At 59.4% G+C, this 56,768-nt stretch carries 55 protein-coding genes and 5 tRNA genes (1 of these 60 running past the window's edge); 29 read left to right on the top strand and 31 right to left on the bottom strand.

Annotated elements, in window-relative coordinates; genetic code table 11:
- From CQ019_RS10900 to CQ019_RS10885, 4 genes are all read left to right on the top strand, one after another.
- On the top strand, nt 1-1,054 hold the 3' portion of the coding sequence (locus CQ019_RS10900) for a carbohydrate ABC transporter permease (protein ID WP_105553402.1). The gene continues 107 nt to the left of window position 1, outside the view; the window shows 1,054 of its 1,161 coding nt (coding positions 108-1,161); its start codon lies beyond the left edge, outside the window; the stop codon is at nt 1,052-1,054.
- Complete coding sequence (locus tag CQ019_RS10895) at nt 1,047-1,931, top strand: carbohydrate ABC transporter permease (protein ID WP_105553401.1); 885 nt, start codon at nt 1,047-1,049, stop codon at nt 1,929-1,931. Before CQ019_RS10900 ends, CQ019_RS10895 begins: the two co-directional genes overlap by 8 nt.
- Complete coding sequence (locus CQ019_RS10890) at nt 1,931-3,349, top strand: GH1 family beta-glucosidase (protein WP_105569679.1); 1,419 nt, start codon at nt 1,931-1,933, stop codon at nt 3,347-3,349. The genes CQ019_RS10895 and CQ019_RS10890 overlap by 1 nt, the downstream gene beginning before the upstream one ends.
- An 82-nt stretch (nt 3,350-3,431) precedes the next feature.
- Nucleotides 3,432-4,451, top strand: coding sequence for a LacI family DNA-binding transcriptional regulator (locus tag CQ019_RS10885; protein WP_105553399.1), 1,020 nt, complete (start codon nt 3,432-3,434; stop codon nt 4,449-4,451).
- Nucleotides 4,452-4,521: 70 nt separating this feature from the next.
- Here the strand turns inward: CQ019_RS10885 and CQ019_RS10880 are convergent.
- A tRNA-Arg gene (locus CQ019_RS10880) sits at nt 4,522-4,595 on the bottom strand.
- A gap of 190 nt (nt 4,596-4,785) precedes the next feature.
- On the opposite strand from CQ019_RS10880, the gene CQ019_RS10875 reads away from it, so the two are divergent.
- Together CQ019_RS10875 and CQ019_RS10870 are read left to right on the top strand one after the other, a co-directional pair.
- Entirely contained in the window at nt 4,786-6,021 is a 1,236-nt protein-coding gene (locus CQ019_RS10875) for a sensor histidine kinase (RefSeq protein ID WP_258133560.1), read from the top strand.
- 95 nt (nt 6,022-6,116) lie between these two features.
- Entirely contained in the window at nt 6,117-6,791 is a 675-nt protein-coding gene (locus CQ019_RS10870) for a response regulator transcription factor (protein ID WP_096285386.1), read from the top strand.
- 16 nt (nt 6,792-6,807) lie between these two features.
- On the opposite strand, the gene CQ019_RS10865 is transcribed toward CQ019_RS10870, so the two are convergent.
- The 13 genes from CQ019_RS10865 to CQ019_RS10825 all read right to left on the bottom strand — a co-directional run bounded on the left by CQ019_RS10865 (nt 6,808) and on the right by CQ019_RS10825 (nt 16,345).
- The gene (locus tag CQ019_RS10865) at nt 6,808-7,734 is read right to left on the bottom strand and encodes a hypothetical protein (RefSeq protein WP_146112460.1); all 927 of its coding nucleotides are present in this window, start codon (nt 7,732-7,734) and stop codon (nt 6,808-6,810) included.
- Between the two features lie 11 nt (nt 7,735-7,745).
- Nucleotides 7,746-8,975, bottom strand: coding sequence for a pitrilysin family protein (locus tag CQ019_RS10860; protein ID WP_105553395.1), 1,230 nt, complete (start codon nt 8,973-8,975; stop codon nt 7,746-7,748).
- Between the two features lie 9 nt (nt 8,976-8,984).
- Nucleotides 8,985-9,845, bottom strand: a complete 861-nt coding sequence (locus CQ019_RS18285; RefSeq protein WP_146112459.1) for a hypothetical protein — start codon at nt 9,843-9,845, stop codon at nt 8,985-8,987.
- Nucleotides 9,842-10,480 carry a flavoprotein gene (locus tag CQ019_RS10850; protein WP_096285377.1) on the bottom strand — a complete coding sequence of 213 codons (639 nt, stop codon included), beginning with the start codon at nt 10,478-10,480 and terminating at the stop codon, nt 9,842-9,844. The genes CQ019_RS18285 and CQ019_RS10850 overlap by 4 nt, the downstream gene beginning before the upstream one ends.
- 92 nt (nt 10,481-10,572) lie before the next feature.
- Nucleotides 10,573-10,743 (bottom strand): LxmA leader domain family RiPP, encoded by a 171-nt coding sequence (locus CQ019_RS18530; RefSeq protein ID WP_176484142.1) that lies wholly within the window; start codon nt 10,741-10,743, stop codon nt 10,573-10,575.
- Between the two features lie 44 nt (nt 10,744-10,787).
- Complete coding sequence (locus CQ019_RS18525) at nt 10,788-10,958, bottom strand: LxmA leader domain family RiPP (RefSeq protein WP_181148426.1); 171 nt, start codon at nt 10,956-10,958, stop codon at nt 10,788-10,790.
- A 44-nt stretch (nt 10,959-11,002) separates the two neighbouring features.
- Nucleotides 11,003-11,173: an LxmA leader domain family RiPP gene (locus CQ019_RS18520; RefSeq protein ID WP_181148426.1), complete on the bottom strand. Its 171-nt coding sequence runs from the start codon at nt 11,171-11,173 to the stop codon at nt 11,003-11,005.
- A 172-nt stretch (nt 11,174-11,345) separates the two neighbouring features.
- Nucleotides 11,346-12,293 carry a T3SS effector HopA1 family protein gene (locus CQ019_RS10845; RefSeq protein ID WP_176484141.1) on the bottom strand — a complete coding sequence of 316 codons (948 nt, stop codon included), beginning with the start codon at nt 12,291-12,293 and terminating at the stop codon, nt 11,346-11,348.
- Nucleotides 12,293-13,399, bottom strand: a complete 1,107-nt coding sequence (lxmK, locus tag CQ019_RS10840; RefSeq protein WP_258133984.1) for a class V lanthionine synthetase subunit LxmK — start codon at nt 13,397-13,399, stop codon at nt 12,293-12,295. Before lxmK ends, CQ019_RS10845 begins: the two co-directional genes overlap by 1 nt.
- Before the next feature lie 74 nt (nt 13,400-13,473).
- Nucleotides 13,474-13,602 carry a hypothetical protein gene (locus CQ019_RS18745; RefSeq protein ID WP_258133558.1) on the bottom strand — a complete coding sequence of 43 codons (129 nt, stop codon included), beginning with the start codon at nt 13,600-13,602 and terminating at the stop codon, nt 13,474-13,476.
- A 40-nt stretch (nt 13,603-13,642) separates the two neighbouring features.
- Complete coding sequence (locus CQ019_RS10835; RefSeq protein WP_105569677.1) at nt 13,643-14,548, bottom strand: ABC transporter permease; 906 nt, start codon at nt 14,546-14,548, stop codon at nt 13,643-13,645.
- Nucleotides 14,545-15,519: an ABC transporter ATP-binding protein gene (locus CQ019_RS10830; RefSeq protein WP_105569676.1), complete on the bottom strand. Its 975-nt coding sequence runs from the start codon at nt 15,517-15,519 to the stop codon at nt 14,545-14,547. The genes CQ019_RS10835 and CQ019_RS10830 overlap by 4 nt, the downstream gene beginning before the upstream one ends.
- Before the next feature lie 749 nt (nt 15,520-16,268).
- Nucleotides 16,269-16,345, bottom strand: a tRNA-Arg gene (locus CQ019_RS10825).
- Nucleotides 16,346-16,664: 319 nt separating this feature from the next.
- Here CQ019_RS10825 and CQ019_RS10820 point away from each other — a divergent pair.
- On the top strand, nt 16,665-18,497 hold the full coding sequence (locus tag CQ019_RS10820) for a phosphoenolpyruvate carboxykinase (GTP) (protein ID WP_105553392.1): 1,833 nt from the start codon (nt 16,665-16,667) through the stop codon (nt 18,495-18,497).
- Nucleotides 18,498-18,589: 92 nt separating this feature from the next.
- Here CQ019_RS10820 and CQ019_RS10815 read toward each other — a convergent pair whose 3' ends face one another.
- Nucleotides 18,590-19,798, bottom strand: coding sequence for a multidrug effflux MFS transporter (locus CQ019_RS10815; RefSeq protein WP_105553391.1), 1,209 nt, complete (start codon nt 19,796-19,798; stop codon nt 18,590-18,592).
- 31 nt (nt 19,799-19,829) lie between these two features.
- Nucleotides 19,830-20,750 (bottom strand): DMT family transporter, encoded by a 921-nt coding sequence (locus CQ019_RS10810; protein WP_105553390.1) that lies wholly within the window; start codon nt 20,748-20,750, stop codon nt 19,830-19,832.
- A gap of 158 nt (nt 20,751-20,908) precedes the next feature.
- Between CQ019_RS10810 and CQ019_RS10805 the strand changes: the two genes are divergently transcribed.
- Complete coding sequence (locus CQ019_RS10805) at nt 20,909-21,436, top strand: PadR family transcriptional regulator (protein ID WP_096285361.1); 528 nt, start codon at nt 20,909-20,911, stop codon at nt 21,434-21,436.
- A complete protein-coding gene (locus tag CQ019_RS10800; protein ID WP_096285359.1) occupies nt 21,433-22,431 on the top strand; it encodes an alpha/beta fold hydrolase in 999 nt (332 codons plus the stop codon). The genes CQ019_RS10805 and CQ019_RS10800 overlap by 4 nt, the downstream gene beginning before the upstream one ends.
- Nucleotides 22,432-22,507: 76 nt before the next feature.
- On the opposite strand, the gene CQ019_RS10795 is transcribed toward CQ019_RS10800, so the two are convergent.
- From CQ019_RS10795 to CQ019_RS10780, 4 genes are all read right to left on the bottom strand, one after another.
- Complete coding sequence (locus CQ019_RS10795; protein WP_105553389.1) at nt 22,508-23,683, bottom strand: globin domain-containing protein; 1,176 nt, start codon at nt 23,681-23,683, stop codon at nt 22,508-22,510.
- Between the two features lie 120 nt (nt 23,684-23,803).
- Nucleotides 23,804-24,256 carry an Rrf2 family transcriptional regulator gene (locus tag CQ019_RS10790; protein WP_105553388.1) on the bottom strand — a complete coding sequence of 151 codons (453 nt, stop codon included), beginning with the start codon at nt 24,254-24,256 and terminating at the stop codon, nt 23,804-23,806.
- A 10-nt stretch (nt 24,257-24,266) separates the two neighbouring features.
- Nucleotides 24,267-24,740 (bottom strand): hypothetical protein, encoded by a 474-nt coding sequence (locus CQ019_RS10785; RefSeq protein WP_096285353.1) that lies wholly within the window; start codon nt 24,738-24,740, stop codon nt 24,267-24,269.
- Between the two features lie 13 nt (nt 24,741-24,753).
- Nucleotides 24,754-26,178: a phosphomannomutase/phosphoglucomutase gene (locus tag CQ019_RS10780; protein ID WP_105553387.1), complete on the bottom strand. Its 1,425-nt coding sequence runs from the start codon at nt 26,176-26,178 to the stop codon at nt 24,754-24,756.
- 144 nt (nt 26,179-26,322) lie between these two features.
- Here CQ019_RS10780 and CQ019_RS10775 point away from each other — a divergent pair, with 144 nt between their 5' ends.
- The 3 genes from CQ019_RS10775 (at nt 26,323) to CQ019_RS18515 (ending at nt 29,650) form a co-directional block, all read left to right on the top strand.
- Complete coding sequence (locus CQ019_RS10775; protein ID WP_096285349.1) at nt 26,323-28,443, top strand: ATP-dependent DNA helicase RecQ; 2,121 nt, start codon at nt 26,323-26,325, stop codon at nt 28,441-28,443.
- Nucleotides 28,444-28,473: 30 nt separating this feature from the next.
- Complete coding sequence (locus CQ019_RS10770) at nt 28,474-29,400, top strand: hypothetical protein (RefSeq protein WP_105553386.1); 927 nt, start codon at nt 28,474-28,476, stop codon at nt 29,398-29,400.
- A 91-nt stretch (nt 29,401-29,491) separates the two neighbouring features.
- The gene (locus CQ019_RS18515) at nt 29,492-29,650 is read left to right on the top strand and encodes a hypothetical protein (protein ID WP_181148424.1); all 159 of its coding nucleotides are present in this window, start codon (nt 29,492-29,494) and stop codon (nt 29,648-29,650) included.
- Between the two features lie 145 nt (nt 29,651-29,795).
- On the opposite strand, the gene CQ019_RS10765 is transcribed toward CQ019_RS18515, so the two are convergent.
- Together CQ019_RS10765 and CQ019_RS10760 are read right to left on the bottom strand one after the other, a co-directional pair.
- Nucleotides 29,796-29,887 (bottom strand) — tRNA-Ser (locus CQ019_RS10765).
- A 63-nt stretch (nt 29,888-29,950) separates the two neighbouring features.
- Nucleotides 29,951-32,041, bottom strand: coding sequence for a prolyl oligopeptidase family protein (locus CQ019_RS10760; RefSeq protein WP_105569675.1), 2,091 nt, complete (start codon nt 32,039-32,041; stop codon nt 29,951-29,953).
- Nucleotides 32,042-32,171: 130 nt separating this feature from the next.
- On the opposite strand from CQ019_RS10760, the gene CQ019_RS10755 reads away from it, so the two are divergent.
- A complete protein-coding gene (locus tag CQ019_RS10755) occupies nt 32,172-34,190 on the top strand; it encodes an FAD/NAD(P)-binding domain-containing protein (RefSeq protein WP_105569674.1) in 2,019 nt (672 codons plus the stop codon).
- Nucleotides 34,191-34,238: 48 nt separating this feature from the next.
- On the opposite strand, the gene CQ019_RS10750 is transcribed toward CQ019_RS10755, so the two are convergent.
- Nucleotides 34,239-34,326, bottom strand: a tRNA-Ser gene (locus tag CQ019_RS10750).
- A 62-nt stretch (nt 34,327-34,388) separates the two neighbouring features.
- Between CQ019_RS10750 and CQ019_RS10745 the strand changes: the two genes are divergently transcribed.
- From CQ019_RS10745 to CQ019_RS10725, 5 genes are all read left to right on the top strand, one after another.
- Nucleotides 34,389-35,366: an NAD(P)H-quinone oxidoreductase gene (locus CQ019_RS10745; RefSeq protein WP_105553662.1), complete on the top strand. Its 978-nt coding sequence runs from the start codon at nt 34,389-34,391 to the stop codon at nt 35,364-35,366.
- Between the two features lie 109 nt (nt 35,367-35,475).
- Nucleotides 35,476-37,710, top strand: a complete 2,235-nt coding sequence (locus CQ019_RS10740) for a carbon starvation CstA family protein (protein ID WP_308727248.1) — start codon at nt 35,476-35,478, stop codon at nt 37,708-37,710.
- Entirely contained in the window at nt 37,697-37,903 is a 207-nt protein-coding gene (locus CQ019_RS10735; protein ID WP_308727247.1) for a YbdD/YjiX family protein, read from the top strand. Before CQ019_RS10740 ends, CQ019_RS10735 begins: the two co-directional genes overlap by 14 nt.
- A 151-nt stretch (nt 37,904-38,054) precedes the next feature.
- Nucleotides 38,055-38,504 (top strand): hypothetical protein, encoded by a 450-nt coding sequence (locus CQ019_RS10730; RefSeq protein ID WP_105569672.1) that lies wholly within the window; start codon nt 38,055-38,057, stop codon nt 38,502-38,504.
- A gap of 59 nt (nt 38,505-38,563) precedes the next feature.
- Complete coding sequence (locus tag CQ019_RS10725; protein WP_105553380.1) at nt 38,564-39,406, top strand: aldo/keto reductase; 843 nt, start codon at nt 38,564-38,566, stop codon at nt 39,404-39,406.
- A gap of 491 nt (nt 39,407-39,897) precedes the next feature.
- Here the strand turns inward: CQ019_RS10725 and CQ019_RS10720 are convergent, their stop codons facing one another.
- The gene (locus CQ019_RS10720; RefSeq protein WP_105553379.1) at nt 39,898-40,209 is read right to left on the bottom strand and encodes a hypothetical protein; all 312 of its coding nucleotides are present in this window, start codon (nt 40,207-40,209) and stop codon (nt 39,898-39,900) included.
- Between the two features lie 245 nt (nt 40,210-40,454).
- Here CQ019_RS10720 and CQ019_RS10715 point away from each other — a divergent pair, with 245 nt between their 5' ends.
- On the top strand, nt 40,455-40,730 hold the full coding sequence (locus CQ019_RS10715; RefSeq protein WP_146112458.1) for a hypothetical protein: 276 nt from the start codon (nt 40,455-40,457) through the stop codon (nt 40,728-40,730).
- Nucleotides 40,731-40,812: 82 nt separating this feature from the next.
- Here CQ019_RS10715 and CQ019_RS10710 read toward each other — a convergent pair.
- The 4 genes from CQ019_RS10710 to tmk all read right to left on the bottom strand — a co-directional run bounded on the left by CQ019_RS10710 (nt 40,813) and on the right by tmk (nt 44,360).
- Nucleotides 40,813-40,884, bottom strand: a tRNA-Thr gene (locus CQ019_RS10710).
- Between the two features lie 83 nt (nt 40,885-40,967).
- The gene (locus CQ019_RS10705; protein WP_258133981.1) at nt 40,968-42,506 is read right to left on the bottom strand and encodes an alpha/beta hydrolase; all 1,539 of its coding nucleotides are present in this window, start codon (nt 42,504-42,506) and stop codon (nt 40,968-40,970) included.
- Nucleotides 42,507-42,555: 49 nt separating this feature from the next.
- A complete protein-coding gene (locus tag CQ019_RS10700) occupies nt 42,556-43,710 on the bottom strand; it encodes a DNA polymerase III subunit delta' (RefSeq protein ID WP_105553377.1) in 1,155 nt (384 codons plus the stop codon).
- A complete protein-coding gene (tmk, locus tag CQ019_RS10695; protein ID WP_105569671.1) occupies nt 43,707-44,360 on the bottom strand; it encodes a dTMP kinase in 654 nt (217 codons plus the stop codon). Before tmk ends, CQ019_RS10700 begins: the two co-directional genes overlap by 4 nt.
- 145 nt (nt 44,361-44,505) lie before the next feature.
- Between tmk and CQ019_RS10690 the strand changes: the two genes are divergently transcribed.
- From CQ019_RS10690 to CQ019_RS10675, 4 genes are all read left to right on the top strand, one after another.
- Nucleotides 44,506-45,663 (top strand): PLP-dependent aspartate aminotransferase family protein, encoded by a 1,158-nt coding sequence (locus CQ019_RS10690; RefSeq protein ID WP_105553375.1) that lies wholly within the window; start codon nt 44,506-44,508, stop codon nt 45,661-45,663.
- Between the two features lie 55 nt (nt 45,664-45,718).
- Complete coding sequence (locus CQ019_RS10685; protein WP_096283063.1) at nt 45,719-46,030, top strand: DUF2516 family protein; 312 nt, start codon at nt 45,719-45,721, stop codon at nt 46,028-46,030.
- Between the two features lie 117 nt (nt 46,031-46,147).
- Nucleotides 46,148-46,894 carry a phosphoglyceromutase gene (locus CQ019_RS10680; RefSeq protein ID WP_096283064.1) on the top strand — a complete coding sequence of 249 codons (747 nt, stop codon included), beginning with the start codon at nt 46,148-46,150 and terminating at the stop codon, nt 46,892-46,894.
- A gap of 203 nt (nt 46,895-47,097) precedes the next feature.
- Complete coding sequence (locus CQ019_RS10675; RefSeq protein ID WP_096283070.1) at nt 47,098-47,400, top strand: DUF4193 domain-containing protein; 303 nt, start codon at nt 47,098-47,100, stop codon at nt 47,398-47,400.
- A gap of 109 nt (nt 47,401-47,509) precedes the next feature.
- On the opposite strand, the gene CQ019_RS10670 is transcribed toward CQ019_RS10675, so the two are convergent.
- Entirely contained in the window at nt 47,510-47,713 is a 204-nt protein-coding gene (locus tag CQ019_RS10670; RefSeq protein WP_146112457.1) for a hypothetical protein, read from the bottom strand.
- Between the two features lie 481 nt (nt 47,714-48,194).
- Nucleotides 48,195-48,848, bottom strand: coding sequence for a phosphate signaling complex protein PhoU (phoU, locus tag CQ019_RS10665; RefSeq protein ID WP_105553373.1), 654 nt, complete (start codon nt 48,846-48,848; stop codon nt 48,195-48,197).
- A gap of 191 nt (nt 48,849-49,039) precedes the next feature.
- Here phoU and CQ019_RS10660 point away from each other — a divergent pair, with 191 nt between their 5' ends.
- The gene (locus CQ019_RS10660; protein WP_105553372.1) at nt 49,040-50,254 is read left to right on the top strand and encodes a cell wall metabolism sensor histidine kinase WalK; all 1,215 of its coding nucleotides are present in this window, start codon (nt 49,040-49,042) and stop codon (nt 50,252-50,254) included.
- Nucleotides 50,251-50,931, top strand: coding sequence for a response regulator transcription factor (locus tag CQ019_RS10655; RefSeq protein WP_096283068.1), 681 nt, complete (start codon nt 50,251-50,253; stop codon nt 50,929-50,931). Before CQ019_RS10660 ends, CQ019_RS10655 begins: the two co-directional genes overlap by 4 nt.
- Before the next feature lie 104 nt (nt 50,932-51,035).
- Here CQ019_RS10655 and CQ019_RS10650 read toward each other — a convergent pair whose 3' ends face one another.
- Nucleotides 51,036-51,575 (bottom strand): hypothetical protein, encoded by a 540-nt coding sequence (locus CQ019_RS10650; protein ID WP_105553371.1) that lies wholly within the window; start codon nt 51,573-51,575, stop codon nt 51,036-51,038.
- 351 nt (nt 51,576-51,926) lie between these two features.
- On the opposite strand from CQ019_RS10650, the gene CQ019_RS10645 reads away from it, so the two are divergent.
- From CQ019_RS10645 to rlmB, 4 genes are all read left to right on the top strand, one after another.
- Nucleotides 51,927-52,412 carry a CarD family transcriptional regulator gene (locus tag CQ019_RS10645; protein ID WP_096288501.1) on the top strand — a complete coding sequence of 162 codons (486 nt, stop codon included), beginning with the start codon at nt 51,927-51,929 and terminating at the stop codon, nt 52,410-52,412.
- A gap of 115 nt (nt 52,413-52,527) precedes the next feature.
- Nucleotides 52,528-53,769, top strand: a complete 1,242-nt coding sequence (gene ispD / locus CQ019_RS10640) for a 2-C-methyl-D-erythritol 4-phosphate cytidylyltransferase (RefSeq protein WP_258133556.1) — start codon at nt 52,528-52,530, stop codon at nt 53,767-53,769.
- A 69-nt stretch (nt 53,770-53,838) separates the two neighbouring features.
- Nucleotides 53,839-55,290: a cysteine--tRNA ligase gene (gene cysS / locus CQ019_RS10635; protein WP_105553369.1), complete on the top strand. Its 1,452-nt coding sequence runs from the start codon at nt 53,839-53,841 to the stop codon at nt 55,288-55,290.
- Between the two features lie 46 nt (nt 55,291-55,336).
- On the top strand, nt 55,337-56,320 hold the full coding sequence (gene rlmB / locus CQ019_RS10630) for a 23S rRNA (guanosine(2251)-2'-O)-methyltransferase RlmB (RefSeq protein WP_096288490.1): 984 nt from the start codon (nt 55,337-55,339) through the stop codon (nt 56,318-56,320).
- Nucleotides 56,321-56,768 lie beyond the last annotated feature (448 nt).

Here is a 56,768-nt window from a genome sequence, read left to right as displayed (position 1 = left end):
GAAAACGCGCCGGCGTCAGCGTTGGGGACGGCTGGACTTCAAATACTCCCCGTATCTATACGTTTCACCTTTTTTCATTCTCTTCGCCCTGGTGGGGCTCTTTCCGCTGGTCTACACCTTCGTGGTTTCAATCAATGACTGGGACCTACTCGGGGGAGCCGGTGACTGGGTAGGGCTGGAGAACTACGCCGCAGAACTTAGCTCACCACTGTTCTGGAATTCGCTGTTCAACACGTTCAGCATCTTCCTGCTCTCGGCGATTCCCCAACTGCTCGTGGCCACCTTCATCGCAGCCATGCTGGACCAGAATATTCGTGCCAAGACGTTCTGGCGAATGAGTGTGCTGATTCCCTATGTGGTGACTCCGGTGGCCGTGACGCTGATCTTCTCCTCGGCCTTCGACGAGAAATATGGACTCATCAACAACCTGCTCCAAGTGATCAACATCGATCCGGTGGCGTGGAAGAGCGAGGTACTTCCCTCGCACTTGGCTATTGCCACCATGGTGAACTGGCGCTGGACCGGTTATAACGCGCTGATCCTGCTGGCAGCCATGCAAGCGGTGCCACGCGAACTGCACGAGTCCGCCGCGCTGGACGGAGCGGGGTCGATGCGTCGGTTCTTCTCCATCACGCTGCCGAGCATTCGCCCCACGATGATCTTCGTGATCATCACCGCGACCATCGGTGGCCTGCAGATCTTCACCGAACCGAAACTATTCAACGCCAGCAGCTCGGTGCCCGGCGGTCCCGAGCGCGAATACCAAACCACGGTGCTCTATCTCTGGGATCTGGCGTTCAACCGCGGCGACTTTGGCCGTGCATCTGCGGTCGCCTGGATGCTGTTCTTGATCATTATCGTGATCGGCCTGATCAACTTCGTGCTTTCCGGTTCCATTGCCTCTGCTAGCGAAGGGGGAAGCCGCAAGCGGCGCCGTGCGCAACGGCTGGCGCACCGAAACGCCGTGCGGCAAGCAAAAGCCAAGGTCGCCTCGAAGGGTGAAAGGTTAACAGACGCAGCAGCGAGCCCGAAGGACGGGGATTCCCATGACTAGCACCTCCTTGGACCGAACTGTGGAAGCCGGGAAGCCTGCAGCCAAACGCAAAAACTTCTCCATGGATCGCCGCCCAGGCTTTCTCACTTACGGGTTGCTGATCGCGTTCTTCCTCGGGAGCACCTACCCGCTGTGGTATTCGATGGTGATTGGTTCGAATACCGGGGCGGTATTCGCCTCGACGTACCCACCACTGCTTCCCGGAGGTTCGTTCTGGACGAATGCCGCCGAAGTTTTCCACACCATCGATTTCTGGGGCGCACTGGGAAACAGCATTCTCGTCTCCTCGGTCATCACGATCTCGGTGGTGGCATTCTCGACACTGGCCGGATATGCGTTCGCAAAGTTGCGCTTCCGCGGACGCCAGGGGCTGCTGGTTTTCGTGATTGCCACCCTGGCGGTGCCGACCCAGCTGGGGATCATCCCGTTGTTCATGGTGATGAAGGAATTTGGCTGGACCGGATCGCTCGGTGCGGTCATGGTGCCCACCTTGGTCACCGCGTTCGGAGTGTTTTTCATGCGCCAGTATTTGGTGGATGTCGTGCCAGATGAGTTGATCGAGGCAGCCCGAATCGACGGTGCCAGCATGATCGGTACCTTTTGGCATGTAGGAGTACCCGCGGCCCGTCCGGCGATGGCCATCTTGGCGCTCTTTACCTTCATGACCGCATGGACCGACTATCTGTGGCCAATGCTGGTCGCACCCCAAAACCCCACCTTGCAGGTGGCATTGAGCCAACTGCAATCCGCACGCTATGTGGACTACACGATCGTGATGTCCGGTGCGCTGATGGCAACCATCCCGCTGCTGCTGCTTTTTATAGTGGCGGGTAAACAACTTGTATCCGGAATTATGGCAGGAGCTGTAAAGGGCTAATGACAACCCACTTATCAGAGAATTTCGCTTGGCCCAGAGAATTCCTCTGGGGCTCGGCCACCGCGGCGGCGCAAATCGAAGGCGCCAGCCACGCCTACGGTAAAGAAGACTCCGTCTGGGATGCGTTCGCTCGCAAGCAGGGGGTGATCGCCGGCGGCGACAACCTGGAGACTGCGGTGGACCACTACCACCGGTACCGAGAGGATGTCGGGTTAATGCGTGAGCTCGGTCTGGATTCCTACCGCTTCTCCACCAGCTGGGCGCGGGTGGTTCCCGGCGGGCGTAGCGTCAACCCCGAGGGCCTGGATTTTTATTCGAGGCTAGTCGACGAGCTGTTGGAGCAGGGAATTCTGCCCTGGCTGACGCTGTACCACTGGGATCTGCCGCAGGCCCTCGAAGAGCAGGGCGGCTGGGCCAACCGTGACACGGCCTATAAATTCGCTGAGTATGCCGAGCTGGTTTACGCAAAGCTCGGTGACCGAGTCAAGCACTGGACGACCTTTAACGAACCGTTGTGTTCTTCGCTCATCGGTTACGCAGCCGGGGAACACGCACCGGGACGCCAAGATCCCGCGGCGGCTTTGTCGGCCGTGCACCACCAGCACCTCGGACATGGCCTGGCGGCAAAGCGTTTGCGTGAACTCGGCGCCCAAGAGCTTGGCATCACGCTGAATCTGACCAACGCGGTGCCAAACGATCCAACGGACCCGGTGGATCTGGAAGCGGCCCGTCGTATCGATGCGCTGTGGAACCGGATGTTCTTGGATCCCTTGCTGCGCGGTTCCTATCCCGAAGACCTGCTCGTAGACGTGGATGGCTTGGGGCTGGCCGAGGTCATTATGCCAGGGGACCTCGAGATCATTCATCAGCCCATCGACTTTCTCGGGGTGAACCATTATCACGATGACAACGTGTCGGGGCATCCGCTTGGCGAAGGCGAGCCGGAGGCGGTTGTACCAACTGATGCGCCGACGTCCTCGCCTTTTGTAGGAAGCGAATATGTCAGCTTCCCGAGCCGAGACCTGCCGCGTACTGCGATGGGTTGGGAAGTTAATCCGCAGGGCCTGCGGATACTGCTGAACCGGTTGCAGACCGAATACAAGGATCTTCCGGCCTTGTACATCACCGAGAACGGAGCCTCCTATGCCGACGAACTGTCAGCGGACGGAACCGTGGCCGATGTCGAACGTCGTGAATACGTTTTTAGCCACCTGGATGCTGTTGCCGGTGCCATCCAAGACGGAGTGGACGTGCGGGGCTACTTCCTCTGGTCCTTGCTCGATAATTTCGAATGGGCCTGGGGCTATCAGAAGCGATTCGGCATCATTTACGTCGACTATGAAACCCAGAAACGCATTATTAAGGACAGCGGCAGGGCCTACGCGGGACTAATTGCCGCCAACCGTACAATGGCATAGCACTGGTGCGTGGCGCTTAGCCAAGCGCCACGCACCACACGCTAGTCACAAGGACCCGCCCAGCTACCGCAAAGAAGTAACGATGCCCGAACCACGCAAACAACAGCCGACGCTGGAACAGGTTGCCGAACGTGCAGGAGTCTCCAGAGCCACGGTGTCTCGCGTGGTCAACGGGTCGGACAAGGTCAAGGCCGATGCGGCGCGGGCAGTGGAAAAGGCCATCGCGGAACTGAACTACGTCCCGAATCGGGCGGCCCGTTCCCTCGCACAGGGTCGTACCAATTCCATCGCGTTAGTCATCCCCGAAAGCACCGCGAAGTTCTTCGCAGACCCATACTTCGCTGCGGTGATTCAGGGGGCTGCGATGTACCTGAGCACCACCGAATTCACGCTGTCCCTGTTGATCGCCACCGAGTCTGACCCCGCGAAAACCAGCCGCTACCTACGCGGCGGAAACGTTGATGGGGCGTTGATCCTTTCGCACCACGCGGATGACAGCTCATACAGCGAACTGGCCGGAGCGTTGCCGTTGGTCTTCGGCGGCCGCCCCATGAGCAACGAAGACGGCGACGTGTTCGTCGTTGACGTAGATAACGCGGCCGCGGCACGGGAAGCAACTGAAGCCATGCTCAAAGCGGGTCGCAAATACCCGGCGGCGATCTCGGGACCGCAGAACATGGGTGCGGCCCTCGACCGCCAATTGGGTTTCGAACAGGCGGTGCACGCCGCCGGTCTTGGCGTTGCCGCGGTTGCGGTGGGCGATTTCACCCCGGGCAGCGGAGAAACCGCCATGCGCGATTTGCTGGCCAGCGGCATAAAAATCGACTCGTTGTTTGCCGCCAGCGCGCAAATGGCCTTTGGCGCGATGAAGGTGATCGCTGAGGCGGGGCTTTCCGTGCCGAGAGACATCGCCATCACCACCATCGATGATGATTCATTTGCGCGCAATGCCTCGCCTGCGTTGACTACCGTGGCGCAGAATGCGGAAGAGCAAGGAGCCAAAATGGCGGAGGTTGTGGTGCAGCGCATTAATGGTGAAATGGTGCCCGAACGAATCATCATGCCAACAAAGCTGATTTTGCGCGGGTCCCACGGCGGCTAAATAAGTGCTTGGAGTTAAGCAAACAGTTAACCAAAAAATTCCCACTCCGGAGAGTGGGAATTTCAAATTGTGCGCCCAGAGGGATTCGAACCCCCGGCCTCCTGTTCCGTAGACAGGCGCTCTATCCAGCTGAGCTATGGGCGCATATTTAGTTGTTTTTCGCCTTGACGACTCCAATGACTTTACACCAGATTATCCGAAGGGCAAAAGCCGGAGAGGTCAAAGTGTGGCGTTTCACATCGGCCGTGGTGAATGTCGCCTGGGTCCGTCAAAACTGCCTTGGGTATGCAACCAGTGGAGCGTGCTTGAGTGCTGAAATGACACAATAGCTGGTGTGAATACTTGGACTGCATGGACTGGTGAAATTAAACCGTTACCTGGCGGGCGCCTCGGTCGTTTTGTCCCGCTGGCGCTTGCGCTGTTCATGTACGCGGGTGATGTGTGGCTGGGGACAGCCGGCTACCTCGCAGAACTTGGCGTGTTGTACCTGGCTTTTCCGTACCTGCCCCTGGCGGCTTTGTCGCTTGGGGTCCTGCCAAGCATTGCCGCATGGTTTGTGGGGTTGCTGCTTATCGCGGCGGTCGGTATGCCCGGGGTCTTATTGGCCAGCATGGTTTTTCCCTCGGTATTTGTCATTGTGCTCTCCTGCTATTTGCTGCCGTGGCGGGCGGCACTCGCTTTTCCCTCCGCAGCCATGGGCATGTTGTTCCTGCTGTATCTACTCTTGCCGGAGGTGGAGCTCCTGGCGGTCATGTTGCTGTGCGGTTTCGGCGTCATGTCGGCCGTGGCCGGGTTGAGCCTGAATGTCTATCGCCGGAAGAATGAAACGAGCGCCAAACGAATCAGGGATCTGGAAGTCGAACAGGCGAGAATTCGCTCCGAGGAACGAACGCAGCTCGCTCATGAGCTGCACGACATTGTTGCCCACGATGTCACGATCATGGCTATGCAAGCCCGTCGGGCCGAGTTCGTCAACGACCCGAAGAAGACTGCGGAAATCCTCGCTGGAATTGGCAATGCCGCGCAGCAAACCCTGCAGGATCTTCGCAGCCTTGTCGTCTTGCTGAAAACGGAAGCCAACGAAAATGAATTTCAGAGTCCCTCGGGGCTGGAAGCAGAAGAAGGCCAACAGATCTTGGAGTCCGATGAACTTTCCGGGGAGACCACTACCGCGGTAGGGCTGGTACATGATTTGGACAAGGTCATGCAAGCGCTCAAACGGGCCGGATTCGACGTGGCCTTCGCGCTAGAAGGCGAAGTAGCGCGTATTCCGGCGAGTTTGCGCCAAGCCCTTCGGCGAACCATCCGGGAACTGGGAACCAATATCCTCAAGCACGCGAATCCTGACGGAGCAGTGGAACTCCAGCTCCGTATCCGGCCAGACCGCGTATTGCTCAGCTCGACAAATGATATTGGACAGGGCACTCCCATCATGTCGTCGCAGACAGGTTTGGAAGCGATGCGCGCACGCTGCGAGGTATTTGGCGGCACCGTGGAGACCAGCGATTCCACCGGCCGCTGGTCGATCGGCGTAACTATCCCGCTTGAAAGCTTGCCCGCTACCGGATAACGACGGCAACCATGCAAAAATAGTGACCAGATGCGCTATCACCGTACGCGCATGAGAACCAAGTGCGTGGACTACCGCCAAGCGAGGAGTTATCAGTGACAACAGTGCTGCTTGTGGATGACGAGGCCTTGACCCGGGAAATTTTGCGAGATTATCTCTCCTCAGACCCCACCATTGAAATCGTCGGCGAAGCATCCAATGGGAAATCCGCCGTGGTCCAGGCGGCCTCGTTGCAGCCCGAGGTCATCTTGATGGATATGCAAATGCCGGTCATGGACGGCGTTGCGGCAACAGCCCAGATCCACCAGAGCAACCCTGAGATCGCGATTCTCGGTTTGAGCACTTTCGCCACCGACCGATATGTGGTGGACCTGCTGCGTGCTGGTGCCTCGGGCTACATCGTCAAGGATGCTAAGCCCCAGGAAATCACCGATGCGATTAATAAAGTGGCAGCCGGTGAGTCCATTCTGTCGCCGCAAGTGGCTCGACATGTGGTCAGCGGGCTGGCGAACTCAATCCCAGCCGAAGTCGAAGCCGATGCAGAACTGATCGATGCCCTGACCGACAAGGAACTGGAAGTCATCAAGCTTCTCGGGCGGGGCATGAGCAACAAGGAGATGGCCACGGAACTTTTTGTCACCGAGTCAACTATCAAAGCTCGCTTCGTGAAGGTTATGGAGAAATTTGGTGTGCGGGACCGCGTGCAGATTCTAGTCAAGGCCGTGGAACATGGGCTTCTGGACATGAAGCCGGGGTCACGCGCACGCTAGGCGCAACGCCGGTAGCTTAGGATTTGCCGAGCACCGCACGCGGGGAGCGCAACAAGCCTTCCAACGCCAATTCGAGGTCGGCGTTTGCGACTTCATTCACCTGCGACTCGGGATTCAGAATCAAGTCGCCACCCCAACCCATGACCTCGTACTGGGCCAGCGCCCGAACCAACTCCACTGGTGAGCACCAGGCACGATTCAGATTGGCGATCGCAAACTGCTTGATTAGCAGCTCCTCATCCCGGGTCACCCGCAGGCCAAGATCTGCGACCGCGTCCAGCGTTGATTCCAAGGAGCCCAGCGAGTGGTTCTCCTGAGCAATGACCTGCCACATGATCGCAGGCTGGCGGTCCTTCAGGACGCGCCTTATTTGAATCAATGCAGCGTGCCCGGCCTGTTTCGTGGCCTTGGGCAAAAGCGCGACTGGACCTCCGGACAAGGTGGCAAGGGCCAAAAAAGTGGCCGCCGAACCGAGAGCCGCGGAGGGGTCGGCACCTGTAACCGTGATTTGTTCATAACCTTGGGTAGTCGTTCGCTCCAGGCGGTCCGAAAGCCCCGGGTTGTCTTTGCTTTCGAGGTGCCCGAAAAGTTCTGCACCGGGTGCTGCTAAGTTTTCTAGCTGCGCTTGCGGCCCGACCAGCGCCAGGGCGGGAGCGCCGGCCAAATCCGGGTCGATTTGCTGGGCATGCTCGGCGAAGGTTTGGAGCCACCGCTCCGCACCGCGCAAGGGAAGTGCTGCCGTCACATTGACTGCTCCAGCGCTGACCGCCCAGTCGTGCCAAATTGTTCCGGAATTCGAGGCGCAGACTCTGTCGGCTACCGCGCGCAGGGTTTGCTCCGCTTCGGAGGAACGCCGCTGATCGGTGCGCCAAGCCAAACTGACTAGGGTGAAGTGCGTTCGGTCATCTGGTATGGATCGGACGGGAGGGAATGCGCTGTTCACGGCTGGGACTCCTATGCGGGTTCAAGGGTCAAATGGTGGTGCTGCTGTGCAGCGAGACGTTTAGCCGAGGTTTGGAGCGCAGCGCGCAGGCCGGGCACATCGCCTAAGCCGTCGCGTAGTTTTTGCACTAAACCGGCCGCGAAACCGGGGGCATCTCGCAGCAAGATATCGCGGGCCACGGCGCGGGCGAACCGTTGGTCGTCATGCACAAGTTTTTCGGCGGTAAATAGTGCTCGCTGGCCGGCACGCAGCAATAGGTCATCATCGCAAAACCTCAGGGCAGCGAGGCGTTCGACAGGTTCGATTCCCGAGTTTGTGTCATCAACCAACACAAAGAGATCGTTGTGGACACGGTCGCCTGGGCCAAACATGCCCGCGCTGGCATCCAATCCTGAAGGCAGGGACAGCATTGCTGCGGCCAGCAGGTCTCCCAAAATTTCGGAATGCACTCGTGGTGCCGGCGCACTGCGGGTGGCTACGAGCAGGCGGGGGCGCTGCAGTCCTGGAACGGTTACGGTGCGCCGGCTGGCCGTGCGGAAAATGGACTCCTGCGCGGGCGGCACCGCCGGGGCCTCGGGGGTTTCAGTGGGCAGGGCATCTTGCAGACTCTGCAACATGTCCGCCGGTTCTTTGGGCCCGAAAGCGACCATTACCGCGTTGGAGGTGCGGTAATGGCGTGCGTGCAGCTCGCGCAACCGCCCTCCGGTCGCGCGCCCGAGGAGGTCGGCGTCTCCCGAACCGTCATGGGAATTTGCATGATCTTGCCAGCAGTGCGCCGAAAGATGCGGCCAAGGCAGAACGCCGCCGGGCGCCGAGGCGAGGCGGCTAGCGCGCTCAGTGGCCACGGCAGTGACCTGTGTGGTGATCTGTTCTTCTCTGAGCCTTGGGTAAAAGACCTGGTCCGCGATCCGCCGAGCCATGTCGTCAATCTGGTTTACCGGAGCAGTTTCATAGAATTCGGTGTAGTCCATATGCGTATGACCGCCGAGGACCCCGCCGGCGTGGAGCACCTGCAGTTCACGGTCCGCTCCGGTGATCGTGGAACTGTCCTGATAAATTAGGTGTTCCAGCAGGTGCATCATTCCCTCTTCGCCTTCCCGCTCATGACGCATTCCAGCGGCGACGCCCAGTACTACCGAGGCATTGCGCGTTTGGGGAGCATGAACGGCCGCTATGCGTGCCCCCGATTTCAGCGAGCGGAATTGTATGTGCCGTGTGCTGGCATCGATACGGGTGAGCAAGGCCTTCTCCTAAAGTTTCGCGTACTGGGTAGACAGATGGTTGACGGCCAAGTCCAAGAGCAGTTGGGCTTCGCGCAACGAGGCATGTCCGTAGTGGTGCCAGTCGTAAGCATGCTGGGTCAGCCGGTAGGCGCAGGCCAAACTAAAGCCGGATTCGCCAATGGCCTCGGGATAGGTATCCAGCAGTCCCAAGCGCAGCGGGTCGAGGTTTGTGCGCAATGCGGGGTAGAAGGCATAGAGCTCGGCAATTTCACCAAGAACCCATCCGAAGTCATAGGCGGGAGCCGCAAGTCCAGTGTCCTCTCCGGTCAACAGCGATCCACTACGGCCATTTGCGGTGAGCACCCAATGAGCCATGCCGGGGGAGCCATGCGCCAACGCCGAATCCTGAGTGCCCAGCATTCGCTGCGACCACCGCTTCAGTTGGCCTAGGGCCATGGGGCCCAACGTGTGCAACGCAGGCAACCATTTTCCACTCAGCCAGCCTTCGGCCCGTTGCAACGTGCGCGGTTCGCGAAGCGTTGTTTGACCGGTTATGGGGGTAGCGTGCAGATTATTGAGCGCCTCACCCCACAGCAGACCTATGCGGTGCATGTCCTTGGGGGAGCGTTGCTGGAGTTGTTCAGCAACGGTTGTGCCGGCAGTGGTAGCGTAGCTGCGAAATGTGGCGGTTCCCTCTCCCCACACAATGTGTTGCCGCTGATTCTCCGCAGAAGGGTTTTGCGTCTGGGAGAAATCGAGTGGTGCCTGGGCACCCAATCGTCGAGTCCACACGGCTTTGCCCTGCCCCAAATGCAGCTCCGTGACGAGCAGGCCCGTCGTGAGCCGGCGCCTTGGCGTGCTGCGCGGTTGCACTTCGGTTGTAGTCATTGCCGCTCAACCCCCGTAACAAGATCAACGAGTAAACGACGTTCCGACTCGAGGCGGCGCAATACTGCTGGAAAGGCGGGTGGAACCCAGGCGTCGGAAATAGCGCTGGATTCGCTCGGGCCGGGGACAGGATTGATCACGAGGAAGTTCTTCGGTTTGCGCAACTTCTCCAGAATATCCCTGACCAGTTGGTTTTCCATTGCACGTGGAGGAAGCGACGGCGCTATGCACACCCTTGCATGGGTGCTCAGCGCCGCAAGCAGTGAGGGGGAATCGCTGATGCCGTGGGCAAGCCGCGAAGTGTAGTCCAACGTGGCCGGGTAGATCAGGATCAGATCCGCCCACTCGGCCAAATCGATATGGGCCGCGATAATTTCATCGTCCCAATGGTCGGATTGGATCCGGGCCCGTAGCCGAGTCTCAAGGCTATGACGGGTGATGAAACGGCTGGCAGAATCGCGCATGACGATCCTGAACTGTGTTTCGGGGGCAGCTTCTAGGGCCCATTCAAGCCAAAACGGCATCATTTGAGTGGCAGCGGATCCGGTAAGGACCAGCACGACTTTTCGGTAGCCGAATCCTTCGAGCGTGAGATCCAGCTTGGAGGCGTCGGCCTTACTTTCTGCGGTGGTCATGGTGTTCCTTTTTGAGGGACTTGATGGGTCCGGTTGGGCGACGGCCCGAATAACGGCTCTGGGGCCGTCGCCTGACCGGGGTAGGACGGGGACTAGCAGCCCATCGTGAGCGTTGCGCCAATGAGCACGCCAGCGCAGAACGGGCTGGTGGCGGGTGCTTCGGTGGCGGCGTCGGCGCCGAGTTCACCGGCGGTGGTGAAGGTGTTGTGCGCCTGGGCGAGGTCGGTGAGGTTGGCTTGTGGTGCGAGTGCGTTGTTGTCCATGTCGTGCTCCTTTTTGGGTGTGATGGGTTGGTGGGTGTGGGGGCTTAGCAGCCGGCGCCGAGGGTGGCGCCGATGATGATGCCGACGCAAAGCGGGCTGGTGGCGGGTGCTTCGGTGGCGGCGTCGGCGCCGAGTTCACCGGCGGTGGTGAAGGTGTTGTGCGCCTGGGCGAGGTCGGTGAGGTTGGCTTGTGGTGCGAGTGCGTTGTTGTCCATGTCGTGCTCCTTTTTGGGTGTGATGGGTTGGTGGGTGTGGGGGCTTAGCAGCCGGCGCCGAGGGTGGCGCCGATGATGATGCCGACGCAAAGCGGGCTGGTGGCGGGTGCTTCGGTGGCGGCGTCGGCGCCGAGTTCACCGGCGGTGGTGAAGGTGTTGTGCGCCTGGGCGAGGTCGGTGAGGTTGGCTTGTGGTGCGAGTGCGTTGTTGTCCATGTCGTGCTCCTTGAGATAATTGCCGTTGAAGGCTGATGGTGTTGTTCCTCGGTTGAGGTGTGAACGCGTTTCCAGAGGCTGCGGGGGCGCCTCGACGGTACGCAAATTTTGGGGGGTGCTTCACCGAGGCGCTGAATTCGCTGGCTCGTGAATGCGGAAAGGTAGGAGAAGCTCAGAGATTGGTTGCCGGATTACGAGGATCGATCCTGGCTCTGGTCGCCTCAAATGCCCAGGCATCCTGCAGTCGCATCTCGTTCTTGGCCGCGGTCAGCAGTGCATCGGTGAGTACCCGGGAGCGGTGCTGTCCGAAGCTCAGCCCTCGGTGGGAAGGCCGTGGATCCGCCGATTCTCCCGCTTGCGAGAATCTTGGAGACAGCCGCTGGGTAAAGATCGAGTGCTCCGTGTGCGGGGCTGAGATCCGAGCCGTTGCGGCGGTGAGACGGTCGGCGATCTCCTGCACAGCGGTGTCTGGCACGTAGAGCACCATCGCGTCGCTGCGCGGATAGGCGAGGGAAGAGGAAAGCGCTTTAGCCTGATAGCCGCCGGCTGACTTTGCTAAGACATCTAGGACGATAGGCCAGAGTTCCAAGGCTTGAGCCGCCGAATCGCAGGTGACATAGATTCGTGCAGTGACCTGCTCCGCATCGATTCCGCTTGCTCCGAGCGCCAAGACGTATCCGGGAGTGGTCCGGGTGCGCCAGCTGGGCGTGCGCACGGCCGCTTCGGATGAGGGATCCAACCGAGACACATCGTGGTGTGGGACAAGTACCTTGACGCCGCCGAGGGTGACTACGTGGTGCTTGAGACCTTGGACATCGACCGTTTGCCTTGCGGGCGATCCGGATTGCTGCCAGATGCTTCGGTGGGGGATATCCGCGATTAATTCGTCCGCGAGATCCTGGTACCCGGTCGTTGGCATATTCTCGATGAGCGGATTTCTGATGTGCAGGTGAGTGTAGGTGGCCGCGCTAAGCTGCGATCTGAGCTCACTTCGACTTCCTGCGCTCAATGAGGTGCTCCCGATACGCGCCGTATTCGCCGCCAAGTCCACCCTGACGTGATCGGCCAATCCTTCAAGTATTCGCTCAAAGCTCGCCCAGCGGGTGAGGGTCGGTGGCATCAGTGTTCACTCCTTCCGAATCCAAGGGCTTGGTAATAGCTGCCAGGACTAAGCAACGCCTTTCGTCCGACGCCGGCTGCGGCTCGTTCGATGCCAGGTAGCCGGGAGACCATTGCAGCTCGGGCAATTGAACGATCGATGAGATGCCAACCCAGATGCGCGGTGGCGCGCACGGGGAGCTGCTCGTCATAGCCGGTTGCGATGCGGGTGTAGCTGCGCCAGAGTTCCTGGATCTGCGGGACCACCATGGCCATGCGTTGCGCCATGACCGCTGTGGCCTGCTCTTCGTCGAAATGTTCCGGGGGCGCCCCGGCATTGCCCCGGCTGGTGACCGTGTCGAGAACCGCGCGGTAGATCCATTCTCCGGCCAGCATGCCGAGATCCCGGGCGGGATCTCCTAGTCCGAATTCCTCCCAGTCGAGCAGGAGTAGCTCGTTCTCCTCAAGATGAAACTGGTCGAGCCGCAGGTCCGCGTGGATTGGGCTGGTTTGATGCTGCAGTTCCCAGTCACGCAGTTCAACGGCTGCATTGATGAGTAGATTATCGGACTGCAACTGCGCCCACAGCGCGATTTCGGCGAGGGTAAAATTCTGGTACTGGGCCTGCGGAACGCCGAGGTGCAGCATTTCAATCGGGGGACTGGAAATGGTGGTGGGCTCCAGACCTGTCGGGGCAGCGGTATGCAAACGTCCAAGGAGTTCACCGGCCCGTGACGCGAAATCTGCCGGCACCCGTTCCTCAACCACCATGCTGGCTAGGCTTTCACCGGGGCAGTAGTCAAAGATGAGAAGGCGTTCAATTTCATTCGAGGCGATCAGGCGTGCGCTTGCCGGCGCATGGTGCGGATGCGTGTGGGCGAAGCGTGCGAATTCCAAGGAGCGATTGAACGCTCGCGGCGTCGAAGATTTTTCGGAGAAACGTTTGGCAAAGACCTTGCTGCCATCGGCTAGCGTCAGGACCCAGGTCCCGTTGCGCCCGGCAAAAGCTGCCGGAGAAATACTCCGGACCGAGGCCCGCCCTAGCTGTTCCAATAGCGCATCAGCCAAAAGTGAAGCCTGATGAGCCTCGGGGTTCAAAGATCGAGGATAAAGCGTAGTCGTGCTCATGATGATCTGCTTCCTTCCTGTTCGTACCGGCGACGCCGATACGAACAGGGAATCTCGAAGAGCTGACGGGGTCGCTAGCGGAGGAAATTGGTGACGACGTAGGCAATGGCGACGCCGAGGGCGAGCAAGGCGAGATTACGCAGTTGCTTTCGAATATTCGAGGGCTTCTTGGCGAGATCCTGATGATTGTCGTTGTCAGTCATGGGGTGTCCTTTCGTCATTGACTGTGTGAAGCGGGAGAATCTAGGCGGCATCGTCGGAGCTGAGCGCATCGCGTAGCGAGACTCGCGAACCGGTACGCAGCGCGTTGTTCCGGTAGAGCTTGGTGGCCATCCAGAAAAGCACTGGAATGGACAGCACCGCGATTGCGGCGGAGGTCGCCATCTGCCAGGCATCTACTCCATCGAGTCCGACGCGCATCGGCATGAGGTACGAGGAGAACAGCGGTACGAACGACAGGGCGTGCAACCAGCCGTTCTCAAGATTATTGGGCAGGACATAGAGCGCTAGTACCAGCAGCACCATCTGCAAGACCGACAGCGGCATAACCGCAGAAGCTAAATCTTCTTGGCGGGCCACGGTGGCCGCCAGCGCCGTGTTCAATAGCGCAAAGATGGCATATCCAAGCAAGAACCAGATCAGGAACCACACCAGGATAGGTCCAGCTTCCACGTCGAGTAGCGAGAAGCCTCCCACCACCGAGAACCCGAGCACCCCTGCGCCACCGATGACCAGTAATTGCGTGAGAGTTACCAGGCCGATGCCGATGAGCTTGCCGAGCAGCAACGGCGTGATACCGATTTTGGTCAGCAGGATTTCGACGACTCTCGAAGATTTTTCCTCCACGACCCCGGTGGTCAGGCTTTGAGCCGAATAAACCAGAGAGGTAAGGAGTGCACAGATCATGGCTGTGGCAAAGAGCATTCGAGGATTAAGCGTGAAGGCCTGAAATTGCTCCATGGAGTTCACGAGGAACCAACCGCCGATGCCTGCTGCTGCGGCGACTCCCAGGGCAAGTAATCCGGTGGTAATCAAGATGGTTCGATTGGCCGTCCGGGTGAGGATTTCGCGCCGAATTACCAATCCAGTTTCGCGGAACGTTCCGCTCAGGCCCGGCATGATGTTAAGGCTTAGCGGCTGGGTGGTCATGAGATTCCTCCTGCATTCTGGGCGAGTTGTGCGTTGATGGTCAGTTCGCCACGTCCGGCGGAAATGAAGTCCTGGGACAGCAAGTCGTCCAAGGATCGCTGAATTGCTTCGATGCTGCGCAAGGAACCATGACGTTGCGCCGCCGCCAGTAGCGCCGGCGGCAGGTCCAGATCGGTTCCGGACATGGACACGAACACCGTGCTGTGGTCTTCGGCGGGCAACGTGACTGTGAGCCCTCGGATCATGGCGATCTCTGCTGCGAAGCCGTCGGCATTCGCCGAGAACCTCAGCTGCCATCTGCTTTGGCCGTCATTTTGCAATTCGGCGACACTGCCGCTGGCCTTCACTCGCCCTTGGTCGAGGACGCAAACCTTGTCGCAAAGACGTTCTACCAGGTCAAGCTGGTGGGATGAGAAGAGCACCCCCACACCGCGGGCAGCCTGTTCGCGAAGCAGCGAACCCATCGTGGCCACCGCGGTTGGGTCCAAACCAGAGAACGGTTCATCGAGGACCAGAAGCGCAGGATTGCCGACGAGCGAGACAGCCAACTGGACACGTTGCTGATTGCCCAGCGACAGGTCCTGGATTAAGGTTTTTTCCCGCCCGGTCAAGCCCAGGGAGCCGATAAGATCGTCGGCAACCGCTCTGGCCTGTTTTCCCATATGGCCTTCCAGCAGAGCAAAATGAATAATTTGCTCGCGGACGGGCATTTGCGGGTAGAGTCCGCGTTCTTCTGGCATGTAGCCGATGGCTCGACGATCTGCCGTGGTGATTGGTGATCCATCCCAGGTGATTTCTCCCCGGTCGGCGTTCAGCAATCCGAGGATTAGCCGCATCGTGGTGGTCTTGCCGGCGCCGTTACCGCCAATGAACCCGACGATCTCGCCGCGTTGAACCGAAAGGTCCATATCGTGCAGAACCGTGCGGTTGCCGAAGCTGCGGACGATGCCGGTGAGCTGCAGTCCGTTCATGAGGTGCTCCTCGTGTTGGTTTCGTTATCGATACCGACTCTATGGAGCGAAGAACGAGCTGACCCTGTACTTGAGTACAGTTCTGCATTGTTCTAAAGGCCAATATTCCTTCCTGAGCGGGAATTGATCAGCACTCCTGGCAGATTAGTTGAGCGTATATTCGCAGACTATCGATTCGCTTCCCGCTGTTCGAAGTGTGGGTATTCGGCCTGCCGCCATTTAATCCAGCTGAATCATATAGAGCGGAATTATTGGTCTTTTGTATATGTGCCGCATGCGCGGACCGGTGAAAAGTTGTTGGTGGCACAAAGCTGCCGGGCACGTCATCATCTAGATCGCGAAAACTGGAGAAACTCATGGTCAAGTTGCTTACCGCTGGAACCGTTGCACTCAACACCACACTTATTTCCTTGGCCGACGCGGCATTCAGCGGAGCATTGCTATGCCAGTACTTCGGATTCTCTTGCTAGCTCAGGTTGCGAATTCCACGCTGAGTAAAGGTATAAACGTTGCTCATGACTCAGTGGGCCATGGGATTCAGCAGCTGCCGATAGCCCCATGACGCGTTTTCGCGCAAATGCAGAATAAGGTGCTACAAGCCGCGCTGAGTCCATTGGCTCCTGCTCGCTGACCCTTGCGGCGCCGACATGGGACGCGGACAGCGGGATCCGGCATTAAGGACTTGCAGAAGGTTAAACGAAAAAGTCTCGGGACATCAAATCAACGATGTCCCGAGACTTTTACTTTTTTGGTGCGCCCAGAGGGATTCGAACCCCCGGCCTCCTGTTCCGTAGACAGGCGCTCTATCCAGCTGAGCTATGGGCGCATATTTAGTTTGCTTGATTCACTCTCGCGAACCTCGAATAACTATACAGATGAAATTCGATCGGTACAAATCGCAGGTGGACGGTATCTATCGAAAGTGAACAGAAGGTTATGTGAAGAATCCAAAAGGGTACCGGTCTACGTGACCTTGGTCACATAAATGGGTTGATGTTCATCGATAAACCCCCGAAATTTCGGGAAATTTATCTTCCCAAGTCTAACATCAGCCCAATGCTGAGGATTGGGTCACACAATGTGCCAGCTGGAGTACCCCTAGCCTTGATTTATTGACAAATTCAGCCCAATGGAGGGAATGGATAATGAGCACGAGCTCCGATCAGAACGTAATCGACGCAGCGCCAACCACGCACGCAAAGTTGGCAGCTTGGGTTGAGGAAGTTGCCGCGCTGACGAAGCCCGAACGTGTTTATTGGGTCGACGGCTCCGCTGCGGAGAATGACCGCCTGACCGCTGAACTGGTTGAGGCCGGCACTCTGGTTAAGCTGACCGACCCGAACTTCCCGAATTCCTACGCAGGATTCTCGGATCCGAAGGACGTCGCCCGTGTTGAGGAGCGCACCTTCATCTGCTCGGAGAAGGAAGAAGACGCCGGCTTCACCAATAACTGGGAAGACCCAGCGAAGATGAAGTCGATGCTCAACGGACTGTTCGACGGATCGATGCGCGGACGCACCATGTACGTCATTCCTTTCGTCATGGGCCCGCTGAACGCCGACGAGCCTGCATACGGTGTAGAGCTGACCGACTCCGCCTACGTGGTCGCTTCGATGCGCGTCATGGCCAAGATCGGTAGCGAAGTGCTGCGCAAGATGGAAGCCGAAGAAGCCTTCTTTGTTCCTGCGTTGCACTCGGTCGGCGCACCGCTTAAGCCAGGGCAGGAAGATGTCGTCTGGCCATGCAACGAAGACAAGTGGATCGTGCACTTCCCCGAAGAGCGCGCCATCATGTCTTACGGCTCGGGCTACGGCGGAAACGCCCTGCTGGGCAAGAAGTGCTACTCGCTGCGCATTGCCTCGGCAATGGCCCGCGACGAGGGTTGGCTCGCCGAGCACATGCTGATCCTGAAGCTGACCAGCCCACAGGGCAGGTCCTACAACATTGCAGCGGCCTTCCCCTCGGCCTGCGGCAAGACGAACCTCGCCCTGCTGGAACCAACCATTGAAGGCTGGAAAGCCGAGACGCTGGGCGATGACATCAACTGGATGCGCATCGGCAAGGACGGCGAGCTGCGCGGGGTGAACCCGGAATACGGCCTGTTCGGTGTGGCGCCGGGCACCGGGTGGTCCACCAACCCGAACGCCATGCGTGCCATCACCAAGGGCAACTCCATCTTCACCAACGTAGCGCTGACCGACGAAGGCGGCGTCTGGTGGGAGGGCATGACCGACGAGGCTCCGGCGCACCTGACCGACTGGTTGGGCAATGACTGGACGCCAGAGTCGGGCACCAACGCGGCGCACCCGAACTCCCGTTTCTGCACCCCGATCGACCAGGTCGACATGCTGTCCGAGGATTACTACTCGCCAAACGGCGTGAAGATCGACGCGATCCTCTTCGGCGGACGTCGCAAGACGACCATCCCGCTGGTGACCGAGGCACGCAGCTGGACCAACGGCATCTTCATGGGTTCAACCCTGTCCTCGGAGACCACCGCCGCCGCTTCCGGCGCAACCGGTGTGATCCGCCGCGACCCGATGGCCATGCTGCCATTCATTGGCTACAACGCAGGGGACTACCTGAACCACTGGGACAAGATCTCCGAGAAGCTCAACCCGGAGCAGATGCCGAAGATCTTCTTGGTCAACTGGTTCCGCCGCACCGCCGACGGCGGCTTCGCATGGCCTGGTTTCGGAGATAACTCGCGCGTGCTCAAGTGGGCCATCGAGCGTATCGAAGGCACCGCGGACGCCAAGGAGACCATCATCGGCAACGTGCCAACCGGCGACTCCCTGGACCTGACGGGTCTGAAGGATTTCACCCCAGCCGACGTGGAGGCCGCCGTGGCGGTCAACAAGGACGAATGGGCCACCGAGGTCGAGGGAATCGAAGAATGGTACGAGAACTTCGGTGACGCGCTGCCAGCATCGCTGCGTGCCGAGCTCGACGGTTTGAAAGCCCGCCTCAGCGCCTAGCTTTCGGTGGCAGAAGATCCCGTGGGATCCGCAGAACTGCGGATTCCGCGGGATCTTCGTTTAACCACGCGGAGTTGATTGCCCGCCCATCGCTAGGGGTGCTCCATGGCGCCGGGGTGGAAACGATCCGCGGTGTAGAGGAGCGCGCCAAACGCGATCAGCGAACTGGCCACCGCGGTGAGCGCAAAGGCCAACGCGGAATCCGCCCCGGACAGACCGACCAGCGGGGTGGCTAACGCGCCGATGAGGAATTGCGCCGACCCCAAGAGTGCGGAGCCCGAGCCCGAAACATCGCGCACCTCGGCCAACGCCAATCCGGTGGTATTGCCCATGGTGAAGCCGATCGAGGAGACCAGCACGAAGATCACCGCCGCCAGGCCCAGACTGCGTATCTGGAGCATCGCCAGCAGGAGGATCACCAGGCTTGCGCCCAGCAGAATCGTCAGCGCGACCGATATGGTGCGGCGTAGCGGGACCCGGCCCACCAGCCGTGCAGAGACCAAGCCCGAAAGGATCAGGCCCGCCGCGTTGAGGCCGAAGCATAGGGCGTAGCCCCGCGCGCTGAGACCCAGCACCTCTTGATAGAGGAAGGGCGAGGCCGAGACATAGGCCATCATCGCGCCGAAAGCGAAGCCGAACTGGACCAGGTAGCCGACAAATCGCCGGCGGGAGAGCGCCAGCTTCAGCGGGGCAAGGAAATTTCCGCCCGAACGTGCCGCGGGGGCGAGGGTTTCTCGGTAGATGGCCAGGGATCCGGTGACCATGAGCAGCGCGGCGGCGCTGAGCACCCACAGCACCAGGCGGAAGCCGCCTAGCTCACCGAGGTAGGCTCCCAAGAGCGGCGCCACCGCCGGAGCTATTGCCCCGAAAGTCATCAAAATGCTGAAGGTTCGTGCGGTCTGGACGCCCTTGGTCGTGTCGGCCACGATCGCCTTGGAAATCACCACGCCCGCCGCTCCGCCGATGCCTTGCAAACCGCGGGCGATGCTCAACGCCTCCAAGGATGGCGCCAGCGCGGCGGCCACCGAGGCCAGCACGAATAATGCGGTGCCCCAGCGCAACGGCCTGGCGCGGCCTAGCCGGTCCGAGAGCGCTCCCCACAGGAGCTGTCCAAGGCCCATCCCCAGCAGGAAGAAGGTCAGGGTCAGCTGGATCGCCGAAGCGGAAGTGGAGAACTCCTGCGTCATCGCCGGGAAGGAAGGCAGATACATGTCCGTGGCCAGCGGGCCGGTGGTGCCCAGCAGGATCAGCAGGGCAAAAAGCGGTGGGGTCAAGCGTGAGCGCTCGAAGGCAGAAGGCATAAGCCCATTCTAGAAGCGGAAACCGCCCTAGCTACGCTTGTTCCCTAGCGAGGTCCGTCGCGGGTACCTGCTCCAGCGGACCGGGCGGTTTGGCGGCAAACCAGGTCACCCCGGCACCGGCCAGCGCCACGCAAAGGATGCCGAGCAGGGACAACCAACCCAGCTGCTCACCGAGCACCAGCCAACCGATCAGCGTGCCCATGGCCGGGTCGATGGCGAACAGCGTACCCACCACGCGGGCCGAGGATATGCGAGCCGCCAGGGTGTCCACCAGATAGGGGATGGCCACCCCGATCGCGCCGCTCAGGGCCAGCAGTCCCCATTGCGCTCCGGTCACCTCGGCAACCTTCGGGATGCCGAAGGGCAAGGAGACCAGCGCGGCGATCGACACGGACAGCGCCAGCGAGCTGACGGAGGAGTCGCCTGCCTTGCCTACCTTCTCGGCCAGCAGGGTATACAACGCGAAGCAGAGTCCCGCCCCGATGCCGAAGGCGAAGCCGAGCAGATCGAAATGGCCGCCGGGCCCGGCAATGAGAATCACCCCGCCCAGGGCGAGCAATGCCCAGGCGGCCTCGCGGATACGGCGGGAGAACACCAGCGCCACCACCGCAGGGCCCAGAAAATCCAGGGTGACGGCAACGCCTAGGGGCAAATATTCGATCGCCTTATAAAGCAACAAGTTCATCGCCGCCATGACGATTCCGTAGCAGGCAATCGCCGACCACGCGCTCGCGCTGTGCCCGCGCACGGTCGGACGCAAGAAGACCAGCAGCACCACGGCCGCAAGGACTAGCCGCAAGGAACTGACGGCGGGTGAGCCGAGTGCCTCGAACATGCTTGCCGAGATTGCCGAGGAGCTCTGCACTCCGATCGAACCCAGCACCACGAAAAGCGCCGCGCGGCCACCCGAATGTGGCGGGGCGGCCGGTTTGCTTTGAGCTTGGGAGTTCATAGGGGGACAACCTTTTTCGAGTCGGGGCCTCTCTGATTGAAGTGCAGGCAGGTCAGTTGGCCAAGAATACGGCGTGGAATTGTCACAATCCGGGTTCAGTTTCCAGCTACCGACGGGTAAGTGGGTGCAAAATCAACTAAATATGAAAAGATGAATCCATGGTTTTGGCACGATTGATTCTAGGGTTGCTTTGTTTGGCGCCGATGACTGGTTACGAGCTCAAGAAGCACTTTGACTCCTCTATTAATCACTTCTGGAACGCCGACAAGGCACAGATCTACCGCACGTTGGCGCAGCTGGTGGATCAAGGCTGGGCCACGGTGACCACCGTGGCCCAGTCGAATTATCCCGACCGCCAGGAGCACCACATCACCGATGCGGGGCGCGAGGCCCTGGTCGGGTGGCTTTCCAACGGCGCGGCCCACGGTGCCGAACGAGATCCGTTCATGGGCCAGGTCTTTTTCGCTGCCGAGCTGCCGCGCGAGGACATCGACCAGCTGCTGGTCGAACGCCGGGCCAAGACGCAGGCGATCCTGGATGACTACCTCTCGCAGCGCGAGGGCATCGATATGCGAGCTGCCGCGGACCGTCGTAGCTTCCTGATGGCCGCCACCTTGGACCATGCAATCCGACAGCAGGCCGCCGAGCTGGAGTGGCTCGACGCAGTATTGGAGCATCTGCCATGACGCTAGGCAAAGATCAGGGGCCCACGGCGAAGAAATTCACCCGCGAGGCTACCGATTACCCCGAGCTGCATCCGGCTCGCCGGCAGGCGGGGCCGCATAAGCACGAACAGACGCTGGTGTTCCTGCATGGCGGAAACGTCGGCAACTGGAGCTGGGATCCGCAGGTCCTGGCCTTTGGCGACTATAACGTCTTGACCTTGCACCTGCCGGCCTTCGGCGCGCGCAGCGAAGAAACCTGGCAGGGACTGGATTCCGCCGCAGACGATGTGGCGGCGCTGATCGCCGACGAAGTATCCGAAGGCGGAGTGCATCTAGTCGGGATGTCGCTCGGCGGTGTCATTGCCTTGCATGTGGCGGCCCGGCATCCGGAACTGATCGATTCGCTGTTGCTGACCGGAACTCCGGTCACCGGAGTTCCGGCCGCGGCACGTGCGGTGAACCGGATGCAGCTCAAGCTCATCGGCAGCGAATGGTACTGGCGGTTCCAAGCCGGCGCCTACGGCATGGTGGATGACGAAAGGGAGCTGTTCACCGAACACGGGGTGATGCTGAAGCCGGAGAATCTGCGCGCCATCATGGACGATCTGGATCCCGGAGGAGTGCCGGAAAGGCTCTCTGCCTACACCGGCCCGGTGCTCGCGCTGGCTGGGGGCAAAGAACCCAAACTCGTGCAGAAGTCTTTCGCGGCGCTCCGCGAGGAGCTTGGGCAGGCGGTGACCCGGGTGGTCCCGGGAATGCACCACCAATGGAATATTGAGAACCCCTTGCTGTTCAACTCCGTGGTGCGGCGTTGGATTACCGACTCGACGATCCACCCGATCCTCGTAGATCCGTTAACCGCCAAGCCATCGAAACAGCCCAAGGCTTCCAAGCAGGCAAAGCCCGAGCGCGCGGCAACTGTTGAAGCGCCCGCAGAAAAGCCGGAGCGAGCCTCAGCGCCGCAGTCCGCGGTCCCGGACGAGAAACCGAAAGCTAAAAAGCCCGAGAAGAAGTGAATGGCTTCGGCTGACAGCTAAGCGCGGTGCAGCTGCCCCCATTGATGTAGCTGCACCGCGCTTAGCCGGTCTATATTCAGGCTGCTAGCCAAACATCCGGTCCGAAGACCTCGTAGTGGATGTGCTGGGCTGGGACGCCGGCGGCCAGCGCCTGGCCGCGGACCGCGTGCATGAACGGCAGTGGCCCGCACAGGTAGAGGTGGCTGCCGGCGGCAACCTGATCGCTCAGGTCCATGAAGCCCGCGGTGGCCTCGATGCGTTCCGGAAGTTCTCCGCGTTCGAACCAGGTGCGCAGCTTCGCCTGTGGCAGCTGGGACAGCGAATCGAGCATCTGCTCGCGCAGCGGCCAGGAGGCGTAGTCCCGGTCCGCATGCAGCACGGTGATTTCACGGGTCGAGCCGTGCGCCGCCAGGGTGCTCAGGGCCGCGGCGCTCGGAGTGCAGCCGATGCCAGCGGTGGCGATGACCAGCGGTGCGCCAGAAACGTCGATGATGAGGTCTCCATAGGGATTTGAAAGTTCGACTTCGTCCCCGACCTGCAGCGCGCCATGCAGGACCGGGCTGAACTCGCCAGCCACATCAAGTTTCACGGTGAACGTGCGCCGTGCGGTGTTCTCGATATCCGCGCTGAGCGTGTACTGGCGAACCTGGCGCAGGCCATCGGCCATCGGCATGCGCACCGAAATGAATTGTCCGGGCTTGGCTAGGGTAGCCGCGGTGTCATCGCCCGGCTCGAAGCTGAAGGTCAGCGAGCCGTTGGCAGCTTCGGTACGTTCGATGAGCCTCCACGGGCTGTAGACGACGTCGTTTGCCTGCTGAGCGTACAAGCCCTTTTCGATCTTGATCAGCGCGTGGGCCATCAGCCAGTACACCTCGCTCCAGGCCTCCGCGATTTCCTGGGTCAGCGCGTCGCCAAGGTCCTCGGCGATGGCGGCGAACAGGTGCTCATGCACGATGGGGTACTGCTCCTCGACGACACCGAGCGAGCTGTGCTTGTGCGCAATGCGGGCCAGCATGGTTTCGGGCAGCGTCGCTGGCGAATTCAACAGGTGGGCGGCGAAGACCGCGATGGAGCCGGCGAGAGCCTGCTGCTGCGTTCCGTTCTTCTGGTTCGACCGGGAGAAGATTCCGTCGAGCAGCTGCGGGTGAGCGGCAAAGAGCCGCTCATAGAATTTTGGGGTGATGCTGGAGATGCGCTGACCAATAATCGGCAGCGTGGCTTCGATGATTGGGCGGGACTGGTTTGAAAGCATCTGGTCTCCTTGAAGGCGGGAATAACTTGTATTTGAAATACAAGATTATGCTTTTAGTTCTACTCCTTGTAGAAGATGATTGCAAATCGATCAGGAACTTAGCGGAAGCCCAGGGCTTGGCTACGCGCCATGACGAACAGTGGGGAAGGGGAGGAGACCAATTGCCGGCGAGTTTTCGCAAATCTCTTTGACCGTCAACGGGTCTAGGGAAGCATAAAAGGCTTCTCTGGCCGCCCGCAATGCCAAGCGCAGCCGGCAACCGCCAGCCAGGGGGCAATCGTCCGTTGCGTCATGAGATGTGCAGTCCACGACATCTTCACGCCAATCCAGCCGGCGCAAGAGCGCGCCCACGGAGAACGCTAAACCTTGCTCGGTCATCTGTGCGCCACCATGACGCCCACGGGTGACCTCGATGAGGCCCAGGGTGCGCAATTCCAGTACGGCCTTGGCCACGTGGTTATAGGGAACCCCGACTAGGTCGGAAACTTCACGGCTGGTCAGTTGGCCTACGCCCGGTGCGCCTAGAACCATTACGGTTCGTAGGCACACGTCGGCGAAGGCGCTGAGTTTCATGAACTCAAGTCTACTGCTGGGTGTTGGCCCACACCGACTCGGCGGATTCCGCGGCAGGATCTTCGAAGGTCCACTCGCCGCCTGGTTCGGATGGCATGGCGTATGGCTGGACAATCGCCAGCGCCGCGCCGACCTTGTGCTCGGCCACCACATGGATGGCGTCGCGGTCATCTGCTTCGAGCAGCACGTCCGAGGCGATCGCAATCGCATCGAAGTGGGTTCCCTGCTGGTTGAGCACCTCAACCAGATCCGCGGCCATGGCCTCGGTGTCGATGTCCGCATCCGGGTCTTCGGGGTTGTCCGTTGGTGGAACCGCGATCAGACGCAGCTCTGGCTCGCCATCGGCTTCCGTGGGTTCCAAGGCGATAGCGAAAGGCAGGAAGACGCCCTGCTCCTCAAGCTGCTCGCGGGCCACACCCAGTGCGGTGCCCAAAACCTTGTTCAGTGCGTCCTTGACGGACTCGTCTAGTTCTTCGAGATTCATGGCTTTGACCCCTTTACTTGGTGGTGTTTGCTTCGCGCACGATTGCTAAAACCGTATCGCGAATCGGTTCGATATGCTGCGCCGTGGCGCCTTCACCGTTGAAACGCAGGAACGGTTCGGTATTCGAAGGACGCAAATTGATCCACCAGCTGCCGTCCTGTGCGCTGAAGGTTGTGCCATCCAGCGTGCTGACGTCCACCGGCTGGCCGGCAAAATGCGCTACCACCCGAGCGATGGCACCAGCCTTGTCCGCGACCTCCGAATTGATTTCCCCGGTGGCAACATAAGGCTCGTATTCCCGGCCCAACTCGGAAAGCGGCAACTGCTGCTCACCCAAGGCCGCCAACACGTGCATGGCAGCGAGCATGCCGGTATCGGCATTGTAGAAATCACGGAAATAGTAGTGAGCCGAGTGCTCACCGCCGAACACCGCCCCCTGGACCGCCATCTCGGCCTTGATGAACGAATGACCCACACGGGTCTCCACCGGAACACCACCGAACTTCTGCACAAACTCGGGCACCGCCTTGGAGGTGATCAGATTGTGGATGACCACCGGTTGCTGCTCGCCCTCGGCCTGCACCCGCGCGATCTCCCGGACCGCCACCAAGGCGGTAATCGCCGAAGGAGACAACGGCAGGCCGCGCTCGTCGATCACGAAGCAACGATCCGCATCCCCGTCGAAGGCCAGCCCCAGGTCCGCGCCGTGCTCCAGCACCGCCGCCTGCAGATCCTTGAGGTTTTCCGGTTCCAGCGGGTTAGCCGGATGGTTCGGGAAGGTCCCATCGAGGTCGAAATACAGTGGCACGATCTCCAGCGGCAGGCCGGGAAGGACCTGATCTCCGAGAACCGCGGGGGTGGTCAAACCGCCCATGCCATTGCCGGCATCAACCACCAGCTTCAGCGGGCGGATCGCGGAAAGGTCCACCAGCTCGCGCAGGTAGCCTGCGTAGTCGGCCAGCACGTCGCGTTCGCTGACGGTGCCCTGGGCGCCGTCACCGGAAACCGGCAGGCCCTCATCCAGGTACTGCTGAGCTAAGTCACGAATGTCGAAAAGCCCGGTGTCCGAAGAGATCGGCCGTGCCCCGGCCTTGGACATCTTGATGCCGTTGTACTGGGCCGGGTTATGGCTGGCGGTGAACACCACGCCGGCGGCCTTGTGCTTGCCGGAGGCAAAATAAAGTTCATCGGTGGAGATCAGGCCGAGCATCACCACATTGGCGCCGCGGTAGGTGGCGCCCCGGGCGAAAGCCTGGGCAAAAGTCGTGCTTGACGGGCGCATGTCGCCGCCAACGAGGACATCCTTCCCGGCCAGGGACAACACGTCGACAAAAGCGGCGCCGATAGCTTCGACGGCTTCGGCATCCAGGCTTTCACCGACTACGCCTCGCACGTCATAGGCTTTGAAACTCTGGTTCAGGTCAATTTCTTCACTCACAGCATTCAGACTACCGGTTTGGCGGTGCCAGGCGGTGGCGAATGGCCAGTTAGTACATGGGAAATGGCTTACACTTCCACGCGGTTGTACCCAATGCGCGCCGAGGAGAACAAAAACGTGGGCCGATACTGAAATACTGTGGATATGGAAGCCACACAGCACAATGATCTGAAGAATCTCGCGCTGCAGAAACTGCGTGCCCTCGTACAGCATCCCGAGGCACAGTTTCACGACGGACAGTACGAAGCGATTAGCGCGCTGGTCGAAGAACGCCGCAGGGCGCTGGTGGTGCAACGCACCGGCTGGGGTAAATCTGCGGTGTACTTCATTTCCTCGTTGTTGTTGCGTGAACAGGGCTTCGGCCCCACCCTGATCGTCTCCCCGCTGCTTGCCCTGATGCGGGATCAGGTGGCCGCGGCAGAGCGTGCCGGAGTGCGGGCCGCGGCAATCAACTCCGCCAATGTACTCGAATGGCGCGAGATTCTGTCCAAGCTGGAACGCGACGAGATCGATGTGCTGCTGGTTTCGCCCGAGCGCCTGAACAATCCCTCTTTCCGGGAACAGCAGCTGCCGATGCTGATGAGCCGCCTGGGGCTGTTGGTGATTGACGAAGCCCACTGCATTTCCGACTGGGGACACGATTTCCGCCCCGACTACCGACGCATTCGTGACCTGATCAACCGTCTCCCGCAGGGCCTGCCGGTGCTTGCCACCACCGCAACCGCGAACTCCCGCGTGGTGCAGGACGTGGCCGAACAGCTCTCCGGCGGAACCCAAGAAGTCTTCACCTTGCGCGGCACGCTCGCCCGCGACTCGCTTCGCTTAGGGGTGCTCCGCCTGCCCTCGCCCCGAATGCAGCTAGCCTGGCTGCTCAGCCACATCGACGACTTCCACGGCTCGGGAATCATCTACACCTTAACCGTCTCTGCCGCCGAAGACATCGCCCGGCTGCTGCGCGATGCCGGGCATCCGGTTGCCGCCTACACCGGACGCACCGACATAGAAGAACGCGAAAAACTCGAACGCGCGCTGAAAGCCAATGAAGTCAAGGCGCTCATCGCCACCAGTGCCTTGGGCATGGGCTTCGACAAACCAGATCTGGGCTTTGTCATCCATGTGGGGGCGCCAAGCTCACCGGTTGCCTATTACCAGCAGGTCGGTCGCGCCGGTCGTGGCAGCATCAATGCCGATGTCTTGCTGCTGCCGGGCTCGGATGACGCAGAAATCTGGGACTATTTCGCTACCAGCTCCATGCCCGACCAGAACCGGGCGAACCAGGTCCTGGAGGCCTTGGCCCAAACCGACGGGGCGATGAGCGTGCCAGCTCTGGAAAGCGCAGTGAACCTGCGGCGCTCCCCGCTGGAGCTGCTGCTCAAGGTCCTCGCAGTAGATGGTGCCGTCGAACGCGTGGCCGGCGGATGGATGCGCACCGACATGCCTTGGGCCTACGACGCAGAGCGCTATAAGCGAGTGGCGCAAAGCCGGGTGCATGAACAGACCCTGATGATTGATTATGAGAACACCCGGGGTTGCCGAATGGAGTTCCTCACCAAGGCGCTTGACGACCCGGAATCAGCCCCTTGCGGACGCTGCGATAACTGCGCTGGCACCTGGTTCGATGACCACATCCCGGATGCGTCCAAAGACAACGCCCAAGCCGCCCTGGTGCGTGCCGGCGTCCAGATAGAACCACGCAAGCTCTACCCCTCGGGTCTGCAGCGACTGGGGCATTCGCTGAAGGGCAAAATCCCGGTGGATGAGCAATTGGCCACCGGCCGCTCGCTGGCACGACTGACCGACCTAGGCTGGGGTAACCGGTTGCGTCAGCTCTTCGCTGACCCGGTGGACAAGCCAATTGACCCCGCCATGCTCGAGGCCTGCACCAAGGTGCTGGCCGAGTGGAACTGGGAACAGCGTCCGGTCGCCGTACTGGCGATGCCCTCGACCAAGCGTCCACAGTTGATCAGTTCGTTGGCTCAGGGGCTGGCGCAGATCGGCCGGCTACGTTATCTGGGGCAGCTGGAATACCGCGGGACGCCGCCACAGGGCGGACCGGGCGGTAACTCGGCCTTCCGTCTGGCAGCCGTGGCAGACGCCTTCGAAATTCCTGCACAGATCGATCAACTGCTGTCCACCGCACCGGGGCCGGTGATGCTGGTTGACGATCTCGCCGACTCCCGCTGGTCCTTGGCGATGGCGGGCCGTGCATTGCGGATCGCCGGAGCACCGGGTGTTTTGCCTTTCACTCTGGGCATAGCAGGGTAATTGCACAGTTAAACGAAGTAGTCTGGATGTATGGAGATCGTCATCTGGCTCGTTGTTGCTATTGCTGTTATTACCCTCGGTTACGTGTGGCTTCAATCTGTCCGGAAGAAAAATACTACTCAGATTTCGCAAGCTATCAGTCGGGAAGCAGCGAAGGATGCAAACGCGAAGCTCGATGACAGCTCACGCAACGCCATCTATCGGAACCTTGCTAAGGGCGACGTCATGGGGGCCGTGCAGAATTATCGTGCGGTAACCGGTGACACGGTAAAGAACTGCGTGATCGCAGTGCGTAGCCTCGACGCTTATCCGCAGACCGCGCCGGTTAAGGAACTGCCGGTTGATGAAGCCGAAATTCAGGCGCTTCGGGACAAGCTGGAAGCTCAGATCGCCGATTCCGAAGAGGACTCGGGCGTGGCGACGTCTCCGGCCGTTGCCCCGGAAGCCGATGAGGATAAGTCTGACGATCTGTGGGTAGTTCCCGAAGAGTGGAGCAATCAGTTCGGCTCCGAGCAAGAACATAGCGCCACGCATTTTAAGATGGCCTTCGAAGTTGAGGGAGAGGCGCACGAGTTCTCCAGCGAAGAACTGCCACCCAACGAATACGATCAGCTGTTCTCGATGCTGCGGGACGAGAACTTTTCTGGTGCCGCCGAAATCCTGCACGGACACACGGGACTCCCCGTCGAAGACCTTGAACGCATGATCTCTACTTCGCCAATTGCCGGGCAAAGCTCGCATGGGAACGTGGCAGATTTTCGTTTCGAAGGCCAAGGCCCAGATGGACCGGTGCACTTCGACGCGGCCGATCTGCCCGAAGCAGAACGCGAAGCGTTATTTGACGCCATCGCGCACACCGACCTTGAACGAATGTCCGAGATCATTGTGCGCCACACGAAATTGCCTGATGACGTCGTGCAAAACATGCTTCGCACCTTCGTGAAGCGCAAGGACTAGATTCGTCGCCAATTTCGTTGCTTCGTGCTCAATGGATGGCTATCGTGAGGAGATACCAGCCAGTTCGACCGCTCACGAAAGGAACCTGACCGTGGATCCAAGCGACAAGGATGCGGACGAGAACTTACCTCCGATCGGCGATGACCAGCAGCAGAACGAGCAGCTAAATGAAGAAGCCGCAGCCAAGCTGCGCGAGGCGGAAGAACGGATCAAGGAAGCCGCGCACGATGTAGAGCGCGACCTGAAATGATCATCGAAAGCCCCTGAACTTTCGGCTCAACCGCCGTGTTCGGGGGTCTCTGCGTTAACGTGCCAATACCGGGCGGACATCCGGAAGCAGTAATTCTGCAAAGACCTAGAAGAAAAGTAAAACCCCCTAGTCACCTAGGGGGTTTTGGCGGACACGGGGAGATTCGAACTCCCGGTCGAGTTTAACCCCGACACTTCATTAGCAGTGAAGCCCATTCGGCCGCTCTGGCACGTATCCATCCGCTGTTTCCAGCAGAATCTAGCCTACCCGAACATGGTCGAGTGTTCCAAAACGAGAGTGTTAACGTACCTGTCGCCACAGGAATTCGTAGCTCGTAGCCAACATTCTGGCGGTCGATTCGTTGTCCGTGGAACCGGCATGCCCACCGTCTTCCGGTTCGTGGTAGCGAACGTTGGCGATGCCCTTGTCGATCATTCTCGCCGCCATCTTACGGGCTTGAGAGGGGCCAACTCGGTCATCGGTGGTAGTCGTCCAAATCAGCGATGCCGGGTAATCATCGGTCGGGTGCGGTTGATCATCCAAGCGATGCAGTGGGGAGAACGTGCGCAAGAACACCCAGTCCTGTGGAACGTCGGGATCTCCGTACTCGGCAATCCACGAGTGCCCCGCCGCCAGCTGGGTATACCGTTGCATATCCAGCAATGGCACACCGCAAGAGATCGCGCCGAACAGCTGCGGGTAGCCGGCAATCATATTGCCCATCAACAGGCCACCGTTGGACCGTCCGGTCGCCGCCAGCCGGGCGCGACGGGTCACACCGCGGGCGACCAGGTCTTCGGCTATGGCTGCGAAGTCTTCATAGGCACGATGGCGGTTTTCGCGTAATGCCGCACGATGCCAGCTGGGGCCGTATTCGCCGCCGCCACGAATGTTGGTCATGACGTATACCGGCAGGCGCCCATTGCCGGAGCGTCTACTCAACCATCCGGCTCCCATAGCCGGGGCATAACCCGGAGTCATGCTGTGCTGGAAACCGCCATAGCCGTCCATCAACACAGAATTTTCGCCGTCGAGTTTCAACCGCGCATCGGCGACTTGGAAGTAGGGCACACGAGTCCCATCGTTGGAGCGCGCAAAATGCTGCGTCACGCTGAACCCGGCAGCGTCAAAACGCTCGGGAGATCGCTTTACGACTTCTGGCTCCGCTCCGATCGACCCACGAAATAAGGTTGTCGGGGTGGTGAAGCCGGTGACCGTCATCCAATAATCATCGGCGGTCGCGGCATCCTCATCGTCCACCGCTCCCACCGAAACGCTGAGCATCGGGTCGGCGAGCGGCAGGGATGTTTCGGCAAAGTTCTCGCGCAGGTCGAATACCCGAATCTGCGCGGCCACATCGTGTAGCAACGAGACCAGCAGGTAGTTGGCGGTGAAGTCCATGCCTTGCAGGGAAGTCTTCGCATCCGGTTGGAAGATGACCTTCTGGATGCGGCCGTCGTTCAGGAAATCGGTGAGATTGCCGATTGCCAGGGACCCTGCAGGAATGAGCTCTGCATGATGTTCCCAGTCGGTTTGCGGGGCGAACAACACCCATTGGCGGTGCAGGCTGACCTGCACATCGGTCGGGACCTCAATATTATGGTGGGTCCCGTCGAGGATGACGCCGGTGCGTGAGTTGTAGAAGTCGATGGCATCGGTAGTCACGATGCGTTCAAAGCCCGGAGCCGAATCGAAATAGCAGAAGGCCGCTACATGTTCTTGGGCAACTTCAAAAACGACCTCGGCATCTTCCAGAGCTGTACCGCGGGTGAGCTTTCGTGCGGTGCGTGCATAAGTTGAACGTGTCGTATCGGACTCGTTGGTAGCCGAAGCGACCAGCAACGTATTTTCATCGATCCAGCTTGCCGAGGTCTTTGCAACGGCGAGGTCGAAACCGTCATCGATGAAGCGCAGGGTTTCCAAATCGAATTCACGCACACGCACCTGATCTCCACCGTCGGGGCTTAACCGGATGAGTGCCCTGCGGTGTGGCTGTCCTTCTGCCGGCCGCAAAAACGCGGACCCGGCGAAGTGCCATGGTTCACCCTGCTGCAGGGCATAGCCGTCCATGTCCAACAGAATTTCCCACTGGGGATTCTCGGTGCGATATGAATCCCACGTGGTACGGCGCCAGAGGCCCAGGCGGTGCTCGGCATCCCGCCAGAAGTTGTAGTAGTAGTCTCCGCGCTTGGTGACCATCGGGATGCGGTCCTGAGCATCCAGCACCCGGCGAATAGCGTCGACCCTTTGCGAAAAGTCGGCATCGTGAAGTTCGGCTTCGGTGCGTTGAGTTTGCGCGCGGACCCATTCCAACGCGGCATCATCGTGGGTGGCTTCTAGCCAGGCATAAGGATCGGTCGTTTCCAGGGATTCAGACGGCGTTGAAGGCATAGCCACAGTCTATGCATTCAAGGTAGATCATGGGCCAGCGACGCTCTTTTGAATTTGGGCCGCAGCTTTTGCCGGGAGGCTGGGGCGCTTGATGGCGTGACAAGTTGCTTCTAGGCAATAATCTTGGAAGGTGAGCAACTTCTGGGAAGAACCCCAACCACAGTACAACGTCGCTATAGTTGGCGCTGGCCCGCGCGGTACCAGTGTCATCGAACGCCTAGCTAAGCTGGCCGTCAAGGTGCCCAAGCTGGCTACCTTGGTACGCGTAACGGTGTTCGACCCGTACCGCCCGGGGTCCGGGCATGTATGGAATCCAAAACAGTCGCTACACTTCCTGATGAACACCCCTGCCTCATTTCCAACGGTAGCTCCCGAAAGGGTCGCAGCTGAACCGGGGCTTAGCTTCCGGCAGTTTGTGGAGGCCAATGGGGATGGCCTCCGGCTCGAAGAGCGTCAAGCCGCTGCGCTGCGCGCCACGCAACCTGGCACCTACCCGCCACGAGCAATTTACGGTCGCTACCTAGAACACGTTTATGACTCGTGCGCCCGCGTGCTCGATGAGCATCCGAATTTCGTTTTGAACTACATCCGCGCTGAAGTGTTGGCGGTTCGCCCGCAGGAGGCTGGCTACCGACTGGATTACCGGTCCTTTGCCCAAGGAGATCCTGGCGCCGGGCACTTAGAGTTCGACAGCGTCGTTCTGGCATTGGGGCATCAGGATGCTGAATTGAACCCGTGGCAAAAACAGCTGCAACGGGCAGCCGAACAAGATGGTGCCACATATCTGCCGCCAAACATTCCGGCGGATGTCGACTACTCGAACTTCAAATCAGGCGAGTCGGCACTGCTGCGCGGAATGGGGCTAAATTTCTTCGACGGCATGGCCGAATTGACTAGCGGCCGCGGAGGAATTTTCAAGGAAGTGAGCCAAGAACCGGGACACCGATTCGAATACATCGCCTCGGGGAAGGAGCCCAAGCTGATCGCGGCTTCACGTCGGGGCACCCCCTATTGGGGGAAACCGGTCGTAGAAGAATTTATTCCAGCGGAAATCACCCTGCGTTTCCTGCACGCAGAAGAGCTGATCGGAAAGGTCGCCGAAGCTCGTCATTCGAATCCGGACGCCGCCTTAAGCTTTTCCCGCCATATCTGGCCCCAGCTGCACCGCGACATACTGTGGGTCTACTACTCAAAATGCGTCGCCACCGAGGCGGCCGGACCGACCGCGGACGCCAGCCGGTTGCTAGCCGGGTTGGAACGGATCCTCGAAGCTGAACACCACGAAGGCAATCAGGTGTGGCTCAGCGAACTGCGCGACTACATTGATCAGTTCCCGCACCTGAAATGGTTGGACATTCCGGCTTTGGCGCGACCTTTTGACCAGGTTGGCTTCGGTTCCCATGAGCAGTACCAGCAGGCGGTGCGCGACTATCTCGTTGGCAATGCGCAGCACAGTTCCGCCGGGCTGCGCGACCCGCTGTCCTGTGCCATCATGACGATGAACGCCGGGCGCATGGTTATTAAGGACCTGGTAACCAAGGGGATCTTGGACGAGCAGTCCCGAATTGAAGAAGTGCAGGCCCACTTTGAGCCGCTGGTCGAAGGCCTGTCCTCGGGGCCACCCCTGGAACGGATCGAACAGCTCCTGGCGCTGTCCCGCGCAGGGCTGGTGAGCTTTATCGGGCCAGAACCCGAGTTCGGATTCGACGATGTACGCGGAAAGTTCACTGTTTCCTCGCCGTGGGTAGATACCGAGATCTATGGCGCGAAGGTCTTGTGCGAAGCGATGATGCCCAGCAACAGGGTACTGCAGAACAACACCCCACTAATCACCCAACTGCTAGCCGACAAGGTGGCCCGCGCGCATACCTGGCGCAACGCCGAAGGCGAACAGATGACGGGATCCGGATTCGACGTGGTGGGCGAGCCCTACCGGCTGATCAACGCAGAAGGTCTGGCCCATCGCGGAATATTCGTGCTCGGCTTGCAGCTTTCCTCGGCACAGTGGGGGACTGCAATTGCGGCCCAGGCCGGAGACCCGACGCACCCGGCCGCGCAAACCTTGCACGATGCGGAGCAGGTGGTCATCGAGATCGCCCGCATGGCGGGAGTCAATCTGGAAGAACTGTTGGCGGGCAGTTCAAAATAAGAAGTCTGGGGCAGCAGATCAATTGATCTACTGCCCCAGACTGTAACGCGGATGGTAAGAGATTTGAACTCTTGGTACGGGGTTACCGCACACTGGTTTTCAAGACCAGCTCCTTAGGCCGCTCGGACAACCATCCAACCCGAAAAACTATACGCTATGAGGAAGCCAAGAAGGGAATCGACATACATGAATGACACGATGCAGGCCTATATCTACACCGGCGCAGGGGGACCAGAAGTGCTTGAAGCACAGGCTCGCCCAATCCCGGAAACGGCAGATCATGAAGTACTAATTGAGATTGCCGCCTTCGGCCTGAACCGGGCAGATGTCCAGCAGCGCAAGGGTGTTTACCCCCCACCTGCCGGTGCCAGCGACATCCCAGGGCTGGAAGTTTCCGGAACCATCGCCAAGGTCGGCAAGCAGGTCACCGAGTGGAACGTTGGTGACCGCGTGGCAGCTTTGCTTGCCGGAGGCGGCTACGCCCAGTACGTCAATGTCGAATCCTCCCACGTGCTGGCCGTCCCTGCCCAGATGGATCTAGTCGAAGCCGCGGGGCTCCCCGAGGTGGCCGCAACCGTGGTCTCGAATATTTTCCTTGAGGGAGCGCTCAAGGATGGAGAAACGATTCTGGTCCATGGCGGTTCCGGCGGAATCGGATCTATGGCAATCCAGCTGGCGAAGGCCGCCGGCGCGACAGTGATTGTCACTGCTTCGTCAGACGAGAAGATTGCGTACTGCAAATCGCTGGGCGCTGATGCGGGGATCAACTATCGCGAAGAAGATGTGCTGGAACGGGTTCGTGAATTGACCGCGGCCAAAGGTGTTGACCTGATTCTCGATGTGGTTGGTGCGAAATATCTGGCGATGAACGTGAAGGCGCTCGCCGTGGGCGGCCGCATGGTCGTCATTGGCTTGCAGGGCGGCGCCAAGGCGGAACTGGATTTGCGCATTCTGATGTCTAAGCGTGCCAGGGTTATCGGCACCACGTTGCGTGCTCGTCCGGCGAACGAAAAGACCATAATCGTCAAGGAAACTTCAGACCGTATTGCACCGTTGCTGGCAGAAGGGAAACTCAGTCTGAACGTCACCAGAACTTATTCTTTCGAAGCTCTCGTCTCGGCGCATGAACATTTTGATTCCGGGACGCATCTGGGAAAAATCGTCGTGCGGGCTTGATTTATCCATACCTCCGTCGCGTAAAGTGACCCGTGGTATTACCACGTGACTCGTTCCACAGGAACTAGTCATCCACATCACTTGAAAGATTCCGAGGAGGCTACTCCCAGTGAGTACCCAAGAAGCCCTGCCGCCGGCGGGCGTGGACCCAGAGATTGTCGAACGCGAAGATAAGCGGTGGACTCCGTTGCGCATCGCCGTCTGGGTTGTCATTGCATTGATCGGCGGCGTGGCCTGGTCCATGCTCGCATTCTCCCGCGGTGAAACCATCAACGCGATCTGGTTCGTTTTCGCCGCGGTGGCGACGTACCTGATCGCTTACCGGTTCTATGCGAAGTTCATTGAGCGCAAGATCGCCAAGCCGGATGATTTCCGGGCCACTCCCGGCGAGTATATGAATAACGGCCGAGACTTTGTGCCAACCGATCGACGGGTGCTTTTTGGGCACCACTTCGCGGCAATCGCTGGAGCCGGGCCGCTAGTTGGGCCGATCCTCGCAGCGCAGATGGGCTACCTACCGGGAACCATCTGGATCATCCTCGGTGTAGTTCTGGCCGGTGCGGTGCAGGACTACCTGGTCTTGTTCTTCTCGATGCGCCGTGGTGGGCGTTCGCTGGGCCAGATGGCCCGTGAAGAGTTGGGTCTGATTGGTGGCACCGCGGCGTTGATTGCGACTCTTGCCATCATGATCATCATTGTTGCCATCTTGGCGCTGGTGGTTGTCAACGCGCTGGGGGAATCTGCATGGGGCATCTATTCGGTGGGGCTGACGATCCCGATCGCATTGTTTATGGGGATTTATCTGCGCTTTATCCGCCCGGGCAAGGTACTGGAAATTTCGGTCATCGGCTTCGCGCTATTGATGTTCGCGATCATCTCGGGCCGTTGGATTGCTGAATCGGCGTGGGGTGCTGAGTTCTTCCACATGGAACGCACCACCATTGCATGGGCGATCATTGTTTACGGTGTCATCGCTGCGGTACTTCCGGTCTGGCTGCTGCTTGCGCCGCGCGACTACCTGTCGACCTTCATGAAGATCGGTGTGATCGGTCTGCTGGCCGTGGCCATCGTCGTAGTCCGACCGGAGATCAGTACCCCGGCCTTCTCCGAGTACGCCTCACGTTCAGACGGCCCGGTCGTCTCCGGCTCGCTGTTCCCGTTCTTGTTTGTCACCATCGCTTGTGGTGCGCTCTCCGGCTTCCATGCGCTCATCGCCTCGGGAACCACCCCGAAGCTGGTCGAGAAGGAACGCCAGACCCGCTTCCTGGGCTACGGCGGCATGCTCATGGAGTCCATGGTGGCCATCATGGCATTGGTTGCGGCGATCTCCATTGATCGCGGCATTTACTTCGCGATGAACTCCTCCGCCGCCGCGACCGGTGGCACCGTGGAGACCGCGGTGGCGTTTGTGAACTCCTTGGGACTGGCCGGCGTGGACCTAGTTCCAAGCCAGCTGACCGAACTGGCGGCCAACGTGGGCGAACCGTCGGTGGTTTCGCGAACCGGTGGCGCTCCAACGCTAGCGGTCGGCATTGCGGTGATCATGAATCAGTGGTTCGGTGGCGTCGCCATGATGGGCTTCTGGTACCACTTCGCGATCATGTTCGAAGCGCTGTTCATTCTGACCGCGGTAGATGCCGGGACACGCGTGGCTCGCTTCATGCTGCAGGACGCTATCGGTAACTTCGTTCCAAAGTTCAAGGACACTTCGTGGCGCCCCGGAGCCTGGATATGTACGCTACTCATGGTGGCCGGATGGGGTTACATTCTCATTCTCGGAGTCACCGACCCGCTTGGCGGCATCAATACGTTCTTCCCGCTGTTCGGTATCTCCAACCAGTTGCTTGCCGCTATAGCTTTGGCGGTGGTCATGACGATTGTGGCCAAGCGAGGCAACTTCAAGCACCTGTGGGTCATTGTGCTCCCGCTGGCGTTCGCCGTCGTGGTCACCTTCGTCGCCTCGTGGCAGAAGATTTTCTCCACGAACACCAAGGTTGGCTACTTCGCAAACCACAACGCGTTCAAGGAAGCCTTGGCCAACGGTGAGACTTCCTTCGGATCGGCAAACGGCGTTGAAGCCATGGAAGCCGTCGTGCGCAATACCGGTGTGCAGGGCTGGCTTTCGGTAATCTTCTTGGTGCTATCGGTCATCGTGATCGCCGCGGCGGTAGTCGAAACGGTCAAGGCGAAGTCCCTTGGCGGCGGAAAAGACACCGAGGACCCATACACGAAATCGAAAATCTTCGCTGCGCAAGGCCTGATCTCCTCGCCCGCAGAAAAGGCACTTGAAGCTCAGTGGAAGAATGTTCCAGATAGCCAAAGAGTGAGCCGTGGTGGACACTAAAATGGAAAAACTTCGCGAAAAGCTCGGCCAAGCTAGGCGTTTCATGGAAGGCATACTCGGTGCAGATAAGTACCGGCACTACCTGGAGCACTTGGCTAACACCCATCCCGAAGCCGAACCGATGACGGAACGCGATTTTTGGCGCGAATACACCAACTGGCAAGAACGCAACCCGCAAGGCCGCTGCTGCTAATTGGAGGGTAGAGCGAAGGAGTCTTGGAACTCGATTTCGAGTTCCAAGGCTCCTTTTCACGTCAAGCGAAGCCACGAAGCTGGGGAGTTTTGAGCAGCGACCGGTAGTCTGGTACTAGTCATTTCGTAGCGACCTAGCAAAAAAGAGTGTGATGGGGTTTTTCTCGCGTCTGCGCGAACAACGCGCAACAAACCGTGACCTTGGGCAAGGCGTATGGCGTCGCGCCCATGACAGGTTCGTGCGCTCTTTGGACCGCGTTTTCCAGGTCTTAGATGGAATCGAAGACAACGACCTGTACAACGAGGTAGTTACGCAAGCCAATGAGCTGGCAGATCTGCTCCCGCAGGTGCGTCAGCTGTGCATCGATGCCCAGCGGGTGACGCCAAGCGATGACGAGCACATTCCGCAATCCACCTCCAAGGTGCACCGAGCGCTGACCAAGTCAGCCAACGACTTAGCCGCTACGGCTCAGGCAATTGCGATGATGCGCATGCAGGCCAAAGGTGGAGCAGAAAACAATATGCAACCGGTCGAACACCGTGCACAGATCGTCAAAGACGACATTTCGCACGCAGCCAAAATGCTGGCTGACGTGAGCTGAACCGTTGAAACATGGTGCCTTTCACCTCAAGTTCCGCTCCGATGCACTAAATTAGTTGCATGATCCAAACTATTCCACAATCTAATTTCCACGATGGCAACTGCATCGACCAGATCGGTTACGGCGTCTGGAAGATATCCGATGCCGACGCTGAGATCGCAGTTGGCAAGGCGCTGAAAGCCGGATACCGCCATATCGATACAGCCCGTATCTACGGCAACGAAGAAGGCGTGGGGCGCGCAATCGCCACCAGCGGCATTCCGCGTGGCGAAATCTTCGTGACCACCAAAGTCTGGAATTCCGACCAGGGCTACGACAAGACATTGGCGGCGTCCGAAGCCTCCCTCGAACGTTTGGGAACGAGCCACGTCGATCTTTACCTGATTCACTGGTTGCAGCCTCAGCGCGGCACCTATGTGGACACGTGGAAAGCCTTGATTCAGCTACAGAAAGACGGAAAGGCCACGTCTATCGGCGTCTGCAACTTCACCATTGAGGCCATGGACGAGCTCTATGAGCACACCGGTGTGCGTCCGGTGATCAACCAAGTTGAAACTCACCCGTACTTCCCACAGGCCGAGTTGCGCGCTTACGAAGCTAAGCATGGCATCGCCCACGAATCATGGTCTCCGCTTGGCCACGGCGGCGAGCTCTTGACCGACCCGGTCCTTTTAGGGATCGCCCAAAAGCATGAGGCCAGTGCGGCGCAGGTAGTCATCGCCTGGCATTTGGCTTTGGGCAACGTGGTGATTCCAAAGTCAGTCACCGATTCGCGAATCATCGAGAACCTCGAGGCAGTCGAGTTGAAGCTTGATGACGAGGACCTTGCTGCGATCAACGGGTTGGACCGTGGTCCCGAGGGGCGCATCGCGGCAGATCCGGCTACCTCAGACTTCGAATAAATCCGAATCTGCAGAGCATTGAATTTTGGACCCTGGTTTCGGTAGGAACCAGGGTCCTTGACTGCTTGAAACCCAGAGCGGTTGTCGAGATCCGCACTAGGCTGAGATCGGTGCATAATATCCCTCTTGCGACGGAACGCCGTCAGGCTTTCGGTGCAAGGCTGATCCTCACTGCGTTGAGTGCCGAAGCTTTAACTTCCAGCGGGTGCGGTTCCCCGGTATACATGATCGGCCCAGGATGGCCTGCGGTGCCCGGGCAAGCCGGTAATGCGCGGGGTACCGTCGCCCTTGACTGAAGTCCCAATCGTGTTCGTTCGCTCGGCGCTATTTTGGGGCATCTGACGAACTGCGGTCAGGACTCCTTGTAGCCGATAGCTGAAGCTCTGCGCATCGAACCGTGCGCAGGCTTATCTCGTATTTGGTGAACCCTGCTCATGTTCACATCGGATGTCCGCGTCTAGCTCCTTCCTGAAAGATGGCGGGGCTGCGAATTAGGAACCCATGAGTGTGCCCGTATCACGGAGCTTGTTGACCGCTGTCTGGCTTAGATTCGTACTGTCAGCAATCAGGCTTACCGCAACCCCGTTGCCAAGTGCTTCAAGGATCGAGTTTTCGAACTCTGCGATGCTCTGCTGTGCGTCTGCCAATTCGGATTCGTCTAGTTCGGCGTTTCCTTGGGACGCACGCCGCATACGTGCCTGCGCCGCCAGCATTGACCGCGTAGCGGCTTGAATCCGCGTCCAGTCATATCCCGCTGCCGGGGGCGGCGCATCGTTGCCGAAAACGAACATCCAGTCGTCCATTGAATATTCCCAACCGGGGAAAACCTGAGTTCCCCGCTCTTTGGAATGGATCCTACCTTCGTGAATAAACGGTGTCAATGCGTGACCTGTCAGCCGAGGTGAGAAGAGGCGAAGTTGAATCTAAAGAGGCCGGCCTTGGCTCTTTGGCGAACCTTTACTTGTGTAGGCAGATTCGTTGCCAGCGATTCTTCGAAGTCTTTTTTAGGGTAAAAGATGCATGATTGATTATCATTGTAGTAATCAGAATGAATAAAATTAAGGATGACTTCTTGCCTATGAAAAAACCGGGATATGACACCCTGATCTATTTTTGGTTGAGCATCGCGCTGAGTTTTTTAGGATTCTTCCTGCTGTTCTTCGGGGCTCAGCTGGCATTTCGAGACGGGGATCCTAATCCCTTGGCGCTTTCACCATTCGAGCTCGCCTCGACCGGCTGCTTCGCATTGGCCTTCATATTTGGGCTCGTCGTCATTCATAAAATCATCGCCATGTTGATGTTTTTGGTGCATAAGAAGCAGTGATGAGCGAGGCTCGGTGTCCCAAGACAGCGAAAAACCCCGGAAGCACACGGTAGTACCGGTGTCCGGGGTTTTTCTTCACACGAGCCCCCTGGCGGATTTGAACCGCCGACCTGCTCTTTACGAGGGAGCTGCTCTACCCCTGAGCTAAGGAGGCCGATACCTGAAAACAGGCACCTCGCTACTTTATCTGAGTACTCGAGAGATCGTCAAAACGAGCTGTTTCTGTGAAGCCTTAGATCAGCACACGGTGCCATCTTCGGGCGCCTTGCCATCGATCAAGTAAGCATCAACCGCCTCGGTGATGCAGTCATTCGAACGACCATATGCGGTGTGGCCATGCCCTTCAAAAGTCAGCAACGTTGCGCTGGACAATTGCGAGGCCAGCGACTGCGACCATTCGTAAGGCGTCGCGGGATCTCCGGTTGTCCCGACCACCAGGATCTCGCCGGAGCCCTTCGCCTGCAGCTCCGCAGGTGCCCCAGTCGCGTCATGCTCCCACTCGTTGCAGGTGATTGCGCCGTAGGAGAGATATTTCCCTAGGGTGGGGGCTACGCGCATTAACTCTTCGGCTTCGGTCTGCATCGTGGCTGGGTCTGCATCCATTGGCCGGTCCAGGCAATTGATAGCCACGAACGCGTCGGACGAATTCGATGTGTAGGTGCCATCTTGGCTTCGGTCGCTGGCGAGGTCTGCAAAGAGCAAGACCTGATCTACATCGCCTTCCATAGCTTCACGCATGGCAGTGGTCAGTATCGGCCAGCTCGAATTGTCATAAAGCGGAACGATGAATCCGTTGATGAAATCGATAATCGGTACGGTTCGGCCGTCGCTGGACACGAGCGGTTCATTTTCGATTTGAGCAAAGAACAGTTGCAGTTGCACTTTGGCTTCTTCAAGAGTCCCGTCAAATGGGCATGCTTCACTGTTCAAACAGCTTTCGAGCCAGGCATCGATCTCTCGCTCAAATCCCACGGCCTGCGCCCTGTTCACCTCAGCGGATGAAACTGAGGGATCCATGGCGCCATCTAGGACGAACCCGCCAACCCGCTGCGGAAAGAGCTCCGCGTAGGTGGCGCCGAGGAACGTGCCGTAAGAGAAACCAAGATAATCGAGTTTTTCGTCTCCAAGGGCTGCCCGGATGATGTCCAGATCCTTGGCCGCCGAAACGGTGTCCACATGTCCGAGCAAATCCCCGGTGTTCTGCGCGCACTCCTTGGAGTATTCCTTAGATTGCTTGATGATTTCTTCTCGGTCTTCTGGAACCCAGGCGCGTAGGTTCTGTTGCCGGCTCAGGTCGGTTTGCTCATCTGTCTGACATTTCACCGGGGAGCTCTTGCCTACGCCACGTGGGTCGAAACCGATCGTATTGAACTCACGCTGCAGATCATTGCTGAAAATATGGGGCACAGTTTCGGTGACCATGCCGAGGCCTGACCCGCCCGGACCGCCGGGATTTACCAGAAGGTTTCGTTTCGCACCTTCCGAAGCACGTCGATTCAGCGCAAGATCAATGCCCTCTTGCTCGGGGTTTTCATAGTCCAGGGGCACCTGGATAGTCGCGCACTCCACTGTGCTGCCGCATGGTTCCCACATCACGTCTTGATCGTAGTATTCGGCCAGTTCGCCCTGGGCTTCAGGAGCCGCAGTAGGCGGGGATTTGGTGGCCGAAGGGGCAGCGTCCGTATCGCTCGGCCCGGAGCCAGCGCAGGAAACCAAGGCGAGGGACAACGCCGCGCCCAGTGACGCGAACCGGAGCAGGGAAATACGTGCAGTCACTTTTGCGTCTCCTGTTGAAGTTGGGGTATCGGTCGTGGCAGCTGCTGATCTAGCGACGGCCTGGCTTTGGAAGTAGCCGGGCCATGAGCGCCTCAAGGGCGATCAGTTGATTAACGTTGGCGGCCAGGCGCTGACGCGTTTCGTTGATTGCATCAAGCTGGGCGAGTGTCTTCTCGCTGGGTTGCGCCGCTGCGTAGGCTTCTAGCTTCGAGCGGAGATGTTCGTTGATGAGTTCTATGCCCGAATGCAGTTGCAAACTAAGCACATCGCGGAAAAAGGTCGTCAGATCTATCAGAGTGCGGTCCAAGGAATCAAAAGTAGCGCGCCTGGCGAAACGCTTGGCATTTTCCTCTAGGGCCTTGAACTGTCCGCGCAGTCCCGGAGGAATATTTTCCTCTTCGCCCAAGCCATTTGCGTGGCGAAGCTCGGCAATCTGTGCGCTGAGCTGCGAACCGGTCATGGCTTCGGCATGCTCGCTGGCCAGCGCAGAGATGTCTGCCGCGGCAGACATCGCCTGGGGGAGGGTAGAGAGCCGCAGCGGCAGCGTGACGACCTTTTCACGACGCTCGCGAGCCTTTTCATCTCGGGCTAACATACGGGCAACGCCAATATGGGACTGCGATACTCGCGCGGCAAACTCTGCCATCTCCGGTTCCAAACCGTCGCGACGCACCAAAAGCTCGGCGACCTCCGCGGCCGCAGGCACCGACAAGTTGACCGCGCGGCAGCGCGAGCGGATGGTCACCAGCACATCGGCCGGTGAGGGCGCACAGAGGATCCAGATCATCTGTGCAGGCGGTTCTTCGATGGCCTTCAACAGCACATTGGTAGTGCGTTCGGTCATACGGTCTGCATCTTCGATGATGATGATGCGCCATTTGCCGTTACCGGCACGTTCTTGGGCGCGCGTGATCAGATGCCGGACATCTTCGATCTGATAGGCGACCTTGCTAGTGGAAACGAAAGAAACATCTGGATGGTTGCCCGCCATTACTTTCTTACATGCATCGCACTGTCCGCAGCCCGCTGGAGTTTGTGTACATTGCAAGGCCGCGGCGAACGCCCGGGCCGCGGTGGTCCGTCCGGAACCAGGCGGACCGGTCACCAGCCAAGCATGTGTGGGGTTGCCTTGATCAACCTCGGAAATCAGCGAGTCGACCACACGCTGCTGACCGGCGAGCTCGGCAAATACCAGCCGGCTCACAACAGACCTGCAAGGTGTGTCGTGATTTCCTGTTGGAGCTGCTCAACGCTGCCTGTCGCATCGACAACCAGATAACGCCGTGGATCCTTGGCGGCAAGTTCGAGGAAAGCGCCGCGGATGCGTTCGTGGAAATCATCTGGTTCGGATTCCAGCCGGTCCGAATCCTCCACCCCGCCGCTGGCAGCGATTCGCCGAGCGCGACCATCCGCGGCAGGGATATCGAGGATGATTGTGGCATCCGGTTTCAAACCGGTGGTCGCAAAGTCATTGATGGCCGAGACAGCCGAAAACCCTAGGGATCGGCCCATGCCTTGATAGGCCAGCGAAGAGTCGACAAATCGGTCGCAAATCACGTGGGTACCCTCCGCGAGCTTTGGAGCGATGAGCTGCTGCACGTGGGCTGCGCGGGCCGCCGCATAGATAAGAGCCTCGGTGCGTGAATCGATGTCGCCGTGACCGTGTTCGAGCACCAAGGAGCGTAGTTTCTCGCCGATTTGGGTGCCGCCGGGTTCCCTAGTGGTCGCTACGCGGGCACCACGATTTTCCAACCACTGACGGGTCATGGCCACCTGCGTGGACTTGCCGGCGCCGTCGCCGCCTTCAAAGACGATAAACAGGCCGCGCTGGGATGCAGTCGAATCGATACTCACACCTCTACCCTAACTAACCGGGGTCGGGAAAAAGGACAGATTCCAGGGCTTCTGGCCAAGAGTGACGAACAAGCCGGGTAACACGGGCGGACATGCACGTAAACGCTTGTGCATTGCGCCGCTATGCGGGCGTAATCTGGTGCTCATGAGCCAACTGCCAGAATCAGCTACCGAAGCACAAACTTGGGACCCGAACACGCTTATCGTGGCCGGGGGACGTCCTGCGCACACCAATGACGGCCCGGTGAATCATCCGATCACGTTCACCTCGACCTACCACTCGCACGGGCTTGCCGGCACCGGGGATCGCGTGTACGCGCGATTCTCCAACCCAAGCTGGGACCCGTTCGAAGAAGTCTTGGGTCAATTAGAGCAGGCACAACATCCGGCATTGGTGTTTTCTTCCGGGATGGCGGCGATCTCCGCGGCGCTGACCCTGGTGCCCGAGGGCGGCGTGCTGGTCTTGCCAAAGCATTCCTATAACGGTTCGTTGGGGTTGAGCGCTGAACTGCAGGCAGCCGGACGCTTCAGTGTACGAGCTGTGGATGTGGCAAATACCGATCAGGTGCTGCGCGCGATGGACGGTGCCGACGTGCTGTGGCTGGAGTCTCCAACAAACCCGATGCTTGAGGTTGCGGATCTTCCCGCGCTGTTGGCGGCGGCCAAGTCCTCGGGTGTGCTCAGCATCGTTGACAACACCTTTGCCACCCCGCTATTGCAACAGCCTTTGACCTTGGGGGCTGATCTGGTGGTCCACTCGGTGACCAAATATCTGTCGGGCCACTCGGATCTGATCCTCGGCGCGGTGGTCACCAACGACGGGCAATTGCATAGCAAGCTGCACGGGCACCGCACCTTGCATGGAGCCATCGCCTCGCCAATGGACGTATTCCTGGCCCTGCGCGGGGTGCGTACCCTGTCGGTCAGGCTCGAACGCTCGCAGGCGAACAGCCAAATCCTGGCCGAGCGGCTGGCCGCGCATGCGAAGGTGAGCGCAGTACGCTACCCCGGTCTGCCAACGGATGTCGGACATCAGCGGGCCACCGAGCAAATGAGCGGCTACGGTTCGGTGATTTCATTTACCGCAGGTTCAACCGCCAAGGACGCGGACCGGATGATCGAAGAGCTCCGCCTGATCACCGGCGCCACCTCGCTGGGCGGAGTGGAAACTCTGGCCGAGCGCCGGGCGCGCCACGCGAATGAACCCGCCACCGTGCCGGAAAACTTGATCCGGCTTTCGGTGGGTATCGAAGCCGTGGAGGATTTGTGGCGGGATCTTTCCGGAGCCCTTGAACGAATCTGAAGACTCACGACCCCCAGGCCGATGGACGCGCCGGAGAGAAAGGTAGAGTGTAGATATGGACTTGGCACGAATAATCGAGATGTACTTGATGTATGCGCTCAGCATTGTTGTCGGCGTCGTCGCCGTCTGGGCATTGATCGATTGCCTGCGCCATCAGGCGTCGCGGTTTACCCAAGAAGGTAAGCGCACCAAGGGCTGGTGGATGGCATTGACCGGCGGCGCCACCATCATTTCGGTGTTGATGGTGCTTTCCGGCCCAGCCAGCAGCGGCGGCTTCCTGCAGCTGATCGCGGCCTGTGTAGCCTGCGTTTACCTGGCGGATGTCAAGCCCGCGGTCAGCGGCCAGAGCGGCAACTGGTACAACTAAGGGCAACAAGCTTTTCAACGCCCCGGACTTCGTCAAGCGAAGACCGGGGCGTTGTTTTTTGCTGACATGTCTTAACTTTCGGCTACGCGGTGCATCGCATTGGATAGGATGGAATGTATGACCCATACTTTGATCTTGCTTCGCCATGGGCAGAGCGAATGGAACGAAAAGAATCTGTTCACCGGTTGGTACGACGTGAACCTGACCGAAAAGGGACGGGCCGAAGCCGCTCGTGGCGGCGAGCTGCTGGCTGAAGCCGGCTACAAGCCAGAGGTGCTTCACACCTCGCTATTGACCCGCGCGATCACCACAGCCAACCTCGCACTGGAAACGGCTGGTCGTTCGTGGATCCCGGTCAACCGCAGCTGGCGCTTGAACGAACGCCACTATGGTGCGCTGCAGGGCAAGGACAAGGCACAGACGCTGGCCGAGTTCGGCGAAGAGCAGTTCATGCTGTGGCGCCGCAGCTACGATACCCCGCCCCCGGTCCTGGACGATGCTTCGGAATTCAGCCAGGCAACTGACGAGCGTTACGCGGACCTGGGCGACCAGGCGCCACGCACCGAGTGCCTCAAAGATGTGCTCGAGCGCATGCTTCCGTATTGGGAGAATGAGATCAAGACGGACCTGTCCGCAGGCAAGACCGTCATGGTCACCGCGCACGGCAACTCGCTGCGTGCGCTGGTCAAGCACCTGGACGGCATCAGCGACGAGGCCATTGCCTCGCTGAACATCCCGACCGGCATTCCGTTGGTGTACGAACTGGACGAGAACTTCCAGCCAATCACCGCCGGTGGCACCTACCTGGATCTGGAAGCTGCCGCAGACGCGATCAAGGCAGTCGCGAATCAGGGGCGTAAGTAGCACGTTCTGAGTTTGTACGGGGCGCACCAGCGCCGGCACTTTTGGGTGTCGGAAGCGGTGCGCCTCGTCGTTTCTTAAGCGCAAAGTTCAAATGAATGTCAGGCTGTGAGCGAAACAACGACACAGGATTGTGTTTCTGGCATTAGTATGCTGTAATCTCCTATTTCGAATAGGCTCAATGGCTCACGTTAGGAATGCAATTCGTGGCAACTGATTACGATGAAGTCCGCCCGGACGTTGCCGAGGCGCGCAAGGCTTCTCTAGACGCGGTTAAGTCCGCAAACGCACCAGACGCGAAGAGCGTCGTGCGCGAGCTCGACGAGGCCGATCACACCGACGGTATGGACCTTCCAGGCGCAGACCTGTCCAATGAGGAACTGACCGTTACGGTCGTCCCGCAGAAGGAAGACGAGTTCATCTGCGGCTCGTGCTTCCTGATCCGCCACCGCTCACAGCTAGTTCGTGAAGAGGGCATTGTAGGTTTCTGCGTCGAGTGCGAAGGCTAAAGCCGGAAATACTCTAGCCTCCGGCATGTCCGGGGGACGCACACATGAAGGGTGGGACACCGATACGGTGTCCCACCCTTACTGCGTTAACTTCTGACTCTCGGGTCGCTTAGCACCAACCACTAGATATTTTGGTGACCTTGGGGGTTGCGCTATCCCACTCGATAGTGCCGCGGAAGGTTGTCTCCAGATCTTTCGTTTCGTATTCGTAGTACTCGGTGTCGTTCTTCTTGTACTTGAACTTGGTGCTTTGAGCGATGAAACTGTTCTGGCTCAGGCTTTCCAGGCCGCCGGTCTGCTCCGTCAACTTCATCGATGCGAGATCTTTCTGGCGTAGCTCGTAGGGACAGCCATCCGCCATATTCGTAGGAGGCGTGACACACGCCGTAGCGAAGTCCTGCACGGCCTTCAACGCGAGTTCTCGTGGCCGAAGACAGCTCCCGGGTAATCTCCACATGTGCGTTGCCGTCAACGCTGGAGGTGAGGCGAAGCGGTTCGGTCGATGCGGCGATGAAATCCGTGGACTTTCCCTTGACCTCATAAATTCCAGGGAAGGCAAAGAACTCGCCACTGAAATTTTCCTGCTCTGCGAATGCTTAATAGGAAGTAATCGGCCATGTAGCTCGTAGTGACTATATATTTCTGTGAACCGCCAGGCAGAGCTGTTGCCCTGGATCGTGACTAGCGGTAGGCAATAGACTTGGGCGCCCGCAAAAATGGCCTTGGGCCGGTGAGGAAATCACCGGCCCAAGGCCATCGAAGTACGTCGGCGCTAGTGCGCTAACTTGCGGAGCTTAGAACTCTGCTGGATCCCATTCGCCGGTTACCAAGTAGGTCACTTTGCGGGCAACGGAGACGCCGTGGTCACCGAAGCGCTCGAGATAGCGGCTGGTGAGCGAAACATCCACGGTGGTCGGCGCCGTCTCGTCCCACGCGTCGTCGGCGATCACGGTGAACACACTGGAATGCAACCCATCCAGCTTGTGGTTCAATTCGATAATTGCCCGGGCAATGGCCAAGTCACGAGTTTCGAGCAGTTGACCGACTTCCTTGGCGATCTGAATGTCGATCTCTGCCATCTGTGAGAATGTGTCGGAAATCTGCGCGGGGATCGCCGGGTTCGGGAAACGCAGGCGGGTTAGCTGGGCTAAGTGGCGCGCCAGGTCTCCCATGCGCTCTAGCGAAGCGCTCATGCGCAGCGAGCCTACGATCATGCGCAGATCCGAAGCCACCGGCCCCTGGAGTGCCAAGGTGTCGATGGCGCGCTCGTCGAGCTGGTTCTGCAGGAAGTCGATCTTCGCATCGGCTGCGATAACTTCCTGAGCCATATCGACATCGGCGTTTGCCAGCGATTCCCATGCACGGTCCATCGCGATGGCAACCAGCTTGGACATCTCGATCAGCTCTTCACCGATTTGCTGCAGATCTGCCTGAAATACCTTGCGCATTGAAGGTCCTTTCGAGTTACGGAATCCCACACCCTGATTTTGGGCATGACGGAGGGTCTGCCTCCACCTTGTCAGCGGGTTATTAACGAATATCCCACGGAAAGTGAACGTTTGGTGAATAGGATAGCGAAAAGTCCTATTTCGCGTCATTTGAGACCAGCCCCCAGCGCGTTGGAAGCTAGTCTGATTATGTGAACGAAGTAATTTCGACCTTGCTCGCCGGCCTGCTCGGTTTGACCTTGGGACTTGTCGGGCTTGCCGCCTACCGTTTCTCGCAGCGGCGTGCCTCCGGCCTTCCCGATGTTGACGAACCGGTGCTGCCCGAAGGCGCCGCCTCGGTGCTTTCGGTCATTGGCCGCGCGTTCGTGATCCTGGACGACGTGGACGGAGTGGTTCGCGCCAACCCCGCCTCCTATGCCTACGGGCTGGTACGCGGGCATACACTGGTCCACGAGGAGCTGGCGACGCTGGTGCGTCAGGTACGCGCCGACGGTGTGATCGCCGAGAGCCAGTACGAGCTGCAGCGGGCCACCCTGGGCGCCGGACAGCTGATCGTGCACGTACGTGTTGCGCCGTTGGGTGATGAGTACATCCTGCTGCTCGCCGATGACCGCACCGAGATCACCCGCACCGAGGCCATGCGCAATGACTTCGTGGCCAACGTGTCGCACGAGTTGAAAACCCCGGTGGGCGCGATGTCGCTACTGGCCGAGGCGATCAGCGACGGCGCCGATGACCCGGTGGCGGTGCGCCGTTTCTCCACTCGGATGCAGAAGGAATCCCGGCGCCTGGCCGCACTGGTCCAGGACATCATCGAACTCTCCCGGCTGCAGTCCAGCGACTCAATCCTGCACGGGGCCGATGTGGCCATCGAATCGGTGATCAGCGAGGCGGTTGACCGCAACAAGCTGCTCGCCGAGGAAAAGGGAATCAGCATTACCGTGGGCGGTCAGCTTGATGCCGCGATCTACGGCGATGCGGATCTGCTGATGACTGCCCTGCGCAACCTGATCGACAACGCGATCCGCTACTCACCGCCAAACACCACCGTGGGTGTGGGGCTGCGCCAGCGTGACGGCTACGCGCAGATCTCCGTCACCGATCAGGGTCCGGGCATCTCCGCCGAAGAGCAGGAGCGCGTCTTCGAACGCTTCTACCGGGTGGATGGGGCACGCTCACGGCAGACCGGCGGAACCGGCCTGGGACTGAGCATCGTCAAGCATGTGCTGGCCAACCACGGCGGCGAAGTATCGCTCTGGTCGCAGCCCGGGCAGGGATCCACGTTCACACTCAGACTTCCCATAGTGGATGAAGAAGGGGCCGAGCCATCGGAATTGGCCACCGATACGACGAAGGATAAAGCGAACGCCACGCGTGTGGCGGATCGTGAAGGAGGACGCCGATGACCCGCATATTGATCGTTGAGGACGAAGAGTCGCTCTCGGACCCGCTTTCTTACCTGTTGGAACGTGAAGGTTTTGAGGTGCGCATCGCCGACGACGGTATTGTGGCTGTCACCGAATTTGAGCGCCACGGCGCCGATCTGGTGCTGCTAGATTTGATGCTTCCTGGACAACCCGGTACCGAGGTGATCCGTCAGATCCGCGCCACCAGCCAGGTCCCTGTCATCATGCTCACCGCCAAGGACTCCGAAATCGATAAGGTGGTGGGCCTCGAGCTCGGCGCCGATGACTACGTCACCAAGCCGTACTCCTCGCGTGAACTGCTGGCCCGCATTCGAGCGGTGCTGCGCCGACAGGGCGAAGTCGAGGAGCTGATCACCAACGTGGTCACCGCCGGGCCTGTGCGCATGGATGTCGAACGCCATGTGGTTTCGGTCAGCAATACCGAGGTCGCGATGCCGTTGAAGGAATTCGAGCTGCTCGAAATGCTGTTGCGCAACGCAGGTCGCGTGCTGACCCGCGGACAGCTGATCGACCGGGTCTGGGGCAGCGATTATGTCGGGGACACCAAAACTCTCGACGTGCATGTCAAGCGCCTGCGGTCGAAGATCGAGGAAGATCCTGCAGTCCCAGAGCATCTGGTGACGGTACGCGGGCTCGGATACAAATTCGTCGCTTAGCTCGTCGCTGAACTAGCGCAGAAATGCAAAAGGCTTCGGCCTTCGAGAATCTTCCATCGAGGAGGAATTCTCGAAGGCCGAAGCCTTTGTCGTTTAGAAAGCGCTTAGTGGCCCGAAGTGGATTCGTGCTCTACCGGCTTCAGGTGTTCGGTGGTGGCCGAGTCGTATCCGCCCGGAACGAAGTCGCGGTATTCGGCGAGGGTGCCGTCGACTACCGGAACGCTGAACTCGACGGTTTCGCCGTCCGCGGTGAAGATGGTGACGGCGTGCTCGCCCTGGTTGACGCCAAGCGAGGAGATGACGGTTTCGTTAGCGTCGTCTTCCAACTTGATGACCTCGTTGGCCGGAACCTCGATCGTCACGGCAGATGCCGAGCCGGCCTTGATGCTCACGCTTACTGCGCTGTCTCCGTCATTGACCACTGAGCCGATCAGGCGGGCCTCGGAAGCGTCGGTGTTTGCGACGAACATCAGGTTGCGAACCTCGGCGTCGGCAACATCAACGTGGATGCCATCGGATGCGTTGTACTGGGTGGTAGTCGCCTGCTGGTTGATGGCGCCACAGCTGGTGACACCGAATGCCAGGGCAGCCACGGCTAGGGACGCAGCGATGCGGCGTCCAGCGGTCATGCGTGCGGTGATCACGACACTAACTCCTCGGTGAGAATAATGAGTTGCGGGTTTCGCGGCCATTTATCGGTGTTCCGCACCCAAGGCGCGGGGCAGCACGAAGACCACGACTGCTACTAAGCCTAACCGTAATTCGCGCCAGAACGTGATTTAGCGACGGGCAACACATCGATTTCGACAAGTTGTAGATAAGTTGAGGCGGCTTGTGGGAGAGGGGTGAGCCGCGCAACCTATTAACTTCATACCACGTTTCTCCCGCAAATGGAAGAGGGAATTCCGCGTCTTTTCGGGGTTATTGGGGTCATGGTGAAGATTTCCCAGAGCGTGCCCGTGGTAGACTGGGAGGTGGGAAAGGGGTTTATTCACATGGTTTTTGAGGTTGGCGAGACTGTTGTCTACCCGCACCACGGCGCGGCAATGATCGAAGAGATCAAAATGCGCAAGATCAAGGGCGAAGAGAAAATGTATCTCAAGCTCAAGGTGGCTCAGGGCGACCTGACCATCGAGGTTCCAGCAGAGAACGTTGATCTCGTTGGCGTGCGTGACGTGGTAGGTCAGGAAGGCTTGGACCATGTGTTCGATGTCCTTCGTGCTGAATTTACTGAAGAGCCGACCAACTGGTCGCGTCGTTACAAGGCAAACCTAGAAAAGCTTGCCTCCGGTGATGTCATCAAGGTGGCAGAGGTCGTTCGTGACCTTTGGCGCCGTGAGAATGACCGTGGCCTGTCCGCAGGCGAAAAGCGTATGCTCTCCAAAGCCCGTCAGGTATTGATCAGCGAATTGGCTCTTGCCAAGGACCTGGACGAGACCAAGGCAGAAGGCCTGCTGGACGAAGTTTTGGCCTCCGCCTAAATTTCGTCGAGTTATCGAAGCCTGATGCCGAACGACAAGTAACCGTGGGACGCTGGAAAGCGACCCACGGTTTAGTCATTTAACCGCAGTTCTAATGCGGGATAAGCTGGGATTCGTGAGTGAGCAACGAGAAGAATCGGTAGCGGTCATCCTGGTAGCGGCCGGCTTGGGGACTCGCCTAGGTGCGGGCCTGCCCAAGGCGTTAGTTGAGGTCCACGGCAAATCGCTGGCCGAGCATGCACTGGACCGCATTCTCGAAGTGGGTGGAGTCAACGACGTAATCGTGGTGGTACCGCCGAAGGACTCCCGGCTTACCGAACGCCTTGCCGACTACCCGTCGCTGGTGCGTACAGTCCCCGGCGGGAACAGCCGCGCGGCCTCCGTGCGCAATGGTCTGGCCGCGGTCTCCGCGCAGATCACGCGAATCCTGGTTCATGACGCGGCACGCGCCTTCGCCCCGGTATCCCAATACGAGCTGATACTCTCCGAGCTGCGCAAGCCCGCAGTCCAGGCAGCCATCCCGGCCCTGGCGGTGACCGACACGATCAGCGTGGTCGGCACGGACGTGGGCTTGGGTTCGCCGACTATCGTAGAAACGCCGGATCGCAGCACCTTGCGGGCGGTGCAAACCCCGCAGGGATTCGACGCCCAGACCCTCATCGATGCTCATGCGCAACTCGACCACTACAGCCCCGAAGAATTAGCACGCGTCACCGATGACGCTTCGATCGTTCGCGTCCACGGGGTTGAAGTGCACGTCGTGGCTGGCGACGCGCGTTCGCTGAAGGTCACCCACCCTGAGGATTTGGATACCGTGGGGCGATTGTTCACCACCGCCGCAACGAAGAACCTGGAGAAAAACTTGGCCATCCCACGCATCGGCAATGGCATCGACGTGCACGCGGTCAGCACCGACCCATCACGGCAAATGTGGCTGGCAGGCCTTTTCTTCCCCGACGATATCGGTCTGTCGGGACACTCGGACGGGGACGCGGTAGCCCACGCTGCCTGCGACGCATTGTTCTCCGCCAGCGGGATTGGCGATCTGGGAACCCACTTTGGGGTGGATCGACCCGAATTTGCCGGGGCAAGCGGTGTGAGCCTGCTTGCAGAAGCTGCGCGTCTGGTCCGAGGCGCGGGGTTCGAGATCGGCAACGTTGCGGTGCAGTTCGTGGCCCGCCGTCCACGCTTCGCGGCGCGCCGCGAAGAAGCCAATCAACTGCTCTCTGAAGTCCTTGGTGCCCCAGTCAGCGTCACCGCAACCACCAGCGATGGATTGGGCTACGAGGGGGAGGGCATCGGGGTCACCGCATACGCCACCGCGCTGGTCTATCCGGCCACTCGGGCAGGGCAGTAAACAACGCGTCAGTGCGTTCCTTGTCGCATCCCCGCACAACCACCGGTTTCTTCGGATAACCTTAAAGATGTGAGCCTGCGATTTTATGACACCAAGACTGCGTCCGTACGAGACTTTAAGCCGTTAACCGACGGCGAAGTCAAGCTGTACTACTGTGGCGCAACTGTGCAGGGCATGCCGCACGTGGGCCACGTGCGCAGCGCTATTGCCTACGACATCTTGGTGCGCTGGCTGGAATACCGGGACTTTACCGTCACCACCGTGCGCAATGTGACCGATATCGACGACAAGATCTTGGAAAAGTCGTCGAACTCCTTCGCCGAGGAATTTGCCGCGGATCAGCACTACCCGCCACGGGAGTCTTGGTATGCGCTGGCCTACCGCTTCGAACAAGAGTTTGCCAACGCCTATGCAGCGCTCGGAGTACGCAGACCGACCTATGAGCCACGCGCTACCGGCCACATCACCGAAATGCATGAGCTGATCGAAACCTTGATCTCCCGCGGTCATGCCTACCCGGCCACCGATGACTCCGGAGACGTGTATTTCGACGTACGCTCCTTCGAGGCCTACGGTTCACTGACCCGACAGAAAATCGACGATATGCAGGCTGCCGCCGACGCCGATCCGCGTGGCAAGCGAGATCCGCGGGACTTCGCCCTGTGGAAGGGACACAAGGAAAGCGATCCCTACACCGCGTCGTGGACGAGCCCCTGGGGCCGCGGGCGACCGGGCTGGCATTTAGAATGCTCGGCTATGGCCGCCAAGTACCTCGGCACGCACTTCGACATCCACGGTGGTGGGCTAGATTTGCGCTTCCCGCACCATGAAAACGAATTGGCGCAGTCAACCGCCGCCGGTCAGGGCTTTGCCAATTACTGGATGCACAACGGCATGGTCACCTATGCCGGGGAAAAAATGAGCAAGTCCATTGGCAACACCATCTCCCCGGAAGAAATGCTGCAGCTGGCCGAACCTCGCGTGGTGCGCTACTTCCTAGGTCAGGCGCAGTACCGTTCGCAGCTGGATTACCGTCCCGATTCGCTCACCGAAGCCGCCGCCGCCGTAGAACGCATCGACACTTTCATTTCCAACGCCACGTACCGAGCCGCCAATACCGGGCTCAGCGTGGAAGCTACTTCGGTACCCGAAGCTTTCGGCTTCGCCATGGATGATGACCTGAACGTGCCGATGGCCTTGGCTGTGCTTCATGAGACGGTCCGCCGCGGCAACGCCGCACTGGATGCGAACGAAGAACAGACTGTAGCCGAGGCGCTCGACCAGGTACTTGCCATGACGCAGGTTCTTGGACTGGACGATGCACGTAGCGTCGGCACCGGGCAGGGAAGTGCCGAAACCGAAGCGCTGGACACGCTAATTCAGGCACAACTGGCCGAACGTACCCAGGCGCGAGCCGCTAAGGATTGGGCTCGATCAGACGCCATTCGCGACGCGCTAGCCTCCGCGGGCATCACCGTTGTTGATTCCGCGGACGGTGCCCGCTGGACCCTGACGAAGTAGCCGCACCCGCGGCCATACGAAGAATTCAAAACAAAGGACACATCAAATGAGTAATCCTCAAGAACGCGCGGGAGCGGTTCGCAAGGGCAAGAAGGGCCCAACCAAGGGAAGTGGCGGCAAGGGCCGCCGTTCCCTGGAGGGCAAAGGCCCGACCCCGAAAGCCGAGGATCGTCCTTACCACAAGGCCTACCGCACCAAGGAGCTGGCCGACCGCGCAGCTACCAAGCGCAGCGCGGCTAAGCGTAATGACCGGATTAAGGTCAATGCCGAGATGGTGACCGGCCGTAATTCGGTCGTTGAAGCGTTGCGCGCCGGCATTCCGGCGAAGGCACTGCACGTAGCCATCCGCATCGAAGTTGATGACCGAGTGCGCGAGTCGCTGAAACTCGCCGCCGCTCAGGGTATTCCGCTGATGGAAGTGAGCAAGCCGGAGCTAGAACGCATCACCGACGGCGCGATTCACCAGGGCATGGCCCTGCAGATCCCACCGTACGAATACAAAGACGCCGTGCAGTTGGTGCAGAAGTCGGTCAAAGACTACGACCGCGGTTACTCACGTACCCAGCCGCTGTTCATTGCGCTGGATGGCATTACCGATCCGCGCAACCTAGGCGCGATTATCCGTTCGGCTTCGGCCTTCGGCGCAAACGGTGTGATCATCCCCGAGCGGCGCAGTGTGGGCATGACCGCTTCGGCGTGGAAAACCAGTGCCGGAGCAGCGGTACGTGTGCCAGTGGCCAAGTGCAGCAACCTGACCAACGCGCTGAAGGAAATCAAGGCCGCAGGCATCTTCGTCATCGGGTTGGACGCCGGCGGAGATATGGATCTGCCGAATCTGGAACTGGCTACCGGCCCACTGTGCATCGTGGTCGGTTCGGAAGGTAAGGGACTGTCGCGTCTGGTCCGCGAGAACTGCGATGCGATTGTCTCGATCCCGATCGACTCGGCCATGGAGTCGTTGAACGCATCCATGGCAGTTGGCATCTCGCTTTACGAGGTTTCGCGTCTGCGTAACGCCGAAAGCAAGTAAGTTCTTTCTTTTCTGTTGGGCCTGTTTCCTGTGATTCCGCGGGAAAGCAGGCCCAACTGCTTTAAGCGTGAGCTGCTTCATAAGAATGTTTTTGACGGTTTTTTCTCGGAGACCAGCTCAACGAGCCACGAATTCCCGTAATGACAGGGAAGTTTGGATGAATAACGGGCCATGCGCCCGATTTTGCGTTCACCTCAAAGACGTGTAGAGTTATTTCTCGCGCCGCTTGAACGGAAAGCCCGAAAGGGAACGAAATTCAAGAGACGTAAACAAGTGGAAAACATGGAGTTGACAACAGTCAACAAGATGGTAACCTTGTAAAGTTGCTCCGGAGCGAAGCAGCCGCCGATTGCGGTGGTTGTGGTGTCGAGAGTGTTTGTTGTTTGAGAACTCAATAGTGTGCCAAGTTTATTGATACCGAATTATTTTTAATTTGGTGGATATATAA

The organism is Arthrobacter sp. MYb229, from assembly GCF_002975405.1.
In the GTDB taxonomy this organism is placed as follows: Bacteria; Actinomycetota; Actinomycetes; order Actinomycetales; family Micrococcaceae; genus Glutamicibacter.
This window is presented reverse-complemented; position numbering and strand designations above follow the sequence as displayed.

Excerpts from the sequence above, each read along its gene's own strand:
- CQ019_RS10785 (WP_096285353.1), bottom strand. The coding sequence starts at position 24,740 with ATGAATCTCGAAGAACTAGACGAGTCCGTCAAGGACGCACTGAACAAG.
- CQ019_RS10810 (WP_105553390.1), bottom strand. The coding sequence starts at position 20,750 with ATGAACTCCCAAGCTCAAAGCAAACCGGCCGCCCCGCCACATTCGGGT.
- CQ019_RS18525 (WP_181148426.1), bottom strand. The coding sequence starts at position 10,958 with ATGGACAACAACGCACTCGCACCACAAGCCAACCTCACCGACCTCGCC.
- rlmB (WP_096288490.1), top strand. The coding sequence starts at position 55,337 with ATGAGTAATCCTCAAGAACGCGCGGGAGCGGTTCGCAAGGGCAAGAAG.
- CQ019_RS10685 (WP_096283063.1), top strand. The coding sequence starts at position 45,719 with ATGGACTTGGCACGAATAATCGAGATGTACTTGATGTATGCGCTCAGC.
- CQ019_RS10835 (WP_105569677.1), bottom strand. The coding sequence starts at position 14,548 with ATGACCACCCAGCCGCTAAGCCTTAACATCATGCCGGGCCTGAGCGGA.
- CQ019_RS10645 (WP_096288501.1), top strand. The coding sequence starts at position 51,927 with ATGGTTTTTGAGGTTGGCGAGACTGTTGTCTACCCGCACCACGGCGCG.
- CQ019_RS10655 (WP_096283068.1), top strand. The coding sequence starts at position 50,251 with ATGACCCGCATATTGATCGTTGAGGACGAAGAGTCGCTCTCGGACCCG.
- CQ019_RS10745 (WP_105553662.1), top strand. The coding sequence starts at position 34,389 with ATGCAGGCCTATATCTACACCGGCGCAGGGGGACCAGAAGTGCTTGAA.
- CQ019_RS18745 (WP_258133558.1), bottom strand. The coding sequence starts at position 13,602 with ATGACTGACAACGACAATCATCAGGATCTCGCCAAGAAGCCCTCGAAT.
- phoU (WP_105553373.1), bottom strand. The coding sequence starts at position 48,848 with ATGCGCAAGGTATTTCAGGCAGATCTGCAGCAAATCGGTGAAGAGCTG.
- CQ019_RS10670 (WP_146112457.1), bottom strand. The coding sequence starts at position 47,713 with ATGAAGTTGACGGAGCAGACCGGCGGCCTGGAAAGCCTGAGCCAGAAC.
- CQ019_RS10805 (WP_096285361.1), top strand. The coding sequence starts at position 20,909 with ATGGTTTTGGCACGATTGATTCTAGGGTTGCTTTGTTTGGCGCCGATG.
- CQ019_RS18520 (WP_181148426.1), bottom strand. The coding sequence starts at position 11,173 with ATGGACAACAACGCACTCGCACCACAAGCCAACCTCACCGACCTCGCC.
- CQ019_RS10850 (WP_096285377.1), bottom strand. The coding sequence starts at position 10,480 with ATGACCACCGCAGAAAGTAAGGCCGACGCCTCCAAGCTGGATCTCACG.
- CQ019_RS10770 (WP_105553386.1), top strand. The coding sequence starts at position 28,474 with ATGGAGATCGTCATCTGGCTCGTTGTTGCTATTGCTGTTATTACCCTC.
- CQ019_RS10895 (WP_105553401.1), top strand. The coding sequence starts at position 1,047 with ATGACTAGCACCTCCTTGGACCGAACTGTGGAAGCCGGGAAGCCTGCA.
- CQ019_RS18285 (WP_146112459.1), bottom strand. The coding sequence starts at position 9,845 with ATGACTACAACCGAAGTGCAACCGCGCAGCACGCCAAGGCGCCGGCTC.
- CQ019_RS10795 (WP_105553389.1), bottom strand. The coding sequence starts at position 23,683 with ATGCTTTCAAACCAGTCCCGCCCAATCATCGAAGCCACGCTGCCGATT.
- CQ019_RS10845 (WP_176484141.1), bottom strand. The coding sequence starts at position 12,293 with ATGCCACCGACCCTCACCCGCTGGGCGAGCTTTGAGCGAATACTTGAA.
- CQ019_RS10800 (WP_096285359.1), top strand. The coding sequence starts at position 21,433 with ATGACGCTAGGCAAAGATCAGGGGCCCACGGCGAAGAAATTCACCCGC.
- lxmK (WP_258133984.1), bottom strand. The coding sequence starts at position 13,399 with ATGAGCACGACTACGCTTTATCCTCGATCTTTGAACCCCGAGGCTCAT.
- CQ019_RS10885 (WP_105553399.1), top strand. The coding sequence starts at position 3,432 with ATGCCCGAACCACGCAAACAACAGCCGACGCTGGAACAGGTTGCCGAA.
- CQ019_RS10830 (WP_105569676.1), bottom strand. The coding sequence starts at position 15,519 with ATGAACGGACTGCAGCTCACCGGCATCGTCCGCAGCTTCGGCAACCGC.
- CQ019_RS10725 (WP_105553380.1), top strand. The coding sequence starts at position 38,564 with ATGATCCAAACTATTCCACAATCTAATTTCCACGATGGCAACTGCATC.
- CQ019_RS10715 (WP_146112458.1), top strand. The coding sequence starts at position 40,455 with ATGAATAAAATTAAGGATGACTTCTTGCCTATGAAAAAACCGGGATAT.
- CQ019_RS10890 (WP_105569679.1), top strand. The coding sequence starts at position 1,931 with ATGACAACCCACTTATCAGAGAATTTCGCTTGGCCCAGAGAATTCCTC.
- CQ019_RS10790 (WP_105553388.1), bottom strand. The coding sequence starts at position 24,256 with ATGAAACTCAGCGCCTTCGCCGACGTGTGCCTACGAACCGTAATGGTT.
- CQ019_RS10820 (WP_105553392.1), top strand. The coding sequence starts at position 16,665 with ATGAGCACGAGCTCCGATCAGAACGTAATCGACGCAGCGCCAACCACG.
- CQ019_RS10730 (WP_105569672.1), top strand. The coding sequence starts at position 38,055 with ATGGGGTTTTTCTCGCGTCTGCGCGAACAACGCGCAACAAACCGTGAC.
- CQ019_RS10680 (WP_096283064.1), top strand. The coding sequence starts at position 46,148 with ATGACCCATACTTTGATCTTGCTTCGCCATGGGCAGAGCGAATGGAAC.
- CQ019_RS10760 (WP_105569675.1), bottom strand. The coding sequence starts at position 32,041 with ATGCCTTCAACGCCGTCTGAATCCCTGGAAACGACCGATCCTTATGCC.
- CQ019_RS18530 (WP_176484142.1), bottom strand. The coding sequence starts at position 10,743 with ATGGACAACAACGCACTCGCACCACAAGCCAACCTCACCGACCTCGCC.
- CQ019_RS10775 (WP_096285349.1), top strand. The coding sequence starts at position 26,323 with ATGGAAGCCACACAGCACAATGATCTGAAGAATCTCGCGCTGCAGAAA.
- CQ019_RS10690 (WP_105553375.1), top strand. The coding sequence starts at position 44,506 with ATGAGCCAACTGCCAGAATCAGCTACCGAAGCACAAACTTGGGACCCG.
- CQ019_RS10815 (WP_105553391.1), bottom strand. The coding sequence starts at position 19,798 with ATGCCTTCTGCCTTCGAGCGCTCACGCTTGACCCCACCGCTTTTTGCC.
- CQ019_RS10720 (WP_105553379.1), bottom strand. The coding sequence starts at position 40,209 with ATGGACGACTGGATGTTCGTTTTCGGCAACGATGCGCCGCCCCCGGCA.